Genomic DNA, 54,050 nt, shown 5'->3' with positions numbered 1-54,050 from the left:
CGCTCTACTTCCTGCCGGCCTTCGCGCTGCTGGTGCTGCTCTGGGAGGTCGGTGTGCGCCGCACGGCGGGGGTACGCCGGCCGTGGCGGGACACCGCGCTCGACGAGCTGCCCTGGATGGTGGTCGCCGGTGTGCTGCTGGTCCTCACCTACGTGGCCACCTGGTCCGGCTGGCTGCTCGGCGACGAGGGCTACTACCGGGTGGTCGACCCGCAACGGTGGCCCACGGCGCCGCTCAGCGACACGCCGGTCATCGGTGCGCTGGCCAACCTGATCGAGTATCACAAGGCCGCGTACGGCTTCCACTCGACGCTGGACGACCCGCACAAGTACCAGTCCTGGCCGTGGCAGTGGCTGCTGCTGGGCCGCCCGGTCGCCTTCTACTGGTCCGGCGAGGGCGCCTGCGGTGCGCCGTCCTGCGCCTCGGAGATCCTGCTGCTCGGCACGCCGCTGCTCTGGTGGTCGTTCCTGCCGGCGCTGGCCGCGCTCGCCTGGCTCGGGCTCGCCCGGCGGGACTGGCGGGCCGGCGCGATCCTGCTCGTCGTCGCGGCCGGGCTGCTGCCCTGGTTCTGGTTCGCGCTCGACGGCGGCCGGACGATGTTCTCCTTCTACACCGCTCCGGCCCTGCCGTTCCTGGTGCTGGCGGTGACGTACGTGCTGGGCGCGATCGCCACGCCGGGCGGGCCGCTCGACGAGACCACCACCGCGTCGGCCGAGACCACCGCCGACCGCCGGCTGGTCGGAGGGGTCATCGCCGGGGCGTACGTGCTGCTGGTCGCGCTGTGCTTCGCGTACTTCTATCCGATCTTCGTCGCCGAGCTGCTCCCGTACGAGGACTGGTCGGCACGGATGTGGCTCGACGGCCGCTGGATCTGACGGACGGCGCCCCGGTGCGGAGGCGGCCCGGCGTGGCCGCCTCCGCCCGGACCTCGATCCGAGGACAGGAAAGGGCCCACACGCTGCAGCGTGTGGGCCCTTTGACAGTTAGGGCGCGCCCCGATCGCCTGCCACGGGGGAAGCGGGCGATTGAGGCGCGCACGAGAAGCTTAACCAGACTGTACGACCGGCACAACGGGTCGACCTGGGTCAGATTTCCGACCGATGCCACGCCGGCCGGAAGGTTTACATTCAGAACCTGACGGACGGTTATCGCCCGGAAACGTGGCGGATCGGCGCAGGTCTCCCCGACGATTCCCGGCCCCGATTCGAGGCCCACGAGCACGTTCCCCGAACGTATCGACCAATTTCCCTCGCCGGCCACTTACCGGCGGATCGGTCGGAACTCGGCTCCACTGCACTGTCGTCATCCCGACGACGACCGATGGAGTCCGCGATGACCCGCACCCTCCGCTGGATCGGCGGCCTGCTGGCCGCCGTCACCCTCTCGACCCTCGGCCTGACCGCCCCCGCCCGGGCCGCCACCATCTCCGTGCCGCTGCGCACTCTCATCGCCGACCTGCCGGTCGCCTCCGAGGTTCGCACCGGCTACTCCCGGGACCTGTTCCCGCACTGGACCGACGCCGACGGTGACGGCTGCAACGCCCGGTACGAGGTGCTGATCGCCGAGGCCACCACGGTGCCGTCGGTCGGTTCCGGTTGCTACCTCAGCGGCGGCCGCTGGTACTCCTACTACGACGCGGCCTCGTGGACCAACCCGTCGGACCTCGACATCGACCACGTCGTCGCGCTCGCCGAGGCGTGGGACTCCGGTGCCCGCAACTGGACCACCTCGCGCCGGCAGGCGTTCGCCAACGACCTCGGCGACGTACGCTCGCTGGTCGCGGTCACCGACGACGTCAACCAGGCCAAGGGCGACCAGGACCCGACCACCTGGATGCCGACGTACGAGAAGTGCCGCTACGTGCGCGAGTGGACGGCGGTCAAGACCCGCTGGCGGCTGACCGTCGACAGCGGGGAGAAGAACGCCCTGACCAGTTGGGGCAACTCCTGCTCGAATGTCACCGTCACGGTGACCCACGCGTACTGATCCGGGACACGGCGGTGTGGGGCGGGTGGCCGACCACCCGCCCCGCACCGTGTGGCGGTCAGGGCAGGGGCGACGTCCGGGGTAGCCACCCGATGAACCGGTCCTGGAGCGACGTGCCGACCGGCGGACGCAGGTCCTGGCTGGCTGCGGCGAGACACGAGCCCAGGTACACGCTGAGCATGGCCCGGTCCAGGCGGTACTCCTCCAGCAACCGGCTGCGCTTGGCCGCGCAGGGCCACTCGTCACCGCAGGTGCCACAGGTCCAGCCGGGCGCCAGCGGGGCGTGCTCCCCCACGTCTGGCACGCGGGCTCCCGTACCGGTCATCGCGCTCCCTTCCGGGACGCCGCACCCGCTCCGCGGGAGCACCACGACGTCGACAGTGGATGATCACAGGTCGCCAGACGACGTACAGTAAGCGTTACGGAGCACTCCGGCGTTACATCGGCACTTCAGGGCACCCCGGCGTCACGTCGCTGCGGTACGTTGATCGACCATGGCCGAACTGATCCTGACCGTCAACCTCCGGGAGGTTGCCGATGCGTGACCTGCTGCCGCCGGAGGTCGCGGTGGCCGTGGCCGGGCCCACCGACTGGACCGGCGAGCTGCTGTCGACCGAGGCGGCCTGCCTCGGCGGACGGGTGGTCGAGACCCGGCGCCGCGACTTCACCGCCGGGCGCGTCTGCGCCCGGCGGGCGATGGCCGCGCTCGGCCTGCCGCCGCTCCCGGTCACGTCGTCGCCCGACCGCTCGCCGGCCTGGCCGGCCGGCGTGGTCGGCACCATCACCCACACCCGCGGTTACTGCGCCGCCGCCGCGGCCCGCGCCGTCGAGGTCCGGTCCGTCGGCATCGACGCCGAGCGACACAAACAGCTCGACCCGGCCGTACGCCGGATGATCTGCTCCTCCGACGAGGAGGAGCACTGTGCGCGGCTGCCCGCCGGGGTTTCCTGGCCGGTGGTGCTGTTCAGCGCGAAGGAGACCGTCTACAAGGTCTGGCACCCGGTCGTGGGTAGCTGGCTGGACTTCCACGACGCGGTCGTGGAGCTGGACCCTTCGTCGGGGACCTTCGTCGCGCGGATCTCACCGGCGAAGGTCGCGGCGGCGCCGGTCGCGGACCCGCCCACGGTGATCACCGGGAGATTCGCGATCGAACCGGAGCTGGTACGGACGGCGGCCGTGCTCCGGCACCGCTGAGCCGCCCCCATGGTGGTCACGCCGGGTCGGCCTCCTCGACGGCCACCGCGACCGGGCCCACGCGCAGCACGCCGTCGTCCAGTGGCGTGCACCGGACGCCGCCCCGGCGGCGCAGCGCCTTGAACGCACCCGGGCCGACGGTGACATCCATCCAGGCGCACGGGTTGGCCGGGCGGTTGACCCGGAGCCGCACCGGGCCGTCCCCCGAATCCAGGGTCAACACCGACCCGAGCAGCTCGTCCACCGCGAGGCCGACGGTCAGGATGTTGCGGCGGACCTGCACCAGGTCGACACCGGGCGGCAGCGACTCCCGCGCGATGATCGTGACGCTGGCGGCGCGGTGCGCCGGCTTGCCGAAGTACCGGTCGCCCACGACGCCGAGACCGGCCCGGATCCTGATCTCCTCGACCAGCTCGTTCGGCGGGGCCGGGGCGGGACCGTCCGCCGGCCGACCCACGAGGCGGTGCACGGGCGAGGCCAGCAACTGGACGATCTCGGGCACGCGTCGAGTCTAGGGATCAGTCGAAGTCGAAGATGCTGTGACGGTCGTAGAAGTGCAGCACGTACCGGCATCGACGGCAGACCATCAGGGTCATGCGGTGGCTCGTGAACCCCCACCGGCTGTCCTGGCGGGCCTCTTCCTGCTGGAAATCCGTGCCCCGGCAGAGGGGGCAGACAAGCTGGGGTGCGGTCATGCCGGCGAGTGTAGGAAGCCGCCGCCATCGGGGACGGAGGGCTCAGCCCTGGTCCAGGCTGAGGTTGTGCTGCTCCAGCGCGCTCTGGATGATGCCGAGCGCCTTCGGCCCCACGCCATGCAGCTTGGCCAACTCCGCGCGCGACACACCCGCGAGCTGACGCAGCGTCGTGTAACCGGCGTCGTTCAGTGCCCGCGTCGCCGGCGCGCCGATCTTCGGCATCGTGTCGAGTGTGGAGGTCATGCCGCTGATGCTAGCCATCCGGGCTCCCGGTTCCATGAGCCCAATTTCGCGGGCACATCCGGCAGATGCTTGTGACCCTGTTGAAGAGGGGGCGACGATCGTCGCATGGACATCGACGAGTACCGGGCGCACTCCCCCTACAGCGATCCCCGCCGGCACGGCTCGCTCCTCGACGCCGTACCCGCCGACATCGCCACCGTCGCGGCGATCGCCCGCAACGTGATCGTCCACTACCGTGCCGGCGGCGTGGAGCTGCCCGCGGACCGGCTGGAGGAAGTGAACTGCCGCTGGGTGGATCGCATCGTCGACACCGACCAGTCCCGCTTCCCGCTGCCCCTCACCGCCGCGCGTCCGGTCGCCGACCGGGTCGCCGGCTGCTGCCGGGACCACACCCTGCTGTCGGTCGCTATACTGCGTCAGCACGGCATCCCCGCCCGCAGTCGCGTCGGCTTCGTCTCCTACTTCGTGCCCGGTTGGCACCACGATCACGTGCTGGTGGAGTACTGGAACGGCGACCGCTGGGTCTGGGCCGATCCGGAGCTCGACCCGGCCGGCGACTGGCGGTTCGACGGCTACGACATCGACCCGCGGGCAGGGCTCTTCGACTCGGCGGCGCGGGTGTGGTCGGCGTACCGGGCCGGGACGATCGACCCCGACGTCTACGGCGTGCACCCGGGGTCACCGATCCGGGGTGCCTGGTTCGTCTACAACTACGTCCTGCAGGAACTCGCCCATCGCCAGAAGGACGAGCTGCTGCTCTGGGACGACTTCGGCGCGATGACCGGCGACATCGCGGACGCGGACATCGCGCTCGCCGACGAGATCGCCGCACTGCTGCTCGCCGCTGACGACGGCGACGAGACCGCGGAGAAGGCGCTCACCGACCGGTACGCGGCCGACGCCAGACTGCGCCCCGGCCCTGAAATCCGCAGCCACTCCCCCACTGCGGGCATCGTCACCACGGTTGATCTGTGCCGTTGATGAACCACCCGGTTGCTGAGGGGATTTGAGCCCCATGCACCTATTGCGGGACGTAGCCCTGGGGAGTTAGGACAGAGACTTCGCCGGTTTGGCCTCTTCATAGGCTTACATGTGCAAAAGTCCCGATTGCCCATGTTTGCACATAGGCGTGACTCAGGGTCGCTGTCGTGACAGCGCCTGCCGGAGACACACCATGAGAGGCCACATCGTGACAGTCACTTCAATCCGTCATCGCCGACGCGTCCTACTGCCGGCGCTTGCAGCCGTCACCGCCGCTTGCGCGGCCACCGCCGTGCTGATGCTCACCGCCACCGGTGCCAGCGCCCAGCCGGCACCGGTCGGCCTGGGAACAGCGGCGAACTTCTCCGTGCTGGCCGGCTCCACCGTCACCAACACCGGCCCGAGCTTCCTGGCGCAGGATCTCGGCGTCCATCCCGGCAACACCGCGCCGGGCTTCCCACCGGGGATCGTTGCCGGCGAGATCCACCTCGGCGACGCCGTCGCCCTGCAAGCCAAGAACGACCTGACCACCGCCTACAACGACGCCGCCGGCCGGGTCCCGTTCACCAACCTCCCCGCCGAACTCGGCGGCTCCACACTCACCCCCGGCGTGTACCGGATCGGCGCCGCCCAACTCACCGGCACCCTCACCCTGAACTCCGAGAACAACCCCGCGGCCGTGTTCATCTTCCAGATCGACTCCACCCTCACCACGGCCTCCAACAGCAGCGTCGTGTTCATCAACGGCGCGTCGCCCTGCAACGTCTACTGGCAGGTGGGCAGCTCGGCCACGATCGGCACCGGCACCCGGTTCGTGGGCAACATCCTGGCCCAGACCTCGATCACCATGAACACCGGCGCAACCCTCCAAGGCCGCGCCCTGGCCCGAACCGGCGCCGTCACCCTCGACACCAACACCATCAACGCCCCCGTCTGCCTCCAGCCGACCGGAACCCCGACAACCACTCCGACGGGCACCCCGACCGGCCAGCCCACCGGCACCCCGACCGGCACCCCGACCGGCACCCCGACGGGCACCCCGACGGGCACCCCGACCGGCACTCCCACGGGCACCCCGACCGGCCAGCCCACCGGCACCCCGACCGGCACCCCGACCGGCACCCCGACGGGCACCCCGACCGGCGCTCCCACGGGCACCCCGACCGGCCAGCCCACCGGAAGTCCCACAGGGGGTCCGACCGGCCAGCCCACGGGAGCTCCGACGGGGTCTCCGATCCCCAGCCGCACGCAGCTACCGGTGACGGGCAGTAGCGGCGGCAGTGCGCTGATACCCGTCCTGACGGGCCTCGGCACCATCTCCGTCGCCACCGGCGCCGCCCTGCTTCTCGCCTACCGCCGCAGGATCTCCGAGTCCTGACCGGGCAGACCCCGGCGGTCGGTCACCGACCGCCGGGGTCACGGTGCCAACGGGCACCTTGCGGGTCGTTCAGCAGGGGTGGACACGTCCGCTTGGAACTCGGCGCGGACAGGATTGAAAAAGGCCGTCTCCAGATAGCGGAGACGGCCTTTCAACTGCGTGGAGCTGAGGGGATTCGAACCCCTGACCCCCTCGATGCGAACGAGGTGCGCTACCGGACTGCGCCACAGCCCCTCCGCCGGCGAACCGGCATCGGTCCCACCCGGCTTTCACCGGGCGGGCCGGCGACAAGGCTAACAGGTCCCGCCCCTCCACCGCGAATCACCCCGGCGCGCCGCCACCCCACCACACGGCAAGATCCACTCGGGATCAATGAAGTCGGGCCATCCCACCGACCTGGACAGCCCGATATGAATGAAACCGAGTCGATCAAGGGAAAGGGGAAGGGGGAGCGAGGGAGGGGCAAGATCAGGAGCGGCCGTCAGGCCGAGTGGGAGCCCCGGCCGGACTGGTAGGGGCGCCCGCGTAGCCCGCCACCGGCCCGCCGGTAGGACACCGAACCCCCGCTGGCCGCCGCCGGCAGGTCGGCCGGGCGGTCCAGGCCCATCGCGGTACGGCGTACCGCCTCGCGCTGGGCCGCCAGGCGGCGCTGCGCCTCCCGGCGGGCCGCCGCACGGCGGGCCTGCTCCCGCCGGACCTCGGCCTGGCGCGCGGCCAGCCACGCCGCCTCCCGGGCGTTCGCGCGCCGCCGCCGGCCGTCCGCCAGAGCCCTCGACCGCAGGTGTACGACGTACACGACGAGCAGCGTGCCGGTGACCGCGAAGCCGATCCAGAATCCGGGGCCGACCACCGCCACGCCGACCAGCTCGACGACGTTGAGCAGAAGCAGCGCGGCGAGGACGCGACGCCGGCGGTAGACGGCGGGCGTGTGCTGGCGGCGGCGCGGTGGCCGTCGGCGGGCGCGGTTGCGCGCGGGCGGGACGGCACGGAGCCGGCCGGAGCGGCGCACCGGGGCGGGCGGCGCGGAGACCGGCGGAGCGAGAGTCCCAGTGACGGGATCTTCACTGAGGGTGACGACAAGAGCACGGGGCGGATGCACCGGCCGGCGACCCGGGACAGTACGACGCCGCCGGCGGCGCTGCAGCACCCGCGCCGTCGACTGCGCCCGCTCCGCCGCCAGCCGCTCGGTGGCGTCGTACCGACGGACCAGCGCCGGGGCGAGGGCGAGCAGACCGGCGGCGGCGAGGACGGCGAGGAGCACCGAGGTCGGCACCCTCACCCCTCCCGTCACCGAGTTCGGGGCAACCGCCGTCCGGCCGCAGGATCTTCCACGACTCGCCCGGAGGCGCGTGGATCGTACGGTCAGGCAGCGCTTGCCGCAGCTTGCAGTTACTTGAGGTTACGGGCGGGCACACCGGATCCTGCCACGCCGCGCCGATCGTCACGCGTGGGACGATTCACCCCGTGGTGGTGCGTACCCGGTGCCAGCGGGCCAGCAGACCGCCCTCGGCGGCGACCTCTTCGCTGGTCATCGCATAGCCGATGTGGTCGCGCCAGGCGCCGTCGATGTGCATGTAGCGCACGTGGTACGCCTCCTCGCGGAAGCCCAGCTTCTCCACGACGCGGCGGGACGGCCGGTTCTCCGGGCGGATGTTCACCTCGATCCGGTGCAGCCCGCCGGGGCCGAAGGCGTGGTCGACGGCGAGCGCCATCGCGGTCGGGATCACGCCGCGCCCGGCGACCCGGGAGTCCACCCAGTAGCCCACGTACCCCGAGCAGAACGCCCGCCGGACGATGCTGCCCACGTTGAGGTGCCCGACCAGCCGTTCCCGCCCGTGCTCGCGCAGGCAGACCGCGAAGGGCATCCCGTCACCGGTACGCGCCGAGCGGCGCTGGTCCCGGTACACCCAGCGGAACGCGGCCGGCGAGTTCAGCTCGTTCCAACTACCCGGGAGGGTCGACTCCCACGGTGCCAGCCACGCCTGGTTGACGCGGCGGATCTCCGACCAGGCCGCGGCGTCGGACCGCCGGTACGGCCGCAGCACCACCGGACCGTCGACCAGCACCGCCGGCCATCCGGGCGGCTGGCCCCGCAGGAAGTTCACCGGCGCCGGTCCAGGAGCAGGACGTCCACGGTGGACCCGGCGGCGGCGGTGGTGACCCGCTCACCGAGCACCAGCAGGCCGTTCGCCTCGGCCAACCCGGAGAGCGTGAACGGCCCGCCGCTGAGCGGCTGGACGGTGTAGCCACCGCCGCGCCGCTCGGCCACGTGCGCCGGGCGGAACTCGCGGAGCCCGCCGGGAGACGAGACGGTCTCCAGCAGGTGCGCGCGAACACTGGGCCGGAACACCGGCTCCGCGCCGGCGAGCAGGTTGATCGCCGGGCGGGCCAGCACCTCGAAGCCGATCAGGGCGGCGCCCGGGTCGCCGGGCAGGCACACCACCGGCACCTCCTCCGCGCCGACCGTGCCGAAGCCGAGCGCGGTGCCGGGGTAGAGCGCCACCTCGGTGAAGGTCACCGGGCCGGCCCGGCCGCCCTCGCGCCGGGACAGGATCCGGCGGACCATGTCACCCGGCCCGGTGCCGGTGCCGCCGGTGGTGATGATCAGGTCGGCGCGCAGGGTCTGGTCCTCCAGCAGCCCGCGCAGCCCTTCCGGGTCGTCGTCGCAGATGCCCACCCGGTACGCGTGGGCGCCCACCTCGGCCGCCGCGGCGGTCAGCGCGTGCGAGTTGGCGTCCACCACCTGGCCGGGCTGGCTGGCCCGGCCGACGTCGACGAGTTCGTCCCCGGTGGCCACGATGACCACCCGGGGGCTGGGCCGCACCACCACGTGCCCGATGCCGGTGGCGGCGAAGACGGCGACCAGGGCCGGGGAGACGTACGTGCCGGCGCGGGCGAGCAGCGTGCCGGCGGGCAGTTCGGCGCCGGCGCGGCGGACGCCGTACCCGCGCTTGGGAACACGGTGGATCTCCACGGCGGCCATGCCCTGGTCGGTCCACTCCACGGGCACCACCACGTCGGCGGTGATCGGCAGCGGCGCGCCGGCCGCCACCGAGAAGCAGGCGCCGGGGGTGAGCCGGACCGGCCGCCAGCTCGCCGCGCCGAGGTCACCGACGACGTTGAGCCGGACGGCCCGCCCGCCCGGCCCGCCCGGCTGGGCCGGGACGTATCCCACGCCCCGGCCGCCGGGGGAGATGTCCTCCCAGCGGGCCGCGTACCCGTCGACGGCGGCCTGGTCGAAGGCCGGGAAGGAGTGCGGCGCCACGACGTCCTCGGCGAGGACGTTCCCGTGCGCCTGGGTGAGGTCGAGGTCGAGTGGCGGCAGCGCGCGTAACCTGCGCAGCACACTGCCCAGGTAGTCGGCGAGCGGCGTCAACTCGTTCGCGGCCGCCTCGGCGTCGGCCGTCGCGGTCATGTACCGGTCACGCCCGACGCGTCGCTGGTGACGAACTCGGTCAGCCACTTGCGGAACTCGGCGCCCAGGTCGTCGCGCTCGACGGCGATCTGCACGACGGTCTGGAGGTAGCCCAACGGCATGCCGGTGTCGTAGCGGGTGCCCCGGTAGACGATCGCGTGCACCGGAACGCCCTCGTTGCGCAGCAGCTCCATCGCGTCGGTCAACTGGATCTCGCCGCCGCTGCCCGGCTCGGTGCGACGGATCGCGTCGAAGATGGCGGCGGGCAGCACGTACCGCCCGAGGACCGCGAGGTTGCTCGGCGCGTCCTCCGGCTGGGGCTTCTCCACCATGCCGGTCACCCTGACGACCTCGCCGATGTCGGTCAGCTCGCCGTCCGCCGGCTCCACCGAGGCGATGCCGTACCGGCTGGTCTCGGCCGGGTCGACCTCGAAGAAGGCGAGCACCACGCCGCCGGTGCGGGCCTGGAGCTCCAGCATGGCCGGCAGCAGCGGCTCGGATGGCCGTACGAACTCGTCGCCCAGCAGCACCGCGAAGGGCGCGTCACCGACGTGCGACTCGGCGTACCCGACGGCGTGTCCCAGGCCGAGCTGCTCGGGCTGCCGGCAGGTGTAGATGGCGGCCAGTTCCTCGGTCCGCTTGACCTCGGCGAGGATCTCGGGCTTCTTCGCGAGCCGCTCCTCCAGGTCGGGGCGCCGGTCGAAGTGGTCCACCATCGACGTCTTGCCGCGCCCGGTGATCAGCAGGACGTCGCCGATGCCCGCCTGCGTGGCCTCCTCGACGATGTACTGCAGGACCGGCCGGTCGACCACCGGAAGCAGCTCCTTGGGCACCGCCTTCGTGGCTGGCAGGAACCGGGTGGCCAGGCCGGCGGCGGGAATGACGGCCTTGACCGCGCGGGGACGACCGGAAGCGGCGGTCGTCGTTGAGGGCTTAGCTGAGTGCTCCGACATGTCGCGAGACTATCGGCCACGGCTCTGCCGTGGCGGGTGAGGACCGGAAGACGCGCCGCCGCCGGGGGCCGGAAACGGCGACCCGGGGACCACCGGCGTGGCGTCGGCGTCCGCCTGGTCGGCCGGGGCCGGCCGGGGCGGGCTCGGCCGACGGTGCGCACCGGCCCGGGGCAGCCCGTCGGAGGGACTGACCGCGCCGGCCGGGACCGGGATCTCCTGCGCCGGAGGGGCGGCCTGCGGCGCGGTCGCGACCCGCCAGGTGTCCCGGCCCCCGTCCTTGGCGGCGTAGAGCGCGTCGTCGGCCGCGTCCAGCACCTCCTGCCCGGTGCCGGCGTGGTCCGGATAGACGGCGATGCCGATGGAGACGGTGACCCGCACCGGCAGCGACGCGCCGTGCGCGTCCACGGTGATCGGGGTGTCCCGGATCGCCGCACCGAGCCGCTCGGCGACGATGGCCGCGCCCCGGGCGTCGGTCTCCGGCAGCAGCAGCACGAACTCCTCGCCGCCCTGCCGGAACGCCAGGTCGACCTCGCGGATCTCGCCGCGGACCCGCCGGGCGAACTCGGCCAGGACGGTGTCGCCGGCCGTGTGCCCGTGGGTGTCGTTGACGGCCTTGAAGCGGTCCAGGTCGAGGGCGAGGACGCTGAGCATCCGCCCGAACCGGCTGGCCCGCTCCACCTCCCGGCGGATCGACTCGCGCAGGTAGCGGTAGTTCCACAGACCGGTCAGCGGATCGGTCAGCGACAACCGCTGCGCCTCCTCGTGCACCCGGACGTTGTCCACCGCCACCGCCGCGTGTCCGGCGAAGGTGCGCAGGGTGATCAGGTCGTCGTCGTCGAACTCGTCTCCGCCGAGCCGGTCGTACAGCGCCAGCACCCCCAGCGCCCCGACCGCCGTCCCCTCGGTGCCGTCCCACCGGGCCGACGGCTCCGGACCGTCGGCGGACGCCGGGGCGGCGAACGGCACCGCGACGTACGTCCGGCAGGGCGGCTCCCCCGGGGCCACCTCACCGGGCTCCACACGGCCACGCCGCGGCTCCCCGGTCACCGCGACCGCGCCGACCGCGCCGTTGCCGAGCGGCACCCGGTGCGGGCCCGGGCGCTCGTCCGCCGGGCCCGGCCCGTCGAGGCCCTCGGTGCACTGCGCGACGAGCGCGCCCCCGGGGTCGACGAGCAGCACGGCGCCGGCCCGCGCGCCGGTCGCCGCTATCGCGCTGTGCAGGATGACCCGCAGGATCCGCTGCCGGTCGTGGGTGCTGGCCAGCGTGTCGCCCAGCACCGCCAGATGCCCGCGCAGCTGGTCGCGGCTGCTGGTCAACGCCGCCACGTACGTGCCGGTCTCCCGGGTCATCCGGTTGAAGGCCCCGGCGAGGCGGCCGATCTCGTCACGGCTGCGCACCGGCACGCGGGCGGTCAAGTCTCCCCGGGCCACCCGGTCGACCGCCCCGGCCAGCTCCATCAGCGGTCGGGTGGTCACCCCGGCCAGCCGCCCGGCCGCCGCCACCGCCAACAGGGCGGCCAGCAGGACGGCGGTGGTCAGCGCGACGTAGAGGCCGGGCGGCCGGTCACTGGGCACCGACAGCACCAGTGGCAGGGGTTGCCCCACCGACGGGCCGACCCGCCGCACGTACCGGCCGTCGGCGGTCCCGGTGACCCGCTCGCCGTCGAGCGTGCCGGCGGCGGCCAGCACCGCGTCGCGTACGCCGGTCGACTCGGTGCTGTGCCGGAGCCGGACGGGCGCCCCGGCGCCGTCGAGAAGGGTGATCGCCACGCCGGTCACGGCCGCGAGTCGCGCCACGAAGGCCGTATCGACGGGCTGCGCGGCGGTGACCGTCCCCAGCGCGGCGCCGGCGCGGTCACGCAGGTCCACGCGGACGGACAGGGCACCGACCGGGCCGGCGGGCGTGGTGGCGGCGGAGCAGTCGCGCCACGGCGCGGGTGGGGCGGCGGGAGTCGCGTGGGTGACCCGGCCCGTGACGTCGGTGACCAGCACGGCGGAGGCCAGGCCGCGGCTGACGACCTGGGTCGCGGCGACGGCCCGGTCACCGGCCAGGGCGACCGCGTCGGCAGCGGCGCGCAGCTGCTGGCAGAGGGCGTCCACCGAGGTCCGCACGGCCGCCGCGGCCACCGCCAGCCGCTCGGCGGCGCGGCTGCGGTCGGCCGCGACCACGGTCGAGCCCACGAAGAACGCTCCGAGCAGCACCGGGCCGAGCACCACCGCGAGGAAGGCTGCGGTGAGCCGCCCGCGTAGCGTCACTCGGTCCCCCCGGAAGTTCCGCCGGCCGATGCTTGCGATGCTGACACAGTGCTACGACAGGATCGGCGTTGCGTCAGGAGTGTTGCGTGCCGGATTTTTCTGATGGAGCGGAAGTGACCCATGAGGCGAAGCGGGACACGCGGGCCGCGCTTCTCGCCCGCCGTCGGGCGCTGGACGCGCCGCGCCGGGCGGAAGCCGCCGCGCGCGTCCAGGCCGAGCTGGTCTCGGTCGTACGCCGACTGCGCCCCCACCGCATGACCGCGTACGTCCCGGTGGGCTCGGAGCCCGGCGGGGCGGACCTGCCGGCGGTACTGCACGCGGCGCTGCCGCCGGGCGGGGAGCTGCTGCTGCCGGTCCTCCGGGACGACCTCGACCTGGACTGGGCCGCCTGGAGCGGCCCGGACGCGCTGGTCGCCGCCGGCCGGGGCATGCGCGAGCCGGCCGGCCCCCGGCTCGGGGTGGACGCGGTCACCGGTGCGCAGCTGGTGGTGGTGCCCGGCCTGGCGGTGGACCGACGGGGGCTGCGGCTGGGCCGGGGCGGCGGCTCGTACGACCGGGCACTCGTCCGGGTGCCGGCCACCGTGCTGACCGTGGTGCCGCTGCACGACGGTGAGCTGGTCGACGCGTTACCGGCCGAGCCGCACGACCGACCGGTGCGCGCGGCGGTCACGCCCGCCGAGGGCCTGCGTACCCTGGACCCCGCATTCGCCGACGGTGAGGGTGTCGCGCCCCACACGTCCGCTGGACGAATCCGGGGGCGATGACGCACCATTGGCACTCGAAGTCGTCGAGTGCCAACAGGCCGTGCCAGATCCGGAGGAGAACGTGCCCACGTACCAGTACGCCTGCACCGCGTGCGGCCAGCAGCTCGAGGCGGTGCAGTCCTTCTCGGACGAGCCGCTGACCGAGTGCCCGGCCTGCGAGGGACGGCTGCGGAAGGTCTTCAACTCCGTCGGCGTCGTGTTCAAGGGCTCCGGCTTCTACCGCACCGACTCCCGGTCGTCCGGTTCCGAGACCAGCACCGGCGGTTCCGGCAAGCCGGCGAAGCCCACCGGCGGTGACTCCGGCTCGTCGTCGAGCGGCTCGACCTCGTCTCCGTCGACCTCGAACGGCTCCTCCGGGTCGTCGGCGTCGTCCGGCTCGACCAGCGGCGGTTCGTCCAAGGCCTCGGCGGCCACCGCCTCCTGACCTCGCACCACGGACGCCGGCCCCGGGTGTGACCCGGGGCCGGCGTCCGTGGTGCGGTCGGCGTCAGTCCCAGTGCGGAGGGCGTTCGGCGAGCAGCCAGTCGTCGTTTCCGCCGCCGCGCTCGCCCCAGCCCCGGTCGGTGTCGTCGGAGGTCTGCTCGGGCAGCACCACGAAGTCGTCGTCGGACAGGTCGACCGTCCGCTCGTCGTCCTGTACGCCCGGCACGCCCGGATCCTCGGTGCTCACGACCGGAAAGACTAGCGCAGCGAGGGTGAACGACACGGGCGTCGGCGCGTGTCACCGCCGGCACTCGCGGTGACCACCGCCCGCCCGCTCGCCCGGCCGGCCCCACGGCGGGTCCAGGTCGAAATGACGCACTCACATCTCACCGCCGGCCCGGCCCGAGGCCCCGACCGGCTGCCCCGGCGCGGCGGCGTTGGTAGCGTCGGACGGCGTGACGACCCCCGGCACCGACCCGGACGACTACTGGCGGCGGCCCGACCCGGCCCAGGACAGGCCCGCCGGCCCGTTCGACGAGAAGGGCGAAGCAGGCTACGCCGGCCCACCGCCCACCACGCCGCCCCCGGCCGACTGGCGGCCGCCGGTGCACGTGCAACCCCCACCGCCCCGGCGACTGCCGGACCAGGACATGGCCGAGCTGGACCTGGCCGAGCAGCGTGCACAGCGCCTCACCCAGGGAATCGGGGTGGGCGTGGCCGTGGTGCTGGTGATCCTCGTCTGCCTGCTCTGCTCCCGGCTCGTGTTCTGAGGCCCGGGCGATCCGTCAGAGGGTGTTGCCCCAGACCGCCTCGGCGCCCGAGTGCCCGGTGAGGTAGACGTACACGAGGCTGGCGGCGCCCAGCGCGACCACCACCACCGACAGGGCCGGGGTCAGCCAGAACGGCAGTTTCGGCAGCCGGGGGTGCCCGCTGGTCACCACGAGCAGCGCCACCGCCGCGATGCCGAGCGGCAGGGTGTAGCGGAACAGCAGGTCGCCGTAGCGGGAATGCTCGAAGATCTGGTCCACGATCGGCCCCTGCAGGCCCCGGGCCACGAAGACGTCGGTCAGGCGCTCGCCGGACTGCACCGCGAACCAGCAGGTCGGCAGCGCCACCACCGCCGCACCGAGCACCGCCCAGTCCAGGCGGGACCGGAACCGGGGCAACGCCACGTACGCGATGGACAGCAGCGCCAGCAGCGGCACGAACACGACGACCGCGTGCACCACCAGCACGTGCGCCGGTAGACCCATGATCTCCTCGAACATCGACACCTCCGGCGGTACGCGGTCGCGGGCTGCCAGCGTACGGTGCGCCGGCCGGCCCGCCCAGGGCTCTCACCCGGCTACACGCGCCACACTGGGGTCCGGTTCACCCCGTCGCGTGCCCGTATCGGCTGTGGCCGGGGCCACCTGTACGAGCACGACGGTTGTCGCTCCCCGGTCGACGTGCTGTCATTGGCGCATGTCAACCGGGGAGGACCTGCTCCGGTCGCGCGGCCTACGGGTCACCCGACCGCGCCTCGCCGTGCTCGACGTGCTGGCCGGCGGCGGCCACCTCGAGGTGGACGAGATCACCCGGCGGGTCCGCGAGCGCCTCGACTCCGTCTCCACCCAGGCGGTGTACGACGTGCTCGGCGCGCTGTCCCGGGCCGGGCTCTCCCGGCGGATCGAGCCGGCCGGCAGCCCCGCCCGGTACGAGGCGCGAGCCGGCGACAACCACCACCACGTGGTGTGCCGGGGCTGTGGCGAGATCGCCGACATCGACTGCACGGTCGGCAGCGCCCCCTGCCTCGACCCGCACACCGCGCACGGCTTCGAGGTGGACGAGGCGGAAGTGACCTTCTGGGGTCTCTGCCCCACCTGCCAGACCCGTCGCGCCGCCGACGACTGACCCGTTCGACCCGGCCCGCGCCGCCGCGCCGTGGCACTCTTGGTCGGTGGACTCCGATGACCTCGGCCTCTTCGGTCCGGGATCGGTCACGTGGAAGGTGCACGAGGAGCCGATCCTGATCGTCGCCGGCCTGCGCTCGCTCTACCTCCAGGCCCTGCACCCCCGCGCGATGGCCGGGGTGGCCCAGAACAGCAACTACCGCACCGACGCCTGGGGGCGTCTGGTCCGCACGGCGACCTACGTGGCGACCACCATCTACGGCACCACCGCCGAGGCGGAGGCGGCCGGGGCCCGGCTGCGCCGGCTGCACGCCCGGCTACGGGCCACCGACCCGTTCACCGGGGAGGCGTTCCGCGTCGACGACCCCGACCTGCTGCGCTGGGTGCACGTCACCGAGATCGAGTCGTTCCTCGACACCGCCCGCCGGGCCGGGTTGCCGCTGACCGACGACGAGGTCGACGGCTACTACACCGAGCAGCGGCGGGCCGCCGCCCTGGTCGGCCTGGACCCGGAGACCGTGCCGGGCACCGCCGCCGAGGTGGCGGACTACTACCGACGGACCCGCCCCGCGCTGCGGATGACCCGCGAGGCGGCGGAGACGGCGCTCTTCCTCACCGCTCCCCCGCTGCCCTGGAAGCTGAGCCTCCCCGCCCGCGTCGGGCTCAACCTGGGCCCGCCCCGCTGGGCGTACCTCGGCATCGCCGGCACCGCGTTCGCGCTGCAACCGGGCTGGGCCCGCCGGATGTACGGCGGCCTCGGCCTGCCGACCACCGCGCTCTCCGCCGACCTCACCGTACGCACGCTCCGGCTCGCGCTCGCCACCCTGCCGCGCCGCTGGCGGGAGGGCCCGGTGCAGATCGCGGCGAAGGAACGCGCCGCCCGACTGACCGCCGCCCCGGTCACCGGCTGACCCGGTTCAGGCCGACGTCTCCCGGAGCTCGGTCGGGGTCTCCCGGACCTCGGTCGGGCGGTCGACGGCGGCCCAGGGGTCCTTGCCCGGCGTCTGGGCACCGACCGGACAGGTGCGCCGGTAGTCGCACCAGCCGCAGCGCGGCCCGGGTGCGGTCGGAAAGGTCTCGTCGGCGTCGGCGCCCCCGGCGACCGCCTTCTCGGCGGCCATGATGTCCCGGGCGGTCTCCTCGGCCCGGTTGAGCTGGCGGGCCAACGACTCCGGGGTGTGGTCGTGCGCGGCGACCGTGCCGCTGGGCAGGTGGTGCAACTCGACCCGACGGCACGGGCGGCGGAACGTCCGCTCCGCCGCGTACGCGTAGAGCGCCAACGCCTGGGAGCCCCGCGCGTCGTCGGCGTCCAACCCGGAGCGCCCGGTCTTGTAGTCGACGATGACCAGCTCGGGCCCGTCCGGCCCGGGGCGGGAGTCGATCCGGTCGGTGCGGCCGTTGAACGCCAGCACCCCGGTCTTCACCGCCACCACCCGCTCGACGCCCAGTGGGTCGACACCGGGCTCCAGCGTCTCGACGTACGCCTCCAGCCAGCCCAGGGCCCGACGGTACGCGGCGCGCTCCTGCTCGTCGTCGCGGTAGCCCTCACGGACCCAGGTGCCCTTGAGGAGCGTGGCGAGCGCCTCCGGCCGGCGCCGGTCCACGGGCAGCGCGTACCAGTTCTTCAGGGCGGTGTGCATGCTGGCGCCGAGCGAGTTGTGGGCCCACGGCGGTCCCTTCGGCGGGGCCGGGCGGTCCACGTAGGAGTAGCGGTACCGCCGGGGGCACTCCTCGTAGGCCCCTAGCTTGCTGGGCGTGCAGACGAACAGCCGCTCCGGCATGCCCTCGAAGCCGAGCTGCTCGGGCTGCGCGTCCCGGGGTCGCGGCGCCCGCCCACCCGCGGGGGTGGGTCGGCCGGAGGAGGAGGCTCGTCGCACGCCTGCGATCCTGCCACCCACCCCCGACAGCGTCGGCGGCGGCGCTCAGGTCATGTTGACGTACTGCGTCACGAACGCGGCGATCGCGTCGGCGATCAGCTGCACCGCGATGGCCGCCAGCAGCAGGCCCGCGATCCGGGTCAGCACCTCGATGCCGCCCGGCCGCAGGATCTTGACGATCCCGCCGGAGAAGCGCAGCACCACCCAGACCGCGACCATCACCGCGACGATCGCGGCGGCGATGGCGGTGAAGTCGGCCGTGCCGTCGGCCTGCTGGACGAAGAGCATGGTGGCCACGATGGCGCCGGGACCGGCCAGCAGCGGCGTGCCGAGCGGCACCAGCGCGATGTTCGACGTGACCTGCTGGCTGGGGTCGTCGGCCTTGCCGGTGAGCAGTTCCAGCGCGACGAGCACCAGCAGCAGTCCGCCGGCCGCCTGCAGGGCGGGCAGGTCCACGTGCAGGTAGTCGAGCAGGGTCTGCCCGGCCACCGCGAAGATCACGATCACCCCGAGCGCCAGCGCGACCGCCTGCCACGCCGCCCGGTTACGGTCGCGGGCCGGCAGCGGGCCGGTCAGCGCGAGGAAGATGGGCATCATGCCCGGCGGGTCGACGATCACCAGCAGGGTCACGAAAACCTCGCCGAAGAGCTTGAGATCCACCCGATCAACCTAGTCCTGCCGCCGAGAGCCGAAACGCGGATCAGCCGTAAGCGACGCCGGTCACCCCGGAGGACTCGGCCACGATCCGCTCGTACGCCTCCTCGGTCGTGGTGTGCGCTCCCAGCCGGACCGTCTTGTGCGTGCCGTGGAAGTCCGACGATCCGGTCACGATCAGGCCCAGCTCCCCGGCCAGGGCGCGGACGTGCGCCCGCTCGGCCGGCGAGTGGTCCTCGTGGTCGGCCTCCAGGCCGGCCAGCCCGGCCGCCGCCAGCTCGGCGATCAGCGCGTCCGGCACGATGCGTCCCCGCCGGGTGGCACGCGGGTGGGCGAACACCGGCACTCCGCCGGCCGCCCGCACCAGCCGCACCGCGTGGAAGACGTCGATGTCCTCCTTCGGCAGCCGGTACCGCTCACCCAGCCAGTCCGGCCCGAACGCCTCGGTCGTGGTCGCCACCAGGCCGGCCCGGATGAGCGCCTGCGCGATGTGCGGCCGCCCCACCGTTCCGCCGGCGGCGCCGGCGAGGATCTCCGGCCAGCTCACGTCGATGCCGTCGGCCCGTAGCAGCGCCACGATCCGCTCGCCCCGTTCCTCCCGCGCGGCCCGCACCCGGGCCAGCTCGGCCACCAGCTCCGGGGCGTCCGGATCGAAGAGGTACGCGAGCAGGTGCAGGGGCACCGCCGGTTCCGCGCCGAACCAGCGGCAGGAGATCTCCGCACCGCGTACCAGGCGCAGGCCCGGTGGCAGTGCCCGCACGGCGGACGCCCAGCCCGCGGTCGTGTCGTGGTCGGTCAGCGCCAGCACGTCCAGCCCGGCCTCGGCCGCCGCCCGGACCAGCTCGGCGGGGGTGAGCGTGCCGTCGCTGGCGGTCGAGTGGGCGTGCAGGTCGATCCGCGAACTCATCGCCCGACGCTACCGGGCCGGCCGAGGCGCCCTCGTCAGGACCCGGCGTCCGTCACCGGCAGTACGCGGGCGCCGGGCGCGAGGCCGGCGACCGGGTTGGACGACACCTCCCGGCCGGCCACCACCGCGGCGGCCTCGACCTGGACGAGCAGTCCGTCGGCGGTCGCGTGGAGCGCCGTGTCCGACGTCCATGCCACCTCGCCGGCGACCGGGGGCCCGGCCGGGCGGGCGGTCGGGGTGGTGGCGGCGAGGTCCACCAGCAGCGCCGTGTCCCGGCCGTTCACCAGCAGCCAGCGCCCGTCCGGTGAGACCCCGCCGCGGCCGTCGCCGGTCAGGGCCGGGCCGCACGTCGTACGCGTGGGGGCCAGGTCCCGGGCGGGGTCGAGCAGGGCGAGGCAGGGGCGGCGTGGCGTGCCGGCGGAGATCTGGGCGACGACCACCCCGGTGGGGCCGGTGCCGTGGATGTGGGTGGTGGTCCGGTCGCGCCCGACGGAGACCTGCCCGGTCGGGGGATGCCACAGCGCGTGGCCGGGCCGCTCGGGGTGGAGGCGGATCAGCACCCGGTCGCCGGCGAACCCGACCGGGAACGCGGCGTCCGGCGCCGCCCGGCGGACGACGGCAATGACCTTGTTGTTGAGGATCGCGCCCTTGCCGAGTTGCGTCCCCTCCCGCCAGGCCACGTGGCGGCCGTCCCCGCTGAGCACGATCTCGTCGGCTCCGGAGAGCAGCACCTGCGGCGGGCCACTGGGCCGGACGGACCAGAGGGACCGGCCGGCGGCCGTCGGACCGCCGACGACCAGCCAGCCGACGCTGTCACGGGTGCGCTGGACACGGTCGACGGGCCGCAGACCGGCCAGCGTCAGCCGCCGCCCGTCGGCGGTGGCCAGCACGTCGCCCACGACGAGGTCGACACCGACCGGCAGGTCGACCGCCGGCCCGGGGGGAGCCACCTGCTGCGGCGCGGGCGGAAGGCTCGAGGCGTACGGGTCGCCGAGCACGACGACCGTCCCGTTCGGCATCCTCGGCTCCCTGCCGAGCTGGGCCATTCCGGTGCTGACCGCCACCGTGGTCACCGCGGCCAGGGCCACGCCCGCCAGGGTGCGCCGTCGCTGGGACCGGGCGGCTCGTCGGATGGCCACACCGGCCGGGTCGGCGGTCAGCCGGGGCGGGACGGCGACCTGGCGCGCGAGGGTCTCCCGCAGCGCCTGCTCCAGCTCGTCCCGGCTCATGCTCCTTGAACGCCCCGGGGCGTCCGTGCGGTTGTCAGGACGGCTCGGGGAACCGGTCACCGTCGCTCCCCGGTGCCGGCCGGCAACGCGGCTGCCTCGGCGGGACGGTCGCCCGAGGTCTGCCGGAGTGATCCGGCATCGGTGACGACCGGTGCCGTCGGCGCCTGTCGGACCGACGTTCCACCGGTCACCTCCGGCGCACCGGCTCGGGTGTCGGCGACCGGCACGGCAGCGACGGTGGCTGTCTCCGGGCCGGAGCCGACCGGACGGGATCGGCCGCGACCGGTGGAGGCGGCCGCCCGACCGTCGGGGCGGGCAGCGCGCGGGGCGGGCACCGCCGGCTCGACCGGCAGGTCGACCGTGGTGGCGTCGACGCCCATCCGGCGGCGCAGCGTGGTCAGGGCGCGGGAGGTCTGGCTCTTCACCGTGCCGGGCGAGATGTCCAGCAGGGCGGCGGTCTGCGCCTCCGACATGTCCTCGTAGAAGCGCAGCACGAGCACCGCGCGCTGCCGGGCGGGCAGCGCGCTCAGGTGCCGCCAGAGCAGGTCCCGGTCGAGCTGCCGCTCGATCTCGTCGGCGGCGGCCCGCTCGGGCAGGACCTCGGTGGGCCGCTCACCGTGCCAGCGTCGGCGCCACCAACTGGTCGACGTATTGATCATGACCCGTCGGGCGTACGGCTCGACCGCCTCGATGCCACCGAGCCGCTTCCACGCCAGGTACGTCTTGGTCAGGGCGGTCTGCAACAGGTCCTCGGCGGTCGCCCAGTCCCCGGCCAGCAGGTACGCGGTCCGCAGGAGCGCGCCGGAGCGAGCCGCTACGAACTCGCGGAACTCCTCCTCCCGCGGGTCCCTGCTCTCCACCGTGCACCTCCACGACCTGCCCTTGCTGGCAGGCTGTCACGGAAGATGGTGCGCTGGTGATCCGATGTTCGGTCAGAAAGTTTCACGCACCGTCGTCGGCCTTGGCCTCGTCCGCTTCCTTGCCCAGCCGCGCCTCGACCGCCTGCGGCTCGTACATCTCCTCGACGACGCGCAGGTAGAGCTCATTCGGGTTGGGCAGGTTCTTGATCTCCCGGAGCGCCTGGTCCTGGCCGGCCGACTCCAGCACGAACGTGCCGTAGTTGAGGGCACGACCGCTCGGGCTCTGCTCGTACTTCATGTCGGTGACCCGGGCCAGCGGCATCATGGCCACCTTCCGGGTCACGATGCCGTTGACGACCATCACCCGCTTGTTGGTCAGGATGAAGCGGTCGTACCACCAGTCGGCGACCTTCCAGGCCACCCAACCCATCACGGCGAACCAGAGCAGCACCGCGATCGTGGTGAGCGCCCCGACGTCCTGACCGGCGAGGAAACCGGAGAGGTAGCCGAGCACGAAGGTGGCGGCGATCCCGACGGTCAGCGGAACGGCGAGGTGGATCCAGTGCCGCTTCCACTCGCCCCGGTAGCGCTCGGTGGGAAAGAGGTAACGCGCGACCAGCGAGCTGGGCTCGTCCTCCAGAGGCAGCACCCGGCGGGGCGTCCCGCCGGCCGCGTCGGCCCGCAGGCCCGCCAGCTCGTCCTCGGAGATCTGCGGCGGCTGGTAGCCGGCCTGCGGATCACGGACCCAGGCGCGACCCGAGCGATCCTCACCCGGGTAGCCGCCGTAGCCGACGTCGTCGGAGAACAGGGAGTCGTCGGGGGCACCCGGACCGGGACGGGGGCCAGGCCCGTCGTCGGGGCCGACCCGGGGGATCGGCTCGGTGTCGCGTTCCCGGCGCTCCCGGTCGGGGTCGTCCGGGTCGAACGGTGGACCGGAGGGGCTTCCCATCGGCGGCTAGGCGACGAGGCTGGTGAAGAAGTCGCCGAACCCCTGAGCGATGTCCATGATGCCGCCGCCCAGCGACTTGAACACATCCGCCGCAGAGTTTGGCCGGTAGGCGACGAAGAAGATCAAGAATGCGATTCCGGCCCAGGTGAGGACCTTCTTGACCATGGCGGGCCATCCTCTCGCGCGGTGCCGGGTCCCATTACCGCAGCGGCACCCAGAGTATCAGTGTGATGTCGTACAGTGAATATCTGCGTCCGTTGTCTGACATTCCGGCTCGACTGTCAAGCCTTCCCGTGCAGATACGGACTTGGTGCGCCGTACACGAGCTCGGGTGGCGTCCACTCGGTGAGGTCGTGGAGCACCACGTCCTCGGCGAGCAGATGTCCCGCACTCGCCGGCCAGGCTATCGCATGCAGCCACATTCCCCGAGCCTCGCCCGCGTACGCGCTTCGATCCGTCGGAGAATTCACGAGCCACAGTGGAGTCGGGTGACCGGCCACCCTGATCCTCGCCTGGCCGACGTGCTCCGGGTGACCCGGCCCGGGGTCGGTCAGGGCCTCGGCGAGTTCCGGTCCCGGATCCGGGCCGACGATTCCCGCGAAGCGGGTGCCGAGCCCGACCCCCGGCTCCTCGGCCACGAAGACCACGTCGGCGGGACCACCGCCGAGCGGCTCCGGCCCGGCGCAGGCGACCGCCGTGGCGCGTACGCCGGTGCGGTCGTCACCGGCGTACGCCACGCCGGTGACGGTCCAACCAGGCGGTAACGGCCAGGGGCACCAGAGCGGGACCACCGGTCGGCCTGGCGGGTCGGCGGCGGCGGTGATCCGGTCGACCACACTGGCCACGATCTCCGCTCCGATGTGCTCGGGCACGTGCAGCGGGGGCACCGGTCCGCAGTCGACGCAGCGCGACTCGGAGTGCATCAGGTCCGGCGGACGGATCTGACCCCCACATCTCGGACAACTCACCGCGACACTCACCATCCCACCGTCGTCCTCCTCCGCCGTGGCGTCAAGCGGAGCGGCGGTTTCGACGCCGACCGGGGCCAGGGTCAGGCCGGCGGCGGCCCGGCGTACGCGCGGATCCAGGCGTGCATGGCGATGCCGCTCGCCACGCCGGCGTTGATCGACCGGGTGGAGCCGTACTGGGCGATCGAGACGAGCTGGTCGCACGCCGCACGGGCCGCTTCGGACAGACCCGGCCCCTCCTGCCCGAAGAGCAGGACGCAGCGGCGGGGCAGGGTGGTGGTCTCCAGCGGCCGGCTGCCGGGGAGATTGTCGATGCCGACCACCGGCAGGTCCGCGCCGGCCGCCCAGGCGACGAACTCCTCGATCGTCGCGTGGTGACGGACGTGCTGGTAGCGGTCGGTCACCATCGCGCCCCGCCGGTTCCAGCGGCGCCGACCGACGATGTGCACCTCGGCGGCGAGGAAGGCGTTGGCGTTGCGGACGACCGTGCCGATGTTGAAGTCGTGCTGCCAGTTCTCGATGGCCACGTGGAACTCGTGGCGCCGCCGGTCCAGGTCGGCCACCACCGCCTCATGCCGCCAGTAGCGGTACCGGTCGACGACGTTGCGCCGGTCGCCCTCCGCGAGCAGCTCCGGGTCGAATCGGGGGTCGTCCGGCGGGTCACCCGGCCAGGGGCCCACGCCGACGTCGAGCTGGTCACCGGTCACGGTCTCCAGAGGGTACGGCCCACCTGCGGCGTTCCCCGGGCCGGGCCTGGGGTTAAGAGGGGACCCTTCCTCTACTCCAGGCGTTAACGAGGGGCCCTTCCTTACTCCTCAGCGAAGGGCGAGGGCGGTGCCGAGCCGCTCCAGGAGACGGCGGTCGGCGGGGACCGTCGCGCCGTCCGGAAGGGCGCGGCAGACGCGGGCCGCCACCGACTGCACCCACTGTCGGTACGCCGCGGAGTCGGCCGGGTCGGCGCGCCGGTGCAGGACCCGCACTGCGGTCCGGCAGGCGGCCAGGAGGTCCACCAGGTCGATGGGCCGGCCGGCCGGTGTCGCTCCCTCGTCCCCGGCGTAGATGGCGGCGACCACGGCACGGACCAGGTCGCTGTCGAAGGATCGCCCCGCCGCGACGGCGTCCAGGCCGGCCAGACCGGCGGCCACCGGACACTCGGGGCGCCCCGGAGCGGGCGACACGGCGGCCACGAGGACCCGGCCGGGCAGACCGGTCAGCAGGTCCCACTCGGCGGCGGAGTAGACGGCGGTGGTCGCCGGTGCGGCGCGGCGCCCGGCAGAGGACGGCTCTCCGGCGACGGAGTGGCTCATGGGGACCTCCGGCGCCAGCATATGCCCGGCATCTACGGAAATGGGCCCCTTCCCGCCGGAAAGGGGCCCACCGTCGTACGCCGGGTTCAGCGCGGCTCGGGAAAGCTGGGCCGCTCGGGGTCGACGCCCTCGGGCACGGCCGCGGCCGCGTACTCCTTCTTGGGGACCATGACCTTGCGGCGGAAGACGCAGACCAGCGTGCCGTCCTGGTTGTAGCCGCGGGTCTCGACGGCGACCACGCCCCGGTCCGGCTTGGAGGACGACTCCCGCTTGTCCAGCACCGTCGTCTCGCCGTAGATGGTGTCCCCGTGGAACGTCGGGGCGACGTGCCGCAACGACTCGATCTCCAGATTCGCGATCGCCTTGCCGCTGACGTCCGGCACCGACATGCCGAGGAGGAGCGAGTAGATGTAGTTGCCGACCACCACGTTGCGCTTGAACTGGCTCGACGTCTCGGCGTAGTGCGCGTCCATGTGCAGCGGGTGGTGGTTCATCGTGAGCAGGCAGAAGAGGTGGTCGTCGTACTCGGTGACCGTCTTGCCCGGCCAGTGCCGGTAGACCGCGCCGACCTCGAACTCCTCGTAGTAGCGGCCGAACTGCATCCTTGTCCCCTTCGACGGGCGGCGATGGAGTTCGGCACAGCATGCCTTACCGCTGGTTAAGGAGAGCCCTGGGGCGCGCGCCGTGGGGAAATGTCACACCGGCCACACCTGGGGGGAGACGCAATGAGCGGCGGGGCCCTCCCCGGCACCCGCCGCCCACGCTCTGATGAGAAAGATTCTGCACGAGCGGGCACCCGGTGGACAGAGACCAGGATCACATTTATCTTTTTGTAACACTACTCTGGGTAACCGTTGGTCGCGCCGACGGCGATCTCCGCAGCCCAGATACCCGCTTGTCAGGGCGCACATTACCGATTCGTAGTGCTCACGGGCCGCGATCTCCATGGAAACGCTCCCATCACGTCTGGTCACGCAAATGCGGCGTGCACTTGCGCTTCGCGGTTGCACAGCCACCGACGGGGGTCGATGGAAGGTGGTCAAGGTGCCAGGCTCGACCGGACGTTTCGCGCCGGGGTGGTCGGGAATTCCACGAGGTACGCCCTGGTTCCACCAGACGTAGCTGTTCCGCGTGATCGGAGAGATTCGCATGGCAACCGTTGAGCTGACCACGGCAAACTTCGACGAGGTGACCGGCAGCGAGGGCATCGTGCTCGTCGACTTCTGGGCCGAGTGGTGCGGTCCGTGCAAGCGGTTCGCCCCGGTCTACGAGCGATCCTCGGAGAAGCACCAGGACATTGTGTTCGGCAAGGTCGACACCGAGGCGCAGCAGGAACTGGGCGCGAAGTTCGACATCCGCTCGATTCCGACGATCATGGCCATCCGCGACGGCGTGATCGTGTTCGCCCAGCCGGGCGCCCTCCCCGAGTCGGCCCTGGAGAACCTCATCGAGCAGGTTCAGGCCCTCGACATGGACGACGTTCGGAAGAAGCTGTCCGAGCACAAGCACTGACCCCATCGCCACGACGGCCGGGCCCGCAGCGGGTCCGGCCGTCGTCGCATGTCCGCACGGCGCGCCCCGCTTGCACACTTCTCGTACGCGTGTTCGAATACAGGTCATGCGCTGGGACAACCTCTCCGCTCCCCCGGACGAGGGGCCTCCCGACGGGTCGGCGCCAGCGACTCCACCCCTGCCGCTGGCGCTGCCCGGCGCCATCGCCCGCACCTTCGACACACCCGGCTTCGCCGGGATGACCTTCTACGAGGTGCAGGCCAAGTCCATCATCAACAAGGTGCCCGGCGGCTCACGGGTGCCGTTTGAATGGACGATCAACCCGTACCGGGGCTGCACCCACGCATGCACCTACTGCTTCGCGAGAAACACCCACACCTATCTGGACCTCGATGCGGGCGCGGACTTCGACCGGAAGGTGGTCGTCAAGGTCAACGCCGGCGAGCTGGTCCGGCGGGAGCTGGCCGCGCCACGGTGGCGGGGGGCCCACGTCGCGATGGGCACCAACGTCGACTGCTACCAACGGGCCGAGGGGCGCTACCGGCTCATGCCGCAGATCATCGCCGCACTCCGCGACTTCGCGAACCCGTTCTCGATCCTCACCAAGGGCACCCTGATCCTGCGGGACCTTCCGCTGCTGCGGCAGGCCGCCGAGGTGACCCGGGTCGGGCTGTCGTACTCGGTCGGTTTCGTCGACGAGCGGCTGTGGCGTACGGCGGAACCGGGCACGCCGAGTCCCCGCCGTCGCCTCGACGCGGTCCGCACCCTGACCGACGCCGGGTTCGAGGTGAGCGTGCTGATGGCGCCGATCCTGCCCGGCCTCAGCGACGACGACGAGTCGATCGAGGCAACCGTCGCCGCGATCGCCGCCGCCGGGGCGGCCAGCGTCACGCCGATGGCGTTGCACCTGCGCCCCGGTGCCCGCGAGTGGTACGCGCGCTGGCTCGGCCGGGAGTTCCCCCACCTGGTGCCCCGCTACCGGGAGCTGTACCAGGCGGGGGCGTACGCGCCGCAGTCGTACCAGCGGGAGCTGACCGCGCGGGTGCGGATCGCGTCCCGCCGCCACGGCCTGCACCGGGGCGAGCGCGGCGACAACCGCCGCCTGCCCGCTCCGACACCCCCGCCACCCGCCGCCGAGCAGTTGAGCCTGCTGTAGCGGTACACCCGGACCGTCGACGTTAGAGTCGGCGGGTGCGCTCCGCTCAGCAGATCCTCGCCGACTCCGCCGTGATCGCCGTCGTGGGCGCGTCCCGCGACCCCGGCAAGGCCGCGCACAGCGTGCCGTTGCAGATGCAGCGGTACGGGTGGCGCATCATCCCGGTCAACCCGACCGCCGACGAGCTGTTCGGTGAGCGGGTCTACCGGTCGCTGGCCGACGTTCCGCACCCGGTCGACCTGGTCGACGTGTTCCGGCCGGCGCAGGACGCGGTCGAGGTCGTCCGGCAGGCCGTGGCGATCGGCGCGCCGGCCGTGTGGTTGCAGCTCGGCATCGTGTCCGCCGAAGCGCGGCGGATCGCCACCGAGGCCGGAATCGACTACGTCGAGGACCGTTGCCTGATCGTCGAACGCTCCGCCGCCGGCCTCACCCGGCTCGGCTGAATCCGGTCGCCCGGACGGCTGCCGACCGGCATGATGCCCCGATGCCCATGCCCTCCCCGACGCTGCTGCGGTGGCAGCTGGACCTGACCTGGTCGCTGTTCGAGTACCACCTCGAACGACTGGAACCGCCGGACTTCCTCTGGGAGCCGGCGGAGCACTGCTGGACCATGCGGCCGGCTGCCGGCGGCGGGTGGACGGCCGACTGGGCGGACACCGAGCCCGATCCGGTCCCGGTGCCGACGATCGCCTGGCTCACGTGGCACCTCGGGTGGTGGTGGTCGACGGCGGCCCACCAGGTGCACGGGCGGCCGGCCCCGTCGCGCGAGGACGTCCGCTGGCCGGGCCCGGGCGGGCCGGCGATCTCCTGGCTGCGCGACGTGCGGGACCGGTGGATCGCCACGCTGGACGGTCTCACCGACGACGATCTGGCGGCCCCGGCCGGCTTCCCCTGGCCGGCGGACAGCGGGCACACCGTCGCCCACCTGATCGCCTGGGTCAACGCCGAGTTGATGAAGAACGTGGCCGAGATCGGCCAGCTCCGGCTGTTGCGCGCGGCCCGCGTTGCGCAGGTCGACGGGTCGCGCTCGGGACGTACCCTCTGATCGTGTCGCCGTGGCGGTCGGAGGCCGCGCCTCCTCCCCTGGTCGACCCACGCGGGCTGTGGGCGCGCCGTCTCGTCGCGCTCCTGGTCGGTGGTGTGGCGGGCGCCGTGGTGGTCGGCCTGGTGCTGCGGATGCCGCTGGACGCCCTGGACACCAACGAGGTCGACCTGCCGATCTGGCTGCTGACCGGCGCGCTGCTGCTGCTCAACGGGAGGTGGCGGCCCCGGCGACGGCGCCGGCTCGTGTGGCAGGCGCGGGTGGCCGGATTGCACGGCTTCGCACCGGGTCTGGTGGCCCGTCGCTCTGTCGCCGGCTGGGCCCAGGTGGTGGGCGAGATCGGCATCGTCCTGCTCCTGCCGCTGATGCTGCTCGCAGTGCTGCCGGACCGGGAATGGACCCGGGTGGTGCACGTCGTCGTCGCGGCCGCCGCCGGAATGTCGGCGGGTCGGGTCGTCTACGACGTGGCACGGTTCACCGGCGCGCTGGCGCTGACCGCCGACGGGATCCGTCAGGAACGCCGGTGGCACGACTGGTCGAACATCGACGAGATCCGCCTGAACCGCGCCGACGGGCACGTGGACGGCGTCTACCTGCGGCCCCGGGTGTGGCGGCCGACGGGCCGGGAGCGCGTGGTTGGCGGCCGGACGGTCGCCGTACCGGACGAGCGGCTGCTCGCCGCGATCGATCACTACCGGACGCGGTCGGAGGCACTGGCGGTCGGCCTCCCGGTCACCTCGCCCGAGCCGGCCGACGCTCACCTGCCGCGTTAAGAAGGGGCCCCTCCTCTACCGGAGGCGTTAAGAAGGGGCCCTTCCTTGCACCGTCAGAGCTTGTATTCCTTGAGCAGACCGCGGGAGATGATGGTCTTCTGGATCTCCGAGGTGCCCTCGCCGATGAGCAGGAACGGGGCCTCCCGCATGAGGCGCTCGATCTCGTACTCCTTGGAGTAGCCGTAGCCGCCGTGGATGCGGAATGCCTCCTGGACGACCTCGGCGCAGTACTCGGAGGCGAGCAGCTTGGCCATGCCGGCCTCGACGTCGTTGCGCTGGCCGGCGTCCTTGAGCCGGGCGGCGTTGACCATGAGGGCGTGCGCGGCCTCGATCTTCGTACCCATCTCGGCGAGCTTGAAGGCGATCGCCTGGTGCTTGGCGAGGGGCTGGCCGAAGGTGCGCCGCTGCTGCGCGTACGCCACGGCGAGCTCGAAGGCGCGGAGGGAGATGCCGCAGGCGCGGGCGGCGACGTTGACCCGGCCGACCTCGATGCCGTCCATCATCTGGTAGAAGCCGCGGCCGACCTTGTCCGCACCGCCGAGCACCGCGGAGGCGGGGACGGTCACGCCGTCGAGGACCATCTCGGTGGTCTCGACGCCCTTGTAGCCCATCTTGTCGATCTTGCCGGGGATGGTGAGGCCGGGGGCGGTCTCGCCGAAGCCGGGCTCCTTCTCCAGCAGGAAGGTGCTCATGTTGCCGTAGACGGAGTCGGCCCCGGTGTCGGTCTTGACCAGGGTGGCGACCACCGAGGAGTACGCCCCGTTGGTCAGCCACATCTTCTGGCCGTTGAGGACGTAGTTGTCGCCGTCGCGGACGGCCTTCGACGTGATCGCCGAGACGTCGGAGCCACACTCCGGCTCGGACATCGAGAACGCGCCCCGGACCTCACCGGTGGCCATCTTCGGCAGCAGGCGGGCCTTCTGCTCGGCGGAGCCGTGCTGGGAGACGAGGTACGCCACGATGAAGTGGGTGTTGACGATGCCGGAGATCGACATCCAGCCCCGGGACAGCTCCTCGACCACCAGGGCGTACGTCAGCAGGGACTCGCCCAGCCCTCCGTACTCCTCGTCGATGGTGAGGCCGAACAGCCCCATCTCCTTCATCCCCTCGAGGATGTCGGCCGGGTACTCGTCGGCGTGTTCCAACCTCTGGGCGTGCGGGATGATCTCCTTGTCCGCGAACTCCCGGACGGTTTCCAGGATCGACCGCTGCACATCGGTCAGGCCGGGTGTCTGGGCGAGTCGGGCCATCTCAGCCTCCGGGGATCGGCGCATTACTCGTGGGTAACTGAACGCTCGGTCAGTATCGACCTCTCGGCGGGCGAGGCCAAGGTGACCAGTCCACACAACCGCTGTGAAAAGGTTCACCGCTGGGGGTAGCGTCCGGCAAGAGGACGAGTGCCCCCACCGGCAGGAGGACCAGTCGCGTGAGCCAGCCACCGCAGCCGCCGGGCCCCCCGGACCCGGACCGGACGCCGTCGCCCTGGGAGCAGCCCGCCCCCGGTTCCGAGCCACCGACGTACGGACAGCAGCCCGCCCAGGACCCGTACGGACAACCTTCGTACGGACAGCCCGCGTACGGCCAGCCCTCGTACGAGCACCCCGGTGAGCAGCCGCACGGGCAGCAGTGGGGTCAGCAGCCCCCGTACGCCCCGCAGCCGCCGTACGGCCAGTACGGTCCCCCCGGCGGACCGGGCCGGGGCCCCGGCGGCGGGACGAACGTGCTCGCGATCCTCACGCTGGTGGCCGCCTTCGTCTTCGCCCCCGCCGGCATCGTCCTGGGTCACCTCGCCAAGCGGCAGATCCGCACCACCGGCGAGGAGGGTGGTCAGCTCGCCACCTGGGGACTGATCCTCAGCTACGCCTTCACCGGGCTCGGTCTGCTGGTCTGCTGTGGCTGGATCGCGCTGGCCGCCCTCGCCGGCAACGACGGGCGGACGGGGTACTGACGGTCAGCGGAACTGGGCCTCGCGGACGCTGTTGCCCCCGTCCACCACGAGCATCTGCCCGGTGATGTACGACGCGGCGGGCGAGCAGAGGAACGTGATCGCCGACGCCACCTCGTCCGGGGTCCCCGGTCGGCCGACCGGCGTGCCGAGACCCTGCTTGATCTCGGCCATGGTGGACGCGGCCGTGTAGATCGTGCCCGGGGCCACCGCGTTGACGGTCACCCCGTCGGCCACCATCTCCATGGCCAGCGCCCGGGTCAGCCCGACCACGCCCGCCTTGGCCGCCGCGTACGCCGCCTCGGTGGGCAGCGCGTTGACCGGCCCGGCGGTGGCCGCCAGGTTCACGATCCGGCCCCAGCCGCGCTCCGCCATGCCGCCAATGAAGGCCCGGCTGCACAGGAAGGCGGTGGTCAGGTTCCGGTCGATCTCCCCGCGCCACTCGTCGTAGCTGAGCTGGGCGACCGGGCGCAGCACCTCCGGGCTCGCGCGGCTGGCCAGACCCGCGTTGTTGACCAGCACCTCCACGTCACCGAGCTGCTCGGTGACCGCGTCGGCGAGCGCACCCACCTCGGACTCGTCGGTGAGGTCGGCGACGAAGCCGGTCACCCCCAGCTCCCCCGCCCGTTCGTGGATCCGGCGGGTGGTGGAGACGATGGCCACCCGGGCGCCCAGGTCGGCGAGCCGCCGGGCGGTCGCGTACCCGATGCCGTCCGGACTGCCCGCGCCGGTCACCAGGGCGACCTTCCCGTCGAGCCGCATGGTCACCGGCTCCGGGAGCGCCCTGCCGGACCCGTCCGCGGCCCGCGCGTCAATCGCCATGCCAGGATCCTGCCCCCTCGCCGCGGTCCGGGCAACGCGGCACCCGGTACGGGATCTCCCGGTTGTGCGCGGCTGGCTACCCTGACGGCGCGCGCATCCCCAGCCGATGGAGAACAGACGATGACATACCCCCCGCCGTCCGGTGGTTGGTCCGACCCGTCGTGGTCCGGTCAGCAGTCCGGCCCTCCGGCCGATCCGACCCTCGCCGCCGGCAGCCCCGTCCCCGCCCAGCCCGGTGGCGACCCGTACGCACCCGGCAACCCGTACGCCGGGGCGCAGCAGCCCACCGGCCCGTACGCCGCGCAGCAGCCCACCGACCCGTACGCGGTCGGCTACCCGCCGGCACCCTACGGCGGGTACGGCTACCCGCCGCCGCAGCAGAAGACCAACGGCCTGGCCATCGCCGCGCTGGTGCTGGCCCTGGTCGGCATCGGGTCCTGCATCACCGCCCCGATCGGAGCGATCCTCGGTCACGTGGCGCGCAAGCAGATCCGGCAGACCGGTGAGGGCGGCGAGGGCATGGCGAAGGCGGCCATCATCGTCGGCTGGATCCTCACCGGCCTCCTCGGCCTGCTCATCGCCTTCTACGTCGTGGTCGCCGTCATCGCGGTCACGTCCGAGAGCGGCAGCAGCAGCTCCAGCTGGTGAGACGCACCGTGCCGCCCCGGCCGGGCCGGGGCGGCACGGGTCACGGGCGGCGCTACTCGGCCGATGGGGTGAACGTGGACGTCCGCGTCATCCCGGCCGCGCGGCCCTTGGCAGCGATCACCAGCGCCATCTTCCGGGACGCCTCGTCGATCATCTCGTCGCCGAGCATCACCGCACCCAGCCGGCCGCCGGCCTCCGAGGTGTAGTGCTCGTACGCGTCGAGGATCAGCTCGGCGTGGTCGTAGTCGGCCTGGGCCGGCGAGTACACCTCGTTGGCGGCGTCGATCTGGCCCGGGTGCAGCACCCACTTGCCGTCGAAGCCGAGCGCCGCCGAGCGCTTGGCCACCTCGCGGAACGCGTCCACGTCGCGGATCTGCAGGAACGGGCCGTCGATGGCCTGCTTGTCGTGCATGCGGGCGGCCATGAGGATGCGCATCAGGATGTAGTGGTACGGGTCGCCCGGGTAGTCCGGGATCAGCGCGCCCACCACCAGAGACTTCATGTTGATCGAGGCCATGAAGTCGGCCGGCCCGAAGATGATGGTCTCCACCCGGGGCGACGCGGCGGCGATCGCGTCCACGTTGACCAGACCGGCGGCGTTCTCGATCTGCGCCTCGATGCCGATCCGGCCGACCGCCAGGCCGAGGGTCTTCTCCAACTGGGTCAGCGTCATGTCGAGCCACTGCACCTGGGCCGCGTTCTGCACCTTCGGCAGCATGATGCAGTCGAGGTTCGCGCCGGCGCCCTCGACCACCTCGATGACGTCCCGATAGGTCCACGGGGTGGTGAGGTCGTTGACCCGTACGACGCGGGTCTTGCCCGCCCAGTCGCCCTCGTTGAGCGTCGCCACGATGTTCTTGCGGGCGTCCGGCTTGGCCAGTGGCGCGACCGCGTCCTCCAGGTCGAGGAAGACCTGGTCGGCGGGGAGGCCCTGGGCCTTGCCGAGCATCTTGACGCTGGAACCCGGTACCGCGAGGCAGGACCGGCGGGGGCGACCGACTGCGGCCATGGATGCGCTCCTTCCAGCGTCCGGCGGACATGCCGACGCCAGCTGACGGACGTTTGCGGAAACTTAACGATCCCAAAGGGCGTTGTGACGCCACGGTAACCTCGTGCCGTGACCGGGGTGAATGGACCTGTGGAAGATCTCACTGGGCGTCGGCTGGTGGTGGTGACCGGAGCCAGCTCCGGCATCGGTCTGGCGGCCGCCGTCGACCTGGCGTGCCGTGGTGACCAGGTGGTACTGGTCGGGCGTGACCCGGCCCGCCTGCAGGCGGCGGCGGAGCAGGTCCGGGAGGCCGCCGGGGAACGCCCGGAGCTGTTCCGGGCCGACTTCGCGGTCCTCGACGACGTACGGCGGCTGGCCGAGCTGCTGCGGTCGGCGTACGACCGGATCGACGTGCTGGCCAACAACGCCGGGGCCATCGTGCTCCAGCCGATCACCACGGTGGACGGCTTCGAGCTGTCGATCCAGGCCAACCACCTGGCGCCGTTCCTGCTGAGCAACCTGCTGCGGGACCGGATCGGGCGGATCGTGGTCACCGCCTCGGGCGCGCACCGCAGCGGCACCCTCGATCCGGACGACCTGAACGCGCCGCTGCGCCGGTACCGGGCGATCAACGCGTACGGCACCAGCAAGCAGGCGAACATCCTGTTCACCGCCGAGGCGGCCCGGCGCTGGACCGGGCTCCCCGCGTACTCCTTCCACCCCGGGGTGGTGCGGACCCGGTTCGGCAACGACAGCCGCCTGGTCGCCATCGGCATGCGGTTCCTGCCGTTCCGCAGCCCGGAGAAGGGCGCGGAGACGCTGGTGTGGCTCGCCAACCAGGACCCGTCCCGGCTCCAGACCGGCGCGTACTACGCGGACCGCCGGGTGCGCCGGCCGCTGCCGAAGGCCGCCGACCCGCAGCTCGCGGCGCGGCTCTGGACGGCCAGCGCGAAGGCCGTCGGCATCGATGCCTGACATCGATGGCCGGCACGATCCTGCCGGGACCACCGACCGTGGCCGTCCGGCCGCCGCCGTGCACCTGGTCGCGCAGGTGGAGATGGCCGCCGACGCGGTCGGGGCCGGCCAGCGGTACGAGGACAGCGTGCTCGCCCTGCTCGGACGCCACGGCGGGCACCTGGACCGCCGGCTGCGCACCGGCGACGGCCGCACCGAGGTGCACCTGATCCGGTTCGCGTCCCGGCACGGGTACGAGTCGTTCCTCGCCGATCCCGACCGGGCCGCGCTGCGCGCCGCCCTCGGCCACGCCGCACCGTCCACGCGCGTGCTGGAGGTGCACGAGATCTGACCCGCTGCCTCCGCCTGCCTCCCGTCGTGGCCGGGGTCAGTCGCGCAGCGGGGCGGTGTCGGCCGGGACGGCGGTGGGTACCGGCGGGACACGACGGGCCGCCCGGCTGCCGAGCACCACCACGGCGACGCCCGCCAGGAGCAGCGCCAGGCCGGGCAGGGCGAGCGGACGCGGCAACTGGTCGAGCCAGACCCAGCCGATCAGGGCGGCCCCCGGTGCCTCCAGCAGGATCAGCACGCTGATCGTGACCGCGGAGACGCGCCGCAGCGCGTAGTTGAACATGGAGTGACCGAGCAGTTGGGCGCCGGCGACCAGGGCCAGTACGGCCGCCCAGGTGCCGGCGTCGAAGCCGGTCAGGGGCACCCGGCCGACCAGGCAGGTCACGAGCAGCAGCAGCGCGCACACCCCGTAGCAGATGGTCGTGTAGGTGGTCGTGCTGATCGTGGCCCGGGCCCGCTCGCCGAACGCGGAGTAGACCGCCGCGAACATCCCACCCGCGATCGCGAGCAGGTCGCCGGCGAAGGCCCGGCCGGAGACGGCGAAGTCCGCGCCGGTGGCCAGGACGGCACCGACCACCGCCACCCCGACACCGGCCCACACCGCGACGGGCAGCCGGCGCCCCTGGGCGCGGGCGATCAGTCCCTGCCAGACCGGCTGGGTGGCGCCCAGAGCCGTCGCGGCGGCGACCGACGTGAGCTGGGCGCTCGGCATCCAGGTGGCGAAGTGGGCGGCCAGCGCCACGCCGGACAGGACGCAGAAGAGCCCCTCCCGCCGTCCGGCACCCACGGTCAGCGCACGGAACTCGGCCCGCCGTCGGGCCAGCGAGAACGGGGCGAGCACGGCGACCGAGAGCACGTTGCGCCAGAACGCCACGGCCAGCGCGGGTGCCGCGGCGAACGCGATCAGCGGTGCGGACGACGACACGGCGGCGACGGCGAGGACGAGCGCCCCGGTGGTCACCGGGTCGAGCGGCGGGCGGTGCGCGGCGGAGGACACGAGGAGCAATCCTCACACGTTCCGGCCACCACGGACCGTCAGGGCTCCGTTACGATCATGCCCGTTCCGCTGGCGACCCCTCGACCGCCCGGAGGCGCTCCCATGCCCACGTACCAGGCGGTGCTGTTCGACTTCTTCGGCACGCTGACCCGCTCCGTCCAGCGCGGCGCCGCCCACTCCGGCACCGCCGACCTGCTCGGCTGTCCCCACGACGCCCTCGTCGACGTGCTCGACCGCACCTTCTACCAGCGCGCCAGCGGGCGGCTGGGCGACGCCGAGGCCACCATGCGCTGGGTCTGCGAGCAGGCCGGTGTCCACCCCTCCGACGAGGCCGTGCGCTGGGCGGTCGCCGCCCGCCACCGGGCCGTACGCGCCGACACCCGGCTGCGCGACGAGGCGGTGCCCACGCTGGCCGCGCTGCGCGAACGGGGCGTACGGACCGGGATCGTCAGCGACTGCACCCACGAGCTGCCGGCGTTCCTGCCACAGTTGCCGATCGCGCCGCTTGTCGACGTACGGGTGTTCTCCGTCCACATGGGCCGCTGCAAGCCCGATCCCGCGCTCTACCTGGCGGCGTGCCACCGGCTCGGGGTGGCGCCGGTGGACTGCCTGTTCGTCGGCGACGGCGGCAGCCAGGAGCTGAGCGGGGCGCAGCGCACCGGGATGACGGCGGTCCGGCTGGCCGCACCGGACCTCGCCGGGCACATGGTGTTCAACGCCGACGACTCCTGGCGCGGGCCGGTCCTGCATTCGCTCGCCGAGGTGGTCGGCCTGGTCGACGGGACGACGACCCTGACCGGCGTGACGGTGCCGGCCGGCGTCGCCTGATCGGCGCCGGTCAGCGACGCCGGACGCGGTGCAGGCGGAAGGGCTTGCGGGTGGGCCGCACGGCCGGCGTCTCCCGCGGCACCTCGGCCAGCGACTCCGTCGGCAGCGCCGCCCCGGCGAGCGGGTCACCGGCCGGAGTGAGCCGGGTCAGGGCGCACCCGTCGGCCGCCCACCGCGCCACCAGGTCGGCGGCCGTACCCGGCGCGTTCAGCCGCTTGGCGGCGACCAGCGGGGCGGTCGTGTCCCAGTGCTCGGTGCCGGGCGCCAGCCGAGTCACCCGGGCCGGCCAGGTGACGATCCGACCGCCGTGGTCGCCGCGCAGGGTCACCTGCGCCTCCGTGGCGTCGGCCAGCCCCGGCGCGGACTGCTCGCCCGGCCCGCTGACCACGAACAGCGCCCCCTCCAGCGGGACGCACCACAGCCCGTACGCGGGGCCGTCGGAGACGTTCACCCAGGCCACGGCCGCCTTCTTCAGCGCCTCGTCGACCAGGGGCGTGCTGCGGGGTTCCACTCCGGCATCCTCCCCCATCGCGGCCGGTCCCGTCAGCCGACGAACGGCGGCACGATGATCTCGCCGCGCGCCACCGGGACCACCTGACCCGCGACCGTCGCGCCGACGGCCTGGCCGCCCGCCGCGGTCACCGTGCAGGCCATCGCCGACGGCCGGCCCATCTCGACACCCTGGCGGACGGTGTACGCCGCGTGCCCGTCGCCCGGCAGCAGACCGCTGGCGACCAGCCACACGCCCAGCCCGAGCGCCGCCGAGCCGGTCGCCGGGTCCTCCGGAACGCCGAGTCCCGGCACGAAGACGCGGGCGTGCGCGGTTTGCGCGGCGGCGTCCCAGGAGAAGACGCTGAGGTGCTCCACCCCGTACCGCTCCACCGCCGCCGCGTTCACCCGGGCGCGGGCCACCGCGTCCGGACGCACCGGCAGGTAGGGGAACTCCAGGCCGCAGCCGGCCACCCGTGGCGCGGGACCGGCGTGGTCGGCCGCGGCGAGTCCCACCATCTCCAGCAGCGGCTCCGGGTCCAGCTCCGGCCCGAGCGTGGGGGTGCCGCCGGTGAGGGTCGCCCCGGTGGAGGTCACCTCGATCGGCAGGACGCCGGCGACGCACTCCTGGGTGACCTGCCCCACACCAAACAGGCCCCGCCGGGCGGCGGTGACCGCCGCACCGACACTCGGGTGCCCGGCGAACGGAATCTCGGCGGCGGGGGTGAAGATGCGGGCCCGGTAGGTGGCGCCGACCTGGGTGGGCGGGAGCAGGAAAACCGTCTCGGAGAGGTTGAACTCCACCGCGAGCGCCTGCATCTGCTCGGTCGCCAGTGCTTCGGCACCGAACACCACCGCCAGGGGATTGCCCGTGAAGGGGCGGTCGGTGAAGACGTCCACGATCTCGTAGGCCAAGGTCGACATGTTGATAAACACTAGGCGCTTAGGCTGGTGCCCGTGAGTACGCCGACCCGGATCTACATCGCCCGCCTCGCCGGAGTCGCCGTGTTCGACCCCAACGGCGACCAGGTGGGGCGGGTCCGTGACGCCGTGGCGCGGCTGCGCTCGACCCAGCGCCCGCCGGAAGTGGTCGGTCTCGTCGCCGAGATGCCCATGCGGCGTCGGATCTTCCTCTCCATCAACCGCATCACCTCCATCGACGCCGACGCGGTGGTGCTCGGCAGCGGCACCCTCAACCTGCGGCGCTTCGAGAAGCGCCCCAACGAGCTGCTGGTGCTCCAGGAGCTGCTGGACCGGCGGGTGCAGATCGATCCGGGCGGCCAGTCCGGCGCGGTCGTCGACATCGCCATGGACTGCAGCCGGGGCGGCGAGTGGGCGCTCAGCCGGGTGGCCGTACGCGAGCAGACCGGCCGGCTCACCCGGCGCGGCCACCTGCACCAGGTCGAGTGGGACAAGGTCCGGGGCCTGAGCGGCATCGCCACCACCCGGGGCACCGCCAACCTGCTGGCGGTCCTGGAGGACATGCGCCCCGCCGACCTGGCCAACGCACTCCAGGACCTGCCCGACGCCCGGCGCAACGAGGTCGCGGCGGCCCTCGACGACGAGCGGCTGGCCGACGTGCTCAGCGAGCTGCCGGAGCACGACCAGGTGGAGATCCTGGTCGCCCTGGACCGGGAACGGGCCGCGGACGTGCTGGAGGAGATGGACCCGGACGACGCGGCCGACCTGCTCAACGAGCTGCCGCCGCCGGAGCAGGACGTGCTGCTCGACCTGATGGAGCCCGGCGAGGCCGATCCCGTACGCCAGCTGCTGAAGTACATGCCGGGCACGGCCGGCGGCGTGATGACCTCCGAGCCGGTCATCCTGCCGCCGGACGCCACCGTCGCCGAGGCGTTGGCCCGGGTCCGGGAGATCCAGCTCTCCCCCGCCGTGGCCGCCCAGGTCTTCGTGACCCGGGCACCGATGACCACGCCCACCGGGCGGTACCTCGGCATGGTGCACTTCCAGCGCCTGCTCCGTGAGCCGCCGGCGGACATGCTGGGCGGCATCGTGGTCAACGACATCGACCCGTTGCGGCCGACCACCCCGCTGCCCGAGATCACCCGCCGGATGGCCACGTACGACCTGGTGGCCATGCCGGTGATCGACCGCAACAACCGGCTGGTCGGTGCCGTCACCGTGGACGACGTGCTGGACCACCTGCTGCCGCGGGACTGGCGTGACCGGGATGCCCCGACGACGGTGTCCCCGCCCGGCGAGGACGGCGACAATGGCTGACCAGCGCCGGCCACAGCGGCTCGACCAGCCGCGCGAGCCCCGACGGTTGACCCTGCCCCGCTTCGACCCGGAGGCCTTCGGTCGCTGGTCGGAGGGGATCGCCCGGGGGATGGGCACGGCCAACTTCATCGTCTACATGACGGTGGTCATCGCCGCCTGGTTCGCCTGGAACACCCTCGCTCCGGCGGAGCTGCGCTTCGACCCGTACACCTTCACGTTCCTGACCCTGATGCTGTCCCTCCAGGCCAGCTACGCGGCACCGCTGATCCTGCTCGCGCAGAACCGGCAGGCCGACCGGGACCGGGTGGCGCAGGAGGAGGACCGGCGACGAGCCTCCATGCAGAAGGCGGACACCGAGTACCTGACCCGGGAGATCGCCGCGCTGCGCAACGCGATGGGCGAGGTGGCCACCCGGGACTTTCTCCGCTCCGAGCTGGCCCGGCTGGCCGAGGAGCTGGACGAGGCGAACCAGCGCCGGAGCCGGTTGGAACGCCGCCAGCAGGAGCGGCCCGCCCAGCGGGAACGGGGCGGCGGCGACGGTCTGGACGAGCCGCGGGACGACCTGGACGGCGACTTCACCCGGGACGGCCGGCCGGAGGGCCGGGAAGGCTGAACGCCGCCCGCCTCAAGGGGCCAGGCGAGCGGCGTTCGTAGCGGATCGTCCCACTTCGCGACGTAGGCCGTCCAGCCCCGACCGGCCCATCGATTCGCTCACACCGGGCCCCGCTGAGCGCGGGGCACGATGGCCGCCGACGTAGCATTGCCGGCATGTCAGCACCCGTCAGCACCGTGTCCGACGCGATCCAGGCCGCGCTGGCCACCGTCAACGACCCGGAGATCCGCCGGCCCATCACCGAGCTGGGCATGGTCCGCTCCGCCCAGGTCGGCGACGACGGCATGGTCCGGGTCGAGCTGCTGCTCACCGTGGCCGGCTGCCCGCTGAAGGACAAGCTGCGCTCCGACATCACCGCCGCCGTCGGCGCGGTGCCCGGCGTGACCGGCGTCGAGATCGAGTTCGGCGTGATGAGCCCCGAGCAGCGCCAGGGGCTCCAGGCGAAGCTGCGCGGCGGCTCCGGCGCCGAGGAGCCGGTCATCCCGTTCGCCCAGCCCGGCTCCCGCACCCGCGTGTACGCGGTCGCCAGCGGCAAGGGCGGCGTCGGCAAGTCCAGCGTGACGGTCAACCTGGCTGCGGCACTGGCCGCCCGGGGCCTCTCCGTCGGCGTGGTGGACGCGGACATCTACGGGCACTCGGTGCCCCGCATGCTGGGCGCGGACGGCCGCCCCACCCGCGTCGAGGACATGATCATGCCGCCGCAGTCGCACGGCGTGAAGGTGATCTCGATCGGCATGTTCACCGCCGGCAACGCCGCGGTGGTCTGGCGGGGTCCGATGCTGCACCGGGCGCTCCAGCAGTTCCTCGCCGACGTCTACTGGGGCGACCTCGACGTGCTCCTGCTCGACCTGCCCCCGGGCACCGGCGACGTGGCCATCTCCCTCGCCCAGCTCCTGCCGAACTCGGAGATCCTGGTCGTCACGACGCCGCAGGCCGCCGCCGCGGAGGTGGCGGAACGGGCCGGCGCGATCGCGCTCCAGACCCACCAGCGAGTGGTCGGCGTCATCGAGAACATGTCCTGGCTGGAGCTGCCGGACGGGTCCCGGATGGAGATCTTCGGTGCCGGCGGTGGCCAGACGGTCGCGGACTCGCTGACCACGACGATCGGCGCACAGGTGCCGCTGCTCGGTCAGATCCCCCTCGACACCCGGGTCCGCGAGGCCGGTGACGAGGGCACCCCGATCGTGCTCGCCGAGCCGGAGTCGCCGGCCGCGAAGGCGCTGGGGCAGATCGCCGACCGGCTCGCCCTGCGGCGCGAGTCCCTGCTCGGCAAGCCGCTGGGCCTCAAGCCCGCCGGCCGCTGACCCCGAGATCCACTCGACGTCGTTGATATCGGGGTGTCCGGACGACTCGGACCCCCCGACGTCACCGACATCGAGTGGATCTTTCGGTGTCAGGTGGCGTCGTCGTAGCTGACGCGGGGAGCGGGCGCCGGGGCAGGTGCGCCGCCGTCGGTGGCCGTCGCCGGGCGGTGGCCGTTACCGCGCAGGTCCGCCGCCGAGGCGACGTCCTTCAGTTCGTTGTGCACACCGGTCACGTCCGAACGCAGGTTGTCGTAGACGCCCTGCAACGGCTTCCGGATCGCCGCCTCGTCCTCCTCGGTGAGGAGGTGCTTGCGGATGAACGCCTTCGGGTGCAGGTCCTCCAGCTGGATGTCGGTGCCCAGCTCGCGGCTCAGGTCGGTGGTGGCACTGCTGGCCATCTTGCGCAGGTTCCGCACCATCCGCAGGCCGTCGTTGATGACCACGGGCAACCGGTCACCGAAGATCAGCAGCGCCAGGAGCAGCAGCGCACCGATCTCCCACCAGTTCAGGTTGTCGAACACTGCGCGGGCCTCCTCTCGGCGTCACGGCAAGCCTACGCACGTCACCCCGGTACCGGGGAGGGGGTCGCGCCGCTCACTTCGCATCTGCGGCGAGGGTCACCGAGGCGTTCTGGCGGGCCGACCCGCGACGGTACTCGACCGTCACCACCGAACCGGGCGCGAACTTCCGTACCAGGGCGATCAGATCGGTCGGCTCGGTCATCGGACGCCCGTTGAGCTTGAGGATGACATCACCGGCCTTCAGTCCGGCGCCGGCCGCCGGGCCGGACGGCTCCACGGACGCCAGACGTACGCCGGCGCCCCCGCTCAGGCCGGGACCACCGACCTGGGCCCCGATGACCGTACGGCGGGCCTTGCCGGTGCCGATGATGTCCTGGGTGACGCGCTTGGCCTGGTTGATGGGGATGGCGAACGCGAGACCGATGTTGCCCGCCTCCTGCCCGTCCGCGACCAGTGACTTGATCGTCGAGTTGACGCCGATCACCCGGCCGGCTCCGTCGACCAGCGGACCCCCCGAGTTGCCGTGGTTCACCGCCGCGTCGGTCTGGATCGCCGCGTAGTACCGCGTCGGCCCGCCCGGCTCACCCGCCTGCATGGTCCGGTCGATGGCGCTGACGATGCCGGCGGTGACCGTGTTGGCCAGCGACAGCGGCGATCCGATGGCCAGCACCGGATCGCCCACGGCCAAGGCGTCGGAATCGCCGAACTCGACCGGGCGCAGGCCGGACTTGGCCACCTTGATGACCGCGATGTCCGACTCCGGATCCTGCCCGACGATCTCGGCGGGGGCCGAACTGCCGTCGTTGAAGATCACCGCGGCCCGGCCGGTGGCGGTGGACAGCACGTGGTCGTTCGTGATCACGTGGCCGTCGGCGCTGACGATGAAGCCGGAACCCTCGCTGGTGCCACCGAGGCTGGCCACCCGGACGGTGACCACGCTGGGCAGGACACGTTCGGCGACCCCGGCCAGCGACTCGGGCCGGCGCTGGGCGAGACCCGGCGCCTCGGTGGCGCCGGCCCCCAGCACCGTGCCGGCGCCCGCGCCGCCGCGCACCGCGAAGGCGTACCCGAGGGAACCGCCCAGGGCGCCCGCGAGCAACGCGGTGACCAGCGGGACGATCAGCAACTGCCGCAGGGTGGGCCGGCCGGGCGCGTCGGGGTCGACGACCGGCTCCGGATCCGTCCCCGTGCCGGCCGGAGCGGGCACCACGACCGCGGCCGGCGCCCCCGGGTCCCGCCACGGGTCGGCGAGCGCGTCACTCCACCACGGCGACGTACCGCCGCTGCCCGGGCCCTGCGCCGCCGTCGGCGGCCCCGCCGACGGATACGCCGGCCCCGGCGGTCGCCCCGGTGCCGGGTGTTCCCCGGGCCGGCGCCAGTCCCAGCCGTCGGTCACGTCGGTGCCTCCCACTCCGTCCCCCGGTCCCCCGCTCCACGACCCGGGAGGGGCCGGGTGGCGATCGACGGGACACCGCTTCCAGGATTACACGGATGCCACGCGTGGAGTCAGCGGTTGCGCCTCGTGATCGTCGGTGGCGGACGCGCGGCTGCGCCCACCGGAGGCCGCCTCTAGGCTCACAGTGCCCACCCGCCCCGCACCACACGCGCCGCCCGGAGGTGTCCCATCGCCACGGTCGCCGGTTCCGGCAGTTCGACGAGCCCGGCTGTGCAGTTCGCCGAGTCGTACGTGACCGAGGACCTCGTCCTGCGGACGGCCCGCAGCCTCGCCCACGAGGTCGGCATCGAGGCGGTCACGCCCGGCGCGGGGGCCGCGCTGCGGCTGCTCGCCGCGGCCGGCAACGCCCGGGCGGTGGTGGAGATCGGCACCGGCACCGGGGTGAGCGGCGTCTGGCTGCTGCGCGGCATGCGGGCCGACGGCGTGCTCACCACCATCGACGTCGAGGTGGAGCACCAGCGGATCGCCCGCCGCATCTTCGTCGAGGCCGGCTTCCCTCCGGGCCGGACCCGGATCATCACCGGCCGCGCGCTGGACGTGCTGCCCCGGCTCGCGGACGGCGCGTACGACCTCGTCTTCGTCGACGCGGAGTCGACCGGCTTCGCCGCCTGCGTGGACGCCGCGCTGCGCCTGCTGCGGCCGGGGGGCGTGCTGGCCCTGAACGGCACGCTGGCCGGCGGCCGGATCGGCGATCCGGCCGCCCGGGACGTCGAGACGGTCACCGTCCGGGAGACGATCAAGGCGCTGCGGGAGTCGGAGCACTGGATTCCGGCGATGCTGCCCCTCGGCCACGGCCTCCTCGCCGCCGTCAAGTGCTGAGCGCCCCCCTCCGGGCGGCGCAGTTTCACGGAAAGAGTGGCTGTTCCGCGTCGGACAGCCACTCTTTCCGTGAAACTGGCGCAGCTCGGTCGGGGTGTGGGGGCGGGGGCGCGGGGGCGTCAGGTTAGCGTGGCCAGCCAGCGGAGCAGGGAGCGTACGCCCCAGCCGGTCGCGCCACCGGTCAGTTCGGCATCGTCGCCGTCGGCCCAGGACGGCGCGGACATGTCGATGTGCAGCCACCGGTCCCGCAGGTCGCCGGTGAACTCCCGCAGGTACAGGGCGGCCGTCACCGACCCGGCACCGCGGTCCGGTGAGCTGTGCAGGTCGGCGAGGTCGCTGCCGAGGTACTCGACGTAGTCGGCCGGCAGCGGCATCCGCCACGCCGCCTCGCCGGCCGCCTCCACCGCCGCCAGCACGTCGGCCGCGAGTTCGTCGTTCTCGCTGTAGAGGGCGCCGGTGCGTTTGCCCAGTGCCACCGCGTTCGCGCCGGTCAGCGTGGCCAGGTCGACCAGCAGGTCGGGCTTGAGCTCCCGCACGGCGTACGCGAGCGCGTCGGCGAGGACCAGCCGGCCCTCGGCGTCGGAGTTGGTGGTCTCGCTGGTCACGCCCCCGTAGTGCCGGACGACGTCGCCGGGGCGGAACGCGGAGCCGCTGACCATGTTCTCGGCCAGCGGGGCGAGCGTGGTGACGCGTACGGGCAGGCGCAGCACCGCCGCACCGAGGGTGGCCCCGACGACCGCGGCGGCACCGGCCATGTCCTTGCGCATCAGCTTCATCGCCGGCACCGGCTTGATCGAGATGCCGCCGGTGTCGAAGGTGATGCCCTTACCGACGAGCACCACGTGGGTGGTCGCCCCGGCGGGGTGCCAGTCCAGCTCGACCAGGCGCGGCCCGCTGGCGGAGCCGGCGCCGACGGCGAGGATGCCGCCGAAGCCCTCGGCGGCCAGGTCGGCCGGCTCGCGTACCCGCAGGGTCAGGTCGGGCAGGTCGGCCGCGGCGGAGCGCACCTGCTCGGCGAACCACTGCGGGTTCTTCACCGAGGAGGGCATGTTGGTGAGGTCGCGGGCGAGGGCGGTCATCCGGCCGGTGGTGCGGGCCGCCTCGACCGCGTCGGCGTGGGTGGCCGGATCGGCGACCACCAGGTCCACGCCGGTCAGCGACGGCGTCGGGCCGGTGTCGGTCAGGCGGAACCGGTACGACGCGAGGAGCAGCCCCTCGACGAGACCACGCGTCGCGGCCGGGGTGGCGTCCGCCGGCAGAACGAGAGTGACATACATCTCATCCCGTGCGGCACGGGCGAGGGCCGCGCCGGCACGTCGCCAGGCCGCCTCGGCACCGTCGCCGGTGCCGACCAGCAGCAGGCGGCCGGGGGTCCGTCCGGGCCGCAGGTGTGCGTACGTCTCGCCGGGCGCGCCGGTCAGCCGGGTGACCGGGACCAGTGCGGCGACCTCCTCGAGCACACTCGCCGGCAACGCCGTGGAGACGGGCACCGGCTCCGCCCGCGACTCCCCCCCGTCGGTCGGTCGGACGGGCAGGGCGAGGGTGTCGAGCCGCTCGGGCTCGGCGAGCAGACGGATGGCGAGCACGCGCGGCCGTACCTCCAGGAAGATCGCGGGAGTTTGCGGGCCCCGCGGGACGTCGTGGGGTCCGGCCCCACGGAAACGAAGACCCTGAGCCACCGGCGAGGCCGGTGGCTCAGGGCTCGACGAACCGTCCGCGTCTGCGCGCGGACCGCTCCTTCATCAGCCGGCGGCCGCCTTCAGCGCGTCACCGAGTGCGTTGGCCTCGTCGGGAGTCATCTCGACGACGAGCCGGCCACCACCCTCCAGCGGGACCCGCATGACGATGCCCCGGCCCTCCTTGGTGACTTCCAGCGGACCGTCGCCCGTCCGCGGCTTCATCGCCGCCATGTTGTCTCCCCTCAGACCTGAACCAGGGTCGGTGGGTTGCCCCACAGCCACTTCGCCATGACCACCCGCAACCGGTGCGGGGGTGTCGACCAACGATTTTCCCTGATGAACACCGTCGGACCCAAACCGAGGCAGCATTGATGTAACAGCATCTAGCTTATCTTGAGAAGGCCTGTCACAATGTGCGGTCATGCAGGCACGGTCGGCACTCTTCGACCTGTACGGCGACTACCTTCGACCAAGGGGTGGCCGTGCACCGGTCTCTGCCCTGGTCAAGTTGCTCGCACCGCTGGGCGTCGCCCCGCCGGCGGTGCGTACGGCGGTGTCCCGGATGGTGCGCCAGGGGTGGCTCGAACCGCTCCGGCTCAGCTCGGGACCGGGATATTCGATCACGCCGAAAGCGGCGCGTCGGCTCGACGAGGCGGCCGCCCGGATCTACCGCACCGGCCGGATCACCTGGGACGGCCGGTTCGACCTGCTCGTCCTGGAGGCGCCCACCTCCCGCCGGGAGCGTCAGCGGCTCGCCGCGAATCTGACCTTCCTCGGCTACGGCACGTTGGACGAGTGCACCTGGGTCGCCACGCGGCCCGGTGAGGACGTCGACCTGCTGCTCGACGAGGCGGGCGTGCGCTACGAGCGGTTCACCGCCGCCCACGCCGCCGGCACGCCGGGGGCGATGGGCGTCGTCCGCCGGGCCTGGGACCTGGCCGAGATCGGTCGGGCGTACGAGCAGTTCGTCGCGGAGCAGCGTCCGCTGCTGGGCGGCGTGACCGCCCGCAGCCCCGACGAGGAGGCGTACGCGGCCCGGTTCCGGCTCGTGCACGCGTGGCGTACCTTCCTGTTCCGGGACCCGCAACTGCCACCGGCGCTGCTCCCCGAACGCTGGCCCGGCACCGCGGCGGCCAGCTTCTTCGACCGCCACGCGGCCCGGCTCCGGCCGGCCGCCGACCGGTACGTCGAGTCGTGCCTCGACGCCGGTAACCGCCTCGCCCGACAGAAGGGTCGTTGACACCGTGACCGAGCCGCTGCTCGTCGACCGCACCGACGCCGTGGTCACCCTCACCCTGAACCGCCCGACCGCGATGAACGCTCTCGACGTGGCGCTCAAGGAGGCGCTCCGGGACACCCTCGCCGAGCTGGAGACCGACCGGTCGTGCCGCGCGGTGGTGCTGGCCGGGGCGGGCGGCTCGTTCAGCGCCGGTCAGGACCTGCGCGAGCACGTGCAGACCCTCGAGTCGGCGACCGGCAACCCGCTGGACACGGTCCGGGCGCACTACAACCCGATCGCCGCCCGGCTGGCCAACCTGCCCAAGCCGGTCGTCGCCGCCGTCCGGGGCATGGCCGCCGGGGCGGGCGCCTCGCTGGCCTTCCTGGCCGACATCCGCATCGGTGGGCCGTCGACCAGCTTCCTCATGGCGTTCGCCAAGGTGGGTCTCGCCGCCGACACCGGCGCCTCCTGGACGCTGCCCCGGCTGGTCGGCCACGCCAAGGCCATCGAGCTGCTGATGCTCGCCGAGCCGGTACGCGCCGAGGAGGCCTGCCACCTCGGCCTGCTGAACCGGCTGGTGGCCGACGACGAGGAGGTGCTGCCGACCGCGCAGGAGCTGGCCGCCCGGCTCGCCGCCGGCCCGACCGTCGCGTACGGGGCGATCAAGCGGCAGCTCTCCATCGCCGACGCCGGCACCCTCGCCGACGCGCTCGCCGCCGAGGCGCAGGCGCAGTCCATCTGCGGAGGCACCGCCGACCACCGCTCCGCCACGATGGCCTTCGTGAACAAGCAGAGGCCGGTCTTCGAGGGACGCTGACCGTTCCGCCCCCACCCGCCCCGCGGCGGGTGGGTCAGTCGTCCTCTTCCGGGTCCTGGTTGGCCTCGGCACCGAGCACGAACGCCTGCATGGCCAGCTCGTCGCCGGACGGCGAGACGAAGGCGGGCAGCTCGCGTGGGCCCAGCTCCTGCACGTACGCCCAGAACAGCCGGACCGCCTCGGCCGGTGAGTCGGCCTCGATCGGCAGGTCGAGGCTGACCAGCCAGGACCGCCGGAGCGGCGGCGGACCGACCCGGTCGGCCAGCTCACGGAAGACCGCCGGGTCCAGGGCGGTCACCGGCCCGTCGAGCGCCAGCGCGTCGGCCGGCACCGGCTCGTCGAAGACCCGACGGGTGTACGCGACCACCAGCGTCCCGCCGAACCGGTCGGACTCCGGGTCCTCCGGGACCTCCCGCTGCTGCCCGCCACCGGTCACGACCCGGCCCAGCGCCACCAGTCGGGGCGGCGCGTCGGCCAGCACCGCGACCTCGTCCCCGCGGCGGGGACGGACGTCGCCGTCCAGACCGGTCAGCTCCACCGTGTCGTGGTGGACGAGCCGCTCCGCCTCGTAGCGCCCCGCCGGCAGCAGCACGGCCCAGGCTCCCGTACCCCCGGCGGGACGGATCGGGTCGGTGCGTGGCGCGGTGTCGGTGCTCATGCCCTCCATCCCATCACGCCGTACCGGCCGACACGACGTGGCAGCCGGCAAGGTGGTCGTCGACCATTCCGGTGGCCTGCATCAGCGCGTACGCCGTGGTGGGGCCCACGAACCGGAAGCCCCGCTTCTTGAGCGCCTTGGCCATCGCCGTGGACTCCGGGGTGAGCGCGGGCACCTCCGCGAACGAGGCGGGGTGGGCCGGCCGGGGCGGCGGCGCGAAGGACCAGAGCAGCGCCGAGAGCCCGTCGGGCAACTCCAGGGCGGCACGGGCGTTGGCGACCGCCGCCTCGATCTTCGCGCGGTTGCGGACGATGCCGGCGTCGGCGAGCAGCCGGGCAGTGTCCGCCTCGGTGTAGGCGGCCACCGTCTCGATGTGGAACCCGTCGAAGGCGAGCCGGAACGCGGGACGCTTGCGCAGGATGGTCAGCCAGGACAGGCCGGACTGGAACGCCTCCAGGGTCATCCGCTCGTAGAGGGCGTCGTCGCCGCGCAAGGGCCGCCCCCACTCGGTGTCGTGGTAGACGGCGTAGTCGGGGGTGCTCGCGCCCCAGGCGCAGCGGAACAGGCCGTCGGGGCCGATCACCAGGTCAGTCACTCCCCCACGCTAGGGCAACCCGCCGACAGGCCATGACGTCGGCACCGGCCACCTGACCGGCTTCCCGGGTCAGGGGATGCGGCCCTGCTCGACCATCCGGCCGAACTTCTTCAGGGCCTGCGTGAGGCTGACCTTCGAGCCGGGCCAGAGCAACGGCCAGGCGACCCGGCCCGCGGCACCACCGGGCAGGTGGAACCACTCGTGCCAGACCACCTGCGTCCGGTCCCGCTCCAGCGGGGTGCAGCGCAGCACGCCCGGCCCGCGCAGCAGCTTGCCGCAGTGGACCACGCCGATCTCGTACGGCGCGTCGACCCGGACGACCCGCATCTCGTCGCGGAGCACGGCCGGCCCGATCGCGGTGACCGCCTCGATCAGGCTGCCCTCGCCGCCGTCGCCCTCGACGATCGTGACCTTGGTGAACGGGATCCAGTCGGACTGCCGTTCCCAGGCGATCAGCGCCGCGAAGACCCGTTCGGCCGGCGCGTCGACGATCACCGTCGCGGTGACCTCGCCGGCGCCGCGCCGGGCGACCTCGCCCAGGTCGTCCGCGCCCCGGGGCCCGGTCACAAGGACTCCGACCGGACCGCCGGCCGGCGCTGCGCGGTCTCGTCCACCGGGTCCGCCGGGGCACCGTCCTCGGCGGGGACGTCGTCGTCCCGGTCCGGCCGTCCGGCCACGCGGCCGTCGTCGCCGACCGCGTCGGTGCCCGACACAGGGTGCAGGACGCCGGTCGTGGACGGCGGGGTGCCGCTGCCCGACGCCGGTGCGTTGGTGCCACTGGTCGACGCCGGTGCGTCGGTGCCACTGGTTGACGCCGCGGCGTCGGTGGGGTCGGTCGGCGCCGGCGCGTCGGTGGGGTCGGTCGCGGACGGCGCCTTGGTGGGGTCGGTCGCGGACGGCGCCTCGGTGCCGCCGGTCGGCCCGGTGACGTCGACCGGTGCGACGTCCGACGTGCTGTCCGAGGTACCCGCCGCGGTGGCTCCGGCGGAACGGTCACGGGCGGCGCGGAGTGCGTCGGCGTCCGCCGTCCGCCCCTCCCGCAACGCGGTGACCTCCGCCTCCAGGACGCCGATCAGCTCCGACTTGTAGCCGATGTCGTAGGCCGCGCGGCGCATCGCCTGGTCGACCTGGGCCATCCGGTACCCGCGCAGTGCGGTGTCGAAACGGACCTCGCCGATGTCGGACTCGCGCAGCGGACGGGCGCCCGGCAGCGGTACGGCGCGGCCGTCCGGCTCGGCCGGTGCCAGACCGGGATCCCGGCCGGTGACCAGCACCGTCACACCGAACACGACCGCCGCGACGGTCAACGCCACGACCAGCAGGAGCAGAACCTGACCCATGTCAGAGATCGTGGCACGTCGAGCGGGTCGGAGCGAGCCCTCCACACACCGGGGTGTCGATCGGTCCCCACCCGTCCACCCCGACCGGCGGCCGTACACCGCCACCGGCATGGGCGTTCCGCTGCGGGAGGAAGCCGCGGAACGCAGGGTGGAGCGGGTGCGCCGACCCGTGGAGCCGGGCCGTCGGTGACGGGCTAGCGTCGTAGACCGGTCGACGGCGGCGGACGGCGACGGTGTGGACTTCGGGAGGCGGCATGGCCGGGACGCTTCGGCTCGGTGGGCGGACGTTCGGCCCCGGCGAGCTGACGGTGATGGCCATCGTCAACCGCACCCCCGACTCGTTCTTCGATCGTGGCGCGACCTTCGCGCAGGACAGCGCGCTGCGGGCGGTGGAGCGGGCGGTCCAGGAGGGCGCCGAGATCATCGACATCGGCGGGGTCAAGGCCGGGCCGGGTGCCGAGGTCGACGTCACGGAGGAGATCCGCCGGACGGTCGACACCATCGCCGCGGTCCGGGCCGCCTTCCCCGACGTGGTGGTCTCCATCGACACCTGGCGCGCCGAGGTGGCGTCGGAGGCCGTCGCGGCGGGGGCGGACCTGCTCAACGACACGTGGTCGGGTGCCGACCCGGCGCTCGCCCGGGTCGCGGCGGAGACCGGCGCCGGGCTGGTCTGCTCGCACGCCGGCGGGCTCGCGCCCCGCACGAGACCGCACCGCGCCGCCTTCGACGACGTCGTGGCGGACGTGGTCGCGACGGTGACCGGGCTCGCCGAGCGCGCGGTCGCGCTGGGCGTACGCCCCGACGGCATCCTGATCGACCCGGCGCACGACTTCGGCAAGAACACGCGCCACTCGTTGGAGATCACCCGGCGTCTGGGCGAGCTGTCCGGCACCGGCTGGCCCCTGCTGGTGGCCCTGTCCAACAAGGACTTCATCGGCGAGACGCTGGATGTGCCGGTCGCCGAGCGGCTGGAGGGCACCCTGGCGGCCACCGCCGTGTCGGCCTGGCTCGGCGCGCGGGTGTTCCGCGCCCACCAGGTCCGCCCCACCCGCCGGGTGCTGGACATGGTCGCCTCGATCCGGGGCGACCGCCCGCCCGTGGCGACCCGCCGCGGTCTCGCCTGAGCGCGCCGGGGTGACCGGTCAGGTCCAGCGCAGGATGTTCTTCCGCCAGGCGTAGAGGATGCCCAGCGCCAGCACGGCCACGAAGAGGGCCATCTCCACGACGGTCACCATCCCGAAGCCGGGCCGGTCGAAGACGACGGCCCACGGGAAGAGGAACACCGACTCCACCGCGAACAAGACGTAGAGGTACGCGTACACGTAGTAACGGATCTGCATCTGGGCCCAGTCCCCGCCGACCGGGTCGAGCCCGCACTCGTACGCTGCACGCTTGCCGAAAGGATCAGCCGGACGGGCTGGACGTAACACCCGATTGGCCGAGAACGCTGTCACAAAGAAGAGAACGCTGGCGAGCAGCAACAGCCCGAGCGTCGCGTACGAGCCCAGGTAACCGTTCACGGTCGGTAAGCCTACCGTCCTGGCGGGTCGCCGGCTCCGAACACGTTACGAAGTTGTTTCCGCCCAGGACTAGTGCACTGGGGCAACAATTACCGACTATTGCATCCTCACTCATCGTCACGGAGGACAGATGGCCCGCCTGGACCACCGACCCGGCCGCCGGTCACGCCATCCGCGTACCGCCTCGATGCTGGCGTTCTCCCTGGCGGTCGGCCTAGCGGTGGCCGCCGCGCCCGGCCTCGCGCTCGCCGGCTCCGGCAACGGCGCGATCGTCACCGCAGCGCACCGGGTGAATCCCCCCGACGGAACGGGCACCGACCCGGCGGGGGAACCGGGCGACGAGACACCGACCCCGGACCCCACGGACACCGGGCCACTGCCGACCAGTCCGCCGCCCACGGTGCCGGAGACGTCACCGCCCCCGCCCGTCACCACCGTTCCGGCGCCGACGACGACGGCGCCCCCGCCCGCGCCGGTCACCACCGCACCCACCACCGCCGCGCCCACGACCGCACCACCACCGCCACCGCCCGCCCCGCCGGCCGCGCCGCGTCCGGACGGCCCGGCGGCCAGTCCGGTCGGCGTCCAGGTCACCACGGGTGACGTCGCACTCTCGCCCGCGTACTGGAACGCGCGGTCGACGGTGACCAGCCTGCGGGTCACGGTCACCAACACGGGCCGCGTCGCCGAGGAGATCCGCCTCGCCTACACCCTGCCCGCGGGCGTGACCGACGCCGGCACGAAGGGCTGCGCCGCGACCGGCGGCGGGGAGTACCGCTGCGGCGCGTGGACGAGCGGGCCGGGCGCGCGCTTCAGCACCACCCTGCGGGTCCGGGTCAGCGGTCAGGCCTGGCGGCAGATGCCGCTGAGCGGCTCGGTGCGGGTCAGCGCGAGCGCGGCCGGCGGCGGCACGGTGAGCGACAACGAGGGGTTCGCCGTCCTCTTCCCGCCCGGTCCGCCGGTACCCGGGATCAAGCTGCAGGCCGACGAGGTCGCCTTCGACATCAGCGGCGCGGCCAGCAATCTCGCCGTCCGGCTGGGCAACACCGGCGCGGTGGACGCGGCCGGCGCGGTGGAGGTGGTCCTGCCGGCCGGGGTGACCGTGCCGACGCCGCCGGCCGGATGCGTCATGGTCGACCCCACCCGTACGCGTTGTGACCTCGGCTCGGTGCCGGCGGGGCGGACGGCCGAGGTGCGGCTGCCGGTGAACGCGACACCGGAGGCGCAGCGCGACGCGCCACTGGCCGGCGCGGTGGTCGGCAAGCTCGACCCGCGCAGCGGCCGGGCCCGGCAGGTGCAGATGAGCTTCCGGATCACCGCCGCGGCGGCCCTGGCCACTCCACCGCCGTCCGAGCCCGCGCCGACCGGCTCCACGGGGGTGCTGGCGGCCGGCGCCGCGGCGGGTGACGGCGGCGGGATGTCGTCGGTCCAGCGCACCGCGGTCATCGTCGTCGTGGTCTCGACCGTTCTGGTGGTGCTTGCCCTCACCCTCGCGACGACGTCGCTGCGCCGACGGATGACCGACCCGGGCGAATGACGTTCAAGGAAGGGCCCCCTGTTAACGCCTGGTGAGGTGAAGGGGGCCCTTCTTAACGCGGGGGAAGTTGGCGGGCGGTGTTCGGTGATCTGGATTACGGCGGGCGGGGCAGAACGGCGCAGAACCGGACGAAAGCCTGTTGATAGCGATCCCAGCGGGCGGACCTCCTGGCAGGTTGACCAGTCGATCCGACGTAGGCTCTGAGATGAGTAACGACAGCGGGCCGGACAGCCACGGGCGGTGCGGTTACAGGGTGCGTCAAGGAGGTCACGTGGCCGGGCAAGGCGAGGTCACCATC

General features: G+C 73.1%; 64 protein-coding genes, 1 tRNA gene and 1 pseudogene (1 of these 66 cut by a window edge). 28 read left to right on the top strand and 38 right to left on the bottom strand.

Features of this window, described 5'->3' with window-relative positions:
• Positions 1-875, top strand: partial view of a dolichyl-phosphate-mannose--protein mannosyltransferase gene (locus ACTMSW_RS00630; protein ID WP_441178396.1) — the 3' portion only. The gene continues 850 nt to the left of window position 1, outside the view; 875 of the gene's 1,725 nt are visible here — the last part of the coding sequence; its start codon lies off the left edge, out of view; it ends in the stop codon at positions 873-875.
• 457 nt (positions 876-1,332) lie between these two features.
• The gene (locus ACTMSW_RS00625; RefSeq protein WP_441178395.1) at positions 1,333-1,986 is read left to right on the top strand and encodes an HNH endonuclease family protein; all 654 of its coding nucleotides are present in this window, start codon (positions 1,333-1,335) and stop codon (positions 1,984-1,986) included.
• Positions 1,987-2,044: 58 nt separating this feature from the next.
• Here the strand turns inward: ACTMSW_RS00625 and ACTMSW_RS00620 are convergent, their stop codons facing one another.
• Complete coding sequence (locus tag ACTMSW_RS00620; protein WP_441178393.1) at positions 2,045-2,290, bottom strand: hypothetical protein; 246 nt, start codon at positions 2,288-2,290, stop codon at positions 2,045-2,047.
• A gap of 233 nt (positions 2,291-2,523) precedes the next feature.
• On the opposite strand from ACTMSW_RS00620, the gene ACTMSW_RS00615 reads away from it, so the two are divergent.
• On the top strand, positions 2,524-3,180 hold the full coding sequence (locus ACTMSW_RS00615; protein WP_441178391.1) for a 4'-phosphopantetheinyl transferase family protein: 657 nt from the start codon (positions 2,524-2,526) through the stop codon (positions 3,178-3,180).
• A 16-nt stretch (positions 3,181-3,196) separates the two neighbouring features.
• Here the strand turns inward: ACTMSW_RS00615 and ACTMSW_RS00610 are convergent, their stop codons facing one another.
• Genes ACTMSW_RS00610 through ACTMSW_RS00600 form a run of 3 tightly spaced genes read right to left on the bottom strand, consistent with a single transcriptional unit; the run spans position 3,197 to position 4,118 of the window.
• Positions 3,197-3,682, bottom strand: a complete 486-nt coding sequence (locus ACTMSW_RS00610; protein ID WP_441178389.1) for a molybdenum cofactor biosysynthesis protein — start codon at positions 3,680-3,682, stop codon at positions 3,197-3,199.
• 16 nt (positions 3,683-3,698) lie between these two features.
• Complete coding sequence (locus ACTMSW_RS00605) at positions 3,699-3,875, bottom strand: hypothetical protein (protein ID WP_441178387.1); 177 nt, start codon at positions 3,873-3,875, stop codon at positions 3,699-3,701.
• A gap of 42 nt (positions 3,876-3,917) precedes the next feature.
• Complete coding sequence (locus tag ACTMSW_RS00600; RefSeq protein WP_441178386.1) at positions 3,918-4,118, bottom strand: helix-hairpin-helix domain-containing protein; 201 nt, start codon at positions 4,116-4,118, stop codon at positions 3,918-3,920.
• Positions 4,119-4,223: 105 nt separating this feature from the next.
• Between ACTMSW_RS00600 and ACTMSW_RS00595 the strand changes: the two genes are divergently transcribed.
• Complete coding sequence (locus ACTMSW_RS00595) at positions 4,224-5,099, top strand: transglutaminase domain-containing protein (protein ID WP_441178385.1); 876 nt, start codon at positions 4,224-4,226, stop codon at positions 5,097-5,099.
• Positions 5,100-5,397: 298 nt separating this feature from the next.
• Entirely contained in the window at positions 5,398-6,477 is a 1,080-nt protein-coding gene (locus tag ACTMSW_RS00590) for an ice-binding family protein (RefSeq protein WP_441178383.1), read from the top strand.
• A 160-nt stretch (positions 6,478-6,637) separates the two neighbouring features.
• On the opposite strand, the gene ACTMSW_RS00585 is transcribed toward ACTMSW_RS00590, so the two are convergent.
• From ACTMSW_RS00585 to ACTMSW_RS00560, 6 genes are all read right to left on the bottom strand, one after another.
• A tRNA-Ala gene (locus tag ACTMSW_RS00585) sits at positions 6,638-6,711 on the bottom strand.
• 247 nt (positions 6,712-6,958) lie between these two features.
• Positions 6,959-7,756, bottom strand: coding sequence for a divisome protein SepX/GlpR (gene sepX / locus ACTMSW_RS00580; protein WP_441178381.1), 798 nt, complete (start codon positions 7,754-7,756; stop codon positions 6,959-6,961).
• Positions 7,757-7,934: 178 nt separating this feature from the next.
• The gene (locus tag ACTMSW_RS00575; RefSeq protein WP_441179032.1) at positions 7,935-8,543 is read right to left on the bottom strand and encodes a GNAT family N-acetyltransferase; all 609 of its coding nucleotides are present in this window, start codon (positions 8,541-8,543) and stop codon (positions 7,935-7,937) included.
• Positions 8,544-8,578: 35 nt separating this feature from the next.
• Positions 8,579-9,892, bottom strand: coding sequence for a molybdopterin molybdotransferase MoeA (locus ACTMSW_RS00570; RefSeq protein WP_441178380.1), 1,314 nt, complete (start codon positions 9,890-9,892; stop codon positions 8,579-8,581).
• Positions 9,889-10,845 carry a UTP--glucose-1-phosphate uridylyltransferase gene (locus ACTMSW_RS00565; RefSeq protein WP_441178379.1) on the bottom strand — a complete coding sequence of 319 codons (957 nt, stop codon included), beginning with the start codon at positions 10,843-10,845 and terminating at the stop codon, positions 9,889-9,891. Before ACTMSW_RS00565 ends, ACTMSW_RS00570 begins: the two co-directional genes overlap by 4 nt.
• 9 nt (positions 10,846-10,854) lie before the next feature.
• Positions 10,855-13,101: a diguanylate cyclase gene (locus ACTMSW_RS00560; RefSeq protein WP_441178378.1), complete on the bottom strand. Its 2,247-nt coding sequence runs from the start codon at positions 13,099-13,101 to the stop codon at positions 10,855-10,857.
• Positions 13,102-13,187: 86 nt separating this feature from the next.
• Here ACTMSW_RS00560 and ACTMSW_RS00555 point away from each other — a divergent pair, with 86 nt between their 5' ends.
• The gene (locus ACTMSW_RS00555; RefSeq protein WP_441178377.1) at positions 13,188-13,865 is read left to right on the top strand and encodes a 5-formyltetrahydrofolate cyclo-ligase; all 678 of its coding nucleotides are present in this window, start codon (positions 13,188-13,190) and stop codon (positions 13,863-13,865) included.
• A 61-nt stretch (positions 13,866-13,926) separates the two neighbouring features.
• Complete coding sequence (locus ACTMSW_RS00550; protein ID WP_441178376.1) at positions 13,927-14,289, top strand: FmdB family zinc ribbon protein; 363 nt, start codon at positions 13,927-13,929, stop codon at positions 14,287-14,289.
• A gap of 63 nt (positions 14,290-14,352) precedes the next feature.
• On the opposite strand, the gene ACTMSW_RS00545 is transcribed toward ACTMSW_RS00550, so the two are convergent.
• Positions 14,353-14,535: a hypothetical protein gene (locus ACTMSW_RS00545; protein WP_441178375.1), complete on the bottom strand. Its 183-nt coding sequence runs from the start codon at positions 14,533-14,535 to the stop codon at positions 14,353-14,355.
• Positions 14,536-14,743: 208 nt separating this feature from the next.
• Here ACTMSW_RS00545 and ACTMSW_RS00540 point away from each other — a divergent pair, with 208 nt between their 5' ends.
• A complete protein-coding gene (locus ACTMSW_RS00540; RefSeq protein WP_441178374.1) occupies positions 14,744-15,058 on the top strand; it encodes a hypothetical protein in 315 nt (104 codons plus the stop codon).
• Between the two features lie 15 nt (positions 15,059-15,073).
• Here the strand turns inward: ACTMSW_RS00540 and ACTMSW_RS00535 are convergent, their stop codons facing one another.
• Positions 15,074-15,556, bottom strand: coding sequence for a DUF2231 domain-containing protein (locus ACTMSW_RS00535; protein ID WP_441178373.1), 483 nt, complete (start codon positions 15,554-15,556; stop codon positions 15,074-15,076).
• A gap of 196 nt (positions 15,557-15,752) precedes the next feature.
• Between ACTMSW_RS00535 and ACTMSW_RS00530 the strand changes: the two genes are divergently transcribed.
• Both ACTMSW_RS00530 and ACTMSW_RS00525 read left to right on the top strand, forming a co-directional pair.
• Positions 15,753-16,181 (top strand): Fur family transcriptional regulator, encoded by a 429-nt coding sequence (locus ACTMSW_RS00530; RefSeq protein ID WP_441178372.1) that lies wholly within the window; start codon positions 15,753-15,755, stop codon positions 16,179-16,181.
• 46 nt (positions 16,182-16,227) lie between these two features.
• Entirely contained in the window at positions 16,228-17,091 is an 864-nt protein-coding gene (locus ACTMSW_RS00525) for an oxygenase MpaB family protein (protein WP_441178371.1), read from the top strand.
• Between the two features lie 6 nt (positions 17,092-17,097).
• Here the strand turns inward: ACTMSW_RS00525 and ACTMSW_RS00520 are convergent, their stop codons facing one another.
• The 11 genes from ACTMSW_RS00520 to ACTMSW_RS00470 all read right to left on the bottom strand — a co-directional run bounded on the left by ACTMSW_RS00520 (position 17,098) and on the right by ACTMSW_RS00470 (position 25,533).
• A complete protein-coding gene (locus ACTMSW_RS00520; RefSeq protein ID WP_441178370.1) occupies positions 17,098-18,057 on the bottom strand; it encodes a RecB family exonuclease in 960 nt (319 codons plus the stop codon).
• A 45-nt stretch (positions 18,058-18,102) separates the two neighbouring features.
• A complete protein-coding gene (locus ACTMSW_RS00515; RefSeq protein ID WP_441178369.1) occupies positions 18,103-18,717 on the bottom strand; it encodes a MarC family protein in 615 nt (204 codons plus the stop codon).
• A gap of 40 nt (positions 18,718-18,757) precedes the next feature.
• Positions 18,758-19,618: a PHP domain-containing protein gene (locus ACTMSW_RS00510; RefSeq protein WP_441178368.1), complete on the bottom strand. Its 861-nt coding sequence runs from the start codon at positions 19,616-19,618 to the stop codon at positions 18,758-18,760.
• 35 nt (positions 19,619-19,653) lie between these two features.
• Positions 19,654-20,847, bottom strand: coding sequence for a hypothetical protein (locus tag ACTMSW_RS00505; protein WP_441178367.1), 1,194 nt, complete (start codon positions 20,845-20,847; stop codon positions 19,654-19,656).
• Positions 20,848-20,903: 56 nt separating this feature from the next.
• Positions 20,904-21,707, bottom strand: coding sequence for a SigE family RNA polymerase sigma factor (locus ACTMSW_RS00500; RefSeq protein ID WP_441178366.1), 804 nt, complete (start codon positions 21,705-21,707; stop codon positions 20,904-20,906).
• Positions 21,708-21,789: 82 nt separating this feature from the next.
• Positions 21,790-22,656 (bottom strand): PH domain-containing protein, encoded by an 867-nt coding sequence (locus ACTMSW_RS00495; RefSeq protein ID WP_441178365.1) that lies wholly within the window; start codon positions 22,654-22,656, stop codon positions 21,790-21,792.
• Positions 22,657-22,662: 6 nt separating this feature from the next.
• The gene (locus tag ACTMSW_RS00490; RefSeq protein WP_007455302.1) at positions 22,663-22,821 is read right to left on the bottom strand and encodes a hypothetical protein; all 159 of its coding nucleotides are present in this window, start codon (positions 22,819-22,821) and stop codon (positions 22,663-22,665) included.
• A 116-nt stretch (positions 22,822-22,937) separates the two neighbouring features.
• The gene (locus ACTMSW_RS00485; protein WP_441178364.1) at positions 22,938-23,639 is read right to left on the bottom strand and encodes a DUF6758 family protein; all 702 of its coding nucleotides are present in this window, start codon (positions 23,637-23,639) and stop codon (positions 22,938-22,940) included.
• A gap of 68 nt (positions 23,640-23,707) precedes the next feature.
• The gene (locus ACTMSW_RS00480; protein ID WP_441178363.1) at positions 23,708-24,331 is read right to left on the bottom strand and encodes a TrmH family RNA methyltransferase; all 624 of its coding nucleotides are present in this window, start codon (positions 24,329-24,331) and stop codon (positions 23,708-23,710) included.
• Positions 24,332-24,439: 108 nt separating this feature from the next.
• On the bottom strand, positions 24,440-24,952 hold the full coding sequence (locus ACTMSW_RS00475) for a hypothetical protein (RefSeq protein ID WP_441178362.1): 513 nt from the start codon (positions 24,950-24,952) through the stop codon (positions 24,440-24,442).
• A 65-nt stretch (positions 24,953-25,017) separates the two neighbouring features.
• Positions 25,018-25,533 carry a MaoC family dehydratase gene (locus ACTMSW_RS00470; protein ID WP_155329015.1) on the bottom strand — a complete coding sequence of 172 codons (516 nt, stop codon included), beginning with the start codon at positions 25,531-25,533 and terminating at the stop codon, positions 25,018-25,020.
• A gap of 547 nt (positions 25,534-26,080) precedes the next feature.
• Between ACTMSW_RS00470 and trxA the strand changes: the two genes are divergently transcribed.
• The 5 genes from trxA (at position 26,081) to ACTMSW_RS00445 (ending at position 29,414) form a co-directional block, all read left to right on the top strand.
• The gene (gene trxA, locus ACTMSW_RS00465) at positions 26,081-26,443 is read left to right on the top strand and encodes a thioredoxin (RefSeq protein ID WP_357028804.1); all 363 of its coding nucleotides are present in this window, start codon (positions 26,081-26,083) and stop codon (positions 26,441-26,443) included.
• A 106-nt stretch (positions 26,444-26,549) separates the two neighbouring features.
• Positions 26,550-27,599, top strand: coding sequence for an Rv2578c family radical SAM protein (locus tag ACTMSW_RS00460; protein ID WP_441178361.1), 1,050 nt, complete (start codon positions 26,550-26,552; stop codon positions 27,597-27,599).
• Positions 27,600-27,634: 35 nt separating this feature from the next.
• The gene (locus tag ACTMSW_RS00455; protein WP_441178360.1) at positions 27,635-28,042 is read left to right on the top strand and encodes a CoA-binding protein; all 408 of its coding nucleotides are present in this window, start codon (positions 27,635-27,637) and stop codon (positions 28,040-28,042) included.
• A gap of 41 nt (positions 28,043-28,083) precedes the next feature.
• On the top strand, positions 28,084-28,644 hold the full coding sequence (locus ACTMSW_RS00450; RefSeq protein WP_441178359.1) for a DinB family protein: 561 nt from the start codon (positions 28,084-28,086) through the stop codon (positions 28,642-28,644).
• A gap of 2 nt (positions 28,645-28,646) precedes the next feature.
• Positions 28,647-29,414 carry a hypothetical protein gene (locus ACTMSW_RS00445; RefSeq protein WP_441178358.1) on the top strand — a complete coding sequence of 256 codons (768 nt, stop codon included), beginning with the start codon at positions 28,647-28,649 and terminating at the stop codon, positions 29,412-29,414.
• Positions 29,415-29,467: 53 nt separating this feature from the next.
• Here the strand turns inward: ACTMSW_RS00445 and ACTMSW_RS00440 are convergent, their stop codons facing one another.
• Positions 29,468-30,664 carry an acyl-CoA dehydrogenase family protein gene (locus ACTMSW_RS00440; protein ID WP_441178357.1) on the bottom strand — a complete coding sequence of 399 codons (1,197 nt, stop codon included), beginning with the start codon at positions 30,662-30,664 and terminating at the stop codon, positions 29,468-29,470.
• Between the two features lie 176 nt (positions 30,665-30,840).
• Here ACTMSW_RS00440 and ACTMSW_RS00435 point away from each other — a divergent pair, with 176 nt between their 5' ends.
• Positions 30,841-31,362, top strand: coding sequence for a DUF4190 domain-containing protein (locus ACTMSW_RS00435; RefSeq protein ID WP_441178356.1), 522 nt, complete (start codon positions 30,841-30,843; stop codon positions 31,360-31,362).
• 3 nt (positions 31,363-31,365) lie between these two features.
• Here ACTMSW_RS00435 and ACTMSW_RS00430 read toward each other — a convergent pair whose 3' ends face one another.
• The gene (locus ACTMSW_RS00430) at positions 31,366-32,181 is read right to left on the bottom strand and encodes an SDR family NAD(P)-dependent oxidoreductase (protein WP_441178355.1); all 816 of its coding nucleotides are present in this window, start codon (positions 32,179-32,181) and stop codon (positions 31,366-31,368) included.
• Between the two features lie 120 nt (positions 32,182-32,301).
• Here ACTMSW_RS00430 and ACTMSW_RS00425 point away from each other — a divergent pair, with 120 nt between their 5' ends.
• Entirely contained in the window at positions 32,302-32,829 is a 528-nt protein-coding gene (locus tag ACTMSW_RS00425) for a DUF4190 domain-containing protein (protein WP_441178354.1), read from the top strand.
• A 52-nt stretch (positions 32,830-32,881) separates the two neighbouring features.
• Here the strand turns inward: ACTMSW_RS00425 and ACTMSW_RS00420 are convergent, their stop codons facing one another.
• Entirely contained in the window at positions 32,882-33,838 is a 957-nt protein-coding gene (locus ACTMSW_RS00420) for an HpcH/HpaI aldolase/citrate lyase family protein (protein WP_441178353.1), read from the bottom strand.
• 129 nt (positions 33,839-33,967) lie between these two features.
• Between ACTMSW_RS00420 and ACTMSW_RS00415 the strand changes: the two genes are divergently transcribed.
• Together ACTMSW_RS00415 and ACTMSW_RS00410 are read left to right on the top strand one after the other, a co-directional pair.
• Positions 33,968-34,792: an SDR family NAD(P)-dependent oxidoreductase gene (locus ACTMSW_RS00415; RefSeq protein ID WP_441178352.1), complete on the top strand. Its 825-nt coding sequence runs from the start codon at positions 33,968-33,970 to the stop codon at positions 34,790-34,792.
• A complete protein-coding gene (locus tag ACTMSW_RS00410; RefSeq protein WP_441178351.1) occupies positions 34,785-35,123 on the top strand; it encodes a hypothetical protein in 339 nt (112 codons plus the stop codon). The genes ACTMSW_RS00415 and ACTMSW_RS00410 overlap by 8 nt, the downstream gene beginning before the upstream one ends.
• Positions 35,124-35,159: 36 nt before the next feature.
• Here the strand turns inward: ACTMSW_RS00410 and ACTMSW_RS00405 are convergent, their stop codons facing one another.
• Entirely contained in the window at positions 35,160-36,119 is a 960-nt protein-coding gene (locus ACTMSW_RS00405; RefSeq protein WP_441178350.1) for a DMT family transporter, read from the bottom strand.
• Between the two features lie 102 nt (positions 36,120-36,221).
• Here ACTMSW_RS00405 and ACTMSW_RS00400 point away from each other — a divergent pair, with 102 nt between their 5' ends.
• Positions 36,222-36,947 carry an HAD family hydrolase gene (locus ACTMSW_RS00400; protein WP_441178349.1) on the top strand — a complete coding sequence of 242 codons (726 nt, stop codon included), beginning with the start codon at positions 36,222-36,224 and terminating at the stop codon, positions 36,945-36,947.
• A 10-nt stretch (positions 36,948-36,957) separates the two neighbouring features.
• Here the strand turns inward: ACTMSW_RS00400 and ACTMSW_RS00395 are convergent, their stop codons facing one another.
• On the bottom strand, positions 36,958-37,476 hold the full coding sequence (locus ACTMSW_RS00395) for a hypothetical protein (protein WP_441178348.1): 519 nt from the start codon (positions 37,474-37,476) through the stop codon (positions 36,958-36,960).
• A gap of 14 nt (positions 37,477-37,490) precedes the next feature.
• A complete protein-coding gene (locus tag ACTMSW_RS00390; protein WP_441178347.1) occupies positions 37,491-38,360 on the bottom strand; it encodes a PhzF family phenazine biosynthesis protein in 870 nt (289 codons plus the stop codon).
• A 33-nt stretch (positions 38,361-38,393) separates the two neighbouring features.
• Between ACTMSW_RS00390 and ACTMSW_RS00385 the strand changes: the two genes are divergently transcribed.
• The 3 genes from ACTMSW_RS00385 (at position 38,394) to ACTMSW_RS00375 (ending at position 41,591) form a co-directional block, all read left to right on the top strand.
• Positions 38,394-39,674 carry a magnesium transporter MgtE N-terminal domain-containing protein gene (locus ACTMSW_RS00385; protein ID WP_441178346.1) on the top strand — a complete coding sequence of 427 codons (1,281 nt, stop codon included), beginning with the start codon at positions 38,394-38,396 and terminating at the stop codon, positions 39,672-39,674.
• Entirely contained in the window at positions 39,667-40,287 is a 621-nt protein-coding gene (locus ACTMSW_RS00380) for a DUF1003 domain-containing protein (RefSeq protein ID WP_441178345.1), read from the top strand. Before ACTMSW_RS00385 ends, ACTMSW_RS00380 begins: the two co-directional genes overlap by 8 nt.
• Before the next feature lie 155 nt (positions 40,288-40,442).
• Positions 40,443-41,591, top strand: coding sequence for an Mrp/NBP35 family ATP-binding protein (locus ACTMSW_RS00375; protein ID WP_441178344.1), 1,149 nt, complete (start codon positions 40,443-40,445; stop codon positions 41,589-41,591).
• 89 nt (positions 41,592-41,680) lie between these two features.
• Here the strand turns inward: ACTMSW_RS00375 and ACTMSW_RS00370 are convergent, their stop codons facing one another.
• Entirely contained in the window at positions 41,681-42,112 is a 432-nt protein-coding gene (locus ACTMSW_RS00370) for a preprotein translocase subunit TatB (protein ID WP_441178343.1), read from the bottom strand.
• Between the two features lie 73 nt (positions 42,113-42,185).
• The gene (locus ACTMSW_RS00365) at positions 42,186-43,523 is read right to left on the bottom strand and encodes a S1C family serine protease (protein WP_441178342.1); all 1,338 of its coding nucleotides are present in this window, start codon (positions 43,521-43,523) and stop codon (positions 42,186-42,188) included.
• A gap of 276 nt (positions 43,524-43,799) precedes the next feature.
• Between ACTMSW_RS00365 and ACTMSW_RS00360 the strand changes: the two genes are divergently transcribed.
• A complete protein-coding gene (locus tag ACTMSW_RS00360) occupies positions 43,800-44,387 on the top strand; it encodes an O-methyltransferase (RefSeq protein ID WP_441179031.1) in 588 nt (195 codons plus the stop codon).
• Between the two features lie 119 nt (positions 44,388-44,506).
• On the opposite strand, the gene ACTMSW_RS00355 is transcribed toward ACTMSW_RS00360, so the two are convergent.
• Together ACTMSW_RS00355 and ACTMSW_RS00350 are read right to left on the bottom strand one after the other, a co-directional pair.
• Entirely contained in the window at positions 44,507-45,973 is a 1,467-nt protein-coding gene (locus tag ACTMSW_RS00355) for a leucyl aminopeptidase family protein (protein ID WP_441178341.1), read from the bottom strand.
• A 156-nt stretch (positions 45,974-46,129) separates the two neighbouring features.
• Complete coding sequence (locus ACTMSW_RS00350) at positions 46,130-46,297, bottom strand: DUF3117 domain-containing protein (protein ID WP_007455245.1); 168 nt, start codon at positions 46,295-46,297, stop codon at positions 46,130-46,132.
• 190 nt (positions 46,298-46,487) lie between these two features.
• On the opposite strand from ACTMSW_RS00350, the gene ACTMSW_RS00345 reads away from it, so the two are divergent.
• Both ACTMSW_RS00345 and ACTMSW_RS00340 read left to right on the top strand, forming a co-directional pair.
• Complete coding sequence (locus ACTMSW_RS00345) at positions 46,488-47,306, top strand: PaaX family transcriptional regulator (protein ID WP_441178340.1); 819 nt, start codon at positions 46,488-46,490, stop codon at positions 47,304-47,306.
• Between the two features lie 4 nt (positions 47,307-47,310).
• A complete protein-coding gene (locus ACTMSW_RS00340; protein ID WP_441178339.1) occupies positions 47,311-48,102 on the top strand; it encodes an enoyl-CoA hydratase-related protein in 792 nt (263 codons plus the stop codon).
• Between the two features lie 34 nt (positions 48,103-48,136).
• Here the strand turns inward: ACTMSW_RS00340 and ACTMSW_RS00335 are convergent, their stop codons facing one another.
• The 4 genes and pseudogenes from ACTMSW_RS00335 to ACTMSW_RS00320 all read right to left on the bottom strand — a co-directional run.
• Positions 48,137-48,760, bottom strand: coding sequence for a hypothetical protein (locus tag ACTMSW_RS00335; protein WP_441178338.1), 624 nt, complete (start codon positions 48,758-48,760; stop codon positions 48,137-48,139).
• Positions 48,761-48,773: 13 nt separating this feature from the next.
• On the bottom strand, positions 48,774-49,355 hold the full coding sequence (locus ACTMSW_RS00330; RefSeq protein WP_441178337.1) for a DNA-3-methyladenine glycosylase I: 582 nt from the start codon (positions 49,353-49,355) through the stop codon (positions 48,774-48,776).
• Between the two features lie 69 nt (positions 49,356-49,424).
• Positions 49,425-49,922: an SRPBCC family protein gene (locus ACTMSW_RS00325; RefSeq protein ID WP_441178336.1), complete on the bottom strand. Its 498-nt coding sequence runs from the start codon at positions 49,920-49,922 to the stop codon at positions 49,425-49,427.
• A 406-nt stretch (positions 49,923-50,328) separates the two neighbouring features.
• Positions 50,329-50,695: pseudogene (locus ACTMSW_RS00320) on the bottom strand (DivIVA domain-containing protein); the annotation flags it as partial.
• A 254-nt stretch (positions 50,696-50,949) separates the two neighbouring features.
• Here ACTMSW_RS00320 and folP point away from each other — a divergent pair.
• On the top strand, positions 50,950-51,819 hold the full coding sequence (gene folP, locus ACTMSW_RS00315; protein WP_441178335.1) for a dihydropteroate synthase: 870 nt from the start codon (positions 50,950-50,952) through the stop codon (positions 51,817-51,819).
• 18 nt (positions 51,820-51,837) lie between these two features.
• On the opposite strand, the gene ndhC is transcribed toward folP, so the two are convergent.
• The gene (gene ndhC, locus ACTMSW_RS00310; protein ID WP_357037634.1) at positions 51,838-52,215 is read right to left on the bottom strand and encodes an NADH-quinone oxidoreductase subunit A; all 378 of its coding nucleotides are present in this window, start codon (positions 52,213-52,215) and stop codon (positions 51,838-51,840) included.
• Between the two features lie 130 nt (positions 52,216-52,345).
• Here ndhC and ACTMSW_RS00305 point away from each other — a divergent pair, with 130 nt between their 5' ends.
• Positions 52,346-53,752, top strand: a complete 1,407-nt coding sequence (locus ACTMSW_RS00305) for a hypothetical protein (RefSeq protein ID WP_441178334.1) — start codon at positions 52,346-52,348, stop codon at positions 53,750-53,752.
• Positions 53,753-54,050: the final 298 nt, after the last annotated feature.

Origin of the sequence: Micromonospora sp. BQ11, assembly GCF_052068135.1 — a bacterium.
Lineage (GTDB): Bacteria > Actinomycetota > Actinomycetes > Mycobacteriales > Micromonosporaceae > Micromonospora.
This window is presented reverse-complemented; position numbering and strand designations above follow the sequence as displayed.

Excerpts from the sequence above, each read along its gene's own strand:
- ACTMSW_RS00600 (WP_441178386.1), bottom strand. The coding sequence starts at position 4,118 with ATGACCTCCACACTCGACACGATGCCGAAGATCGGCGCGCCGGCGACG.
- ACTMSW_RS00395 (WP_441178348.1), bottom strand. The coding sequence starts at position 37,476 with ATGGGGGAGGATGCCGGAGTGGAACCCCGCAGCACGCCCCTGGTCGAC.
- ACTMSW_RS00595 (WP_441178385.1), top strand. The coding sequence starts at position 4,224 with ATGGACATCGACGAGTACCGGGCGCACTCCCCCTACAGCGATCCCCGC.
- ACTMSW_RS00450 (WP_441178359.1), top strand. The coding sequence starts at position 28,084 with ATGCCCATGCCCTCCCCGACGCTGCTGCGGTGGCAGCTGGACCTGACC.
- trxA (WP_357028804.1), top strand. The coding sequence starts at position 26,081 with ATGGCAACCGTTGAGCTGACCACGGCAAACTTCGACGAGGTGACCGGC.
- ACTMSW_RS00625 (WP_441178395.1), top strand. The coding sequence starts at position 1,333 with ATGACCCGCACCCTCCGCTGGATCGGCGGCCTGCTGGCCGCCGTCACC.
- ACTMSW_RS00590 (WP_441178383.1), top strand. The coding sequence starts at position 5,398 with ATGCTCACCGCCACCGGTGCCAGCGCCCAGCCGGCACCGGTCGGCCTG.
- ACTMSW_RS00505 (WP_441178367.1), bottom strand. The coding sequence starts at position 20,847 with ATGAGCCGGGACGAGCTGGAGCAGGCGCTGCGGGAGACCCTCGCGCGC.
- ACTMSW_RS00570 (WP_441178380.1), bottom strand. The coding sequence starts at position 9,892 with ATGACCGCGACGGCCGACGCCGAGGCGGCCGCGAACGAGTTGACGCCG.
- ACTMSW_RS00430 (WP_441178355.1), bottom strand. The coding sequence starts at position 32,181 with ATGGCGATTGACGCGCGGGCCGCGGACGGGTCCGGCAGGGCGCTCCCG.
- ACTMSW_RS00305 (WP_441178334.1), top strand. The coding sequence starts at position 52,346 with ATGGCCCGCCTGGACCACCGACCCGGCCGCCGGTCACGCCATCCGCGT.
- ACTMSW_RS00490 (WP_007455302.1), bottom strand. The coding sequence starts at position 22,821 with ATGGTCAAGAAGGTCCTCACCTGGGCCGGAATCGCATTCTTGATCTTC.
- ACTMSW_RS00565 (WP_441178379.1), bottom strand. The coding sequence starts at position 10,845 with ATGTCGGAGCACTCAGCTAAGCCCTCAACGACGACCGCCGCTTCCGGT.
- ACTMSW_RS00390 (WP_441178347.1), bottom strand. The coding sequence starts at position 38,360 with ATGTCGACCTTGGCCTACGAGATCGTGGACGTCTTCACCGACCGCCCC.
- ACTMSW_RS00420 (WP_441178353.1), bottom strand. The coding sequence starts at position 33,838 with ATGGCCGCAGTCGGTCGCCCCCGCCGGTCCTGCCTCGCGGTACCGGGT.
- ACTMSW_RS00495 (WP_441178365.1), bottom strand. The coding sequence starts at position 22,656 with ATGGGAAGCCCCTCCGGTCCACCGTTCGACCCGGACGACCCCGACCGG.
- ACTMSW_RS00530 (WP_441178372.1), top strand. The coding sequence starts at position 15,753 with ATGTCAACCGGGGAGGACCTGCTCCGGTCGCGCGGCCTACGGGTCACC.
- ACTMSW_RS00380 (WP_441178345.1), top strand. The coding sequence starts at position 39,667 with ATGGCTGACCAGCGCCGGCCACAGCGGCTCGACCAGCCGCGCGAGCCC.
- ACTMSW_RS00615 (WP_441178391.1), top strand. The coding sequence starts at position 2,524 with ATGCGTGACCTGCTGCCGCCGGAGGTCGCGGTGGCCGTGGCCGGGCCC.
- ACTMSW_RS00400 (WP_441178349.1), top strand. The coding sequence starts at position 36,222 with ATGCCCACGTACCAGGCGGTGCTGTTCGACTTCTTCGGCACGCTGACC.
- ACTMSW_RS00335 (WP_441178338.1), bottom strand. The coding sequence starts at position 48,760 with ATGAGCACCGACACCGCGCCACGCACCGACCCGATCCGTCCCGCCGGG.
- ACTMSW_RS00375 (WP_441178344.1), top strand. The coding sequence starts at position 40,443 with ATGTCAGCACCCGTCAGCACCGTGTCCGACGCGATCCAGGCCGCGCTG.
- ACTMSW_RS00605 (WP_441178387.1), bottom strand. The coding sequence starts at position 3,875 with ATGACCGCACCCCAGCTTGTCTGCCCCCTCTGCCGGGGCACGGATTTC.
- ACTMSW_RS00350 (WP_007455245.1), bottom strand. The coding sequence starts at position 46,297 with ATGGCGGCGATGAAGCCGCGGACGGGCGACGGTCCGCTGGAAGTCACC.
- ACTMSW_RS00510 (WP_441178368.1), bottom strand. The coding sequence starts at position 19,618 with ATGAGTTCGCGGATCGACCTGCACGCCCACTCGACCGCCAGCGACGGC.
- ACTMSW_RS00485 (WP_441178364.1), bottom strand. The coding sequence starts at position 23,639 with ATGGTGAGTGTCGCGGTGAGTTGTCCGAGATGTGGGGGTCAGATCCGT.
- ACTMSW_RS00440 (WP_441178357.1), bottom strand. The coding sequence starts at position 30,664 with ATGGCCCGACTCGCCCAGACACCCGGCCTGACCGATGTGCAGCGGTCG.
- ACTMSW_RS00345 (WP_441178340.1), top strand. The coding sequence starts at position 46,488 with ATGCAGGCACGGTCGGCACTCTTCGACCTGTACGGCGACTACCTTCGA.
- ACTMSW_RS00425 (WP_441178354.1), top strand. The coding sequence starts at position 32,302 with ATGACATACCCCCCGCCGTCCGGTGGTTGGTCCGACCCGTCGTGGTCC.
- ACTMSW_RS00470 (WP_155329015.1), bottom strand. The coding sequence starts at position 25,533 with ATGCAGTTCGGCCGCTACTACGAGGAGTTCGAGGTCGGCGCGGTCTAC.
- ACTMSW_RS00535 (WP_441178373.1), bottom strand. The coding sequence starts at position 15,556 with ATGTTCGAGGAGATCATGGGTCTACCGGCGCACGTGCTGGTGGTGCAC.
- folP (WP_441178335.1), top strand. The coding sequence starts at position 50,950 with ATGGCCGGGACGCTTCGGCTCGGTGGGCGGACGTTCGGCCCCGGCGAG.
- ACTMSW_RS00475 (WP_441178362.1), bottom strand. The coding sequence starts at position 24,952 with ATGCTGGCGCCGGAGGTCCCCATGAGCCACTCCGTCGCCGGAGAGCCG.
- ACTMSW_RS00410 (WP_441178351.1), top strand. The coding sequence starts at position 34,785 with ATGCCTGACATCGATGGCCGGCACGATCCTGCCGGGACCACCGACCGT.
- ACTMSW_RS00460 (WP_441178361.1), top strand. The coding sequence starts at position 26,550 with ATGCGCTGGGACAACCTCTCCGCTCCCCCGGACGAGGGGCCTCCCGAC.